Source organism: Ruegeria sp. BC6, assembly GCF_056539185.1.
This window is the reverse complement of sequence record NZ_JBQFUM010000002.1, coordinates 562,122-616,940: the sequence shown is the minus strand read 5'-3', so window position 1 is coordinate 616,940 and position 54,819 is coordinate 562,122. Positions and strand designations below refer to the sequence as shown.

The 54,819-nt window shown below is 59.6% G+C and carries 57 protein-coding genes, 1 tRNA gene and 2 pseudogenes (2 of these 60 running past the window's edge); 19 read left to right on the top strand and 41 right to left on the bottom strand.

From position 1 onward, the window contains the following. On the top strand, positions 1 to 499 hold the 3' portion of the coding sequence (locus ACR0MM_RS10510) for a hypothetical protein (RefSeq protein ID WP_480696001.1). The gene continues 191 nt to the left of window position 1, outside the view; the window shows 499 of its 690 coding nt (coding positions 192-690); the start codon falls outside the window, past its left edge; the stop codon is at positions 497 to 499. A 74-nt stretch (positions 500 to 573) separates the two neighbouring features. Further along, a complete protein-coding gene (locus ACR0MM_RS10505; protein WP_039524390.1) occupies positions 574 to 822 on the top strand; it encodes a ParB N-terminal domain-containing protein in 249 nt (82 codons plus the stop codon). Here the strand turns inward: ACR0MM_RS10505 and ACR0MM_RS10500 are convergent. Both ACR0MM_RS10500 and ACR0MM_RS10495 read right to left on the bottom strand, forming a co-directional pair. After that, positions 814 to 1,827 (bottom strand): fatty acid desaturase, encoded by a 1,014-nt coding sequence (locus ACR0MM_RS10500; protein ID WP_480695999.1) that lies wholly within the window; start codon positions 1,825 to 1,827, stop codon positions 814 to 816. The genes ACR0MM_RS10505 and ACR0MM_RS10500 overlap by 9 nt on opposite strands. Before the next feature lie 72 nt (positions 1,828 to 1,899). Continuing rightward, positions 1,900 to 2,106 (bottom strand): cold-shock protein, encoded by a 207-nt coding sequence (locus ACR0MM_RS10495; protein ID WP_170528056.1) that lies wholly within the window; start codon positions 2,104 to 2,106, stop codon positions 1,900 to 1,902. A 239-nt stretch (positions 2,107 to 2,345) separates the two neighbouring features. Between ACR0MM_RS10495 and ACR0MM_RS10490 the strand changes: the two are divergent. After that, positions 2,346 to 2,486: pseudogene (locus tag ACR0MM_RS10490) on the top strand (IS3 family transposase); the annotation flags it as partial. 68 nt (positions 2,487 to 2,554) lie between these two features. Here ACR0MM_RS10490 and ACR0MM_RS10485 read toward each other — a convergent pair. Continuing rightward, positions 2,555 to 3,898 (bottom strand): metal-dependent hydrolase family protein, encoded by a 1,344-nt coding sequence (locus tag ACR0MM_RS10485; protein WP_480695997.1) that lies wholly within the window; start codon positions 3,896 to 3,898, stop codon positions 2,555 to 2,557. Between the two features lie 524 nt (positions 3,899 to 4,422). Between ACR0MM_RS10485 and ACR0MM_RS10480 the strand changes: the two genes are divergently transcribed. Further along, positions 4,423 to 5,460, top strand: a complete 1,038-nt coding sequence (locus ACR0MM_RS10480; protein WP_480695995.1) for an AraC family transcriptional regulator — start codon at positions 4,423 to 4,425, stop codon at positions 5,458 to 5,460. Between the two features lie 189 nt (positions 5,461 to 5,649). On the opposite strand, the gene ACR0MM_RS10475 is transcribed toward ACR0MM_RS10480, so the two are convergent. The 7 genes from ACR0MM_RS10475 to ACR0MM_RS10445 all read right to left on the bottom strand — a co-directional run bounded on the left by ACR0MM_RS10475 (position 5,650) and on the right by ACR0MM_RS10445 (position 13,126). Next, positions 5,650 to 5,925 (bottom strand): glycine zipper domain-containing protein, encoded by a 276-nt coding sequence (locus ACR0MM_RS10475; RefSeq protein ID WP_170343544.1) that lies wholly within the window; start codon positions 5,923 to 5,925, stop codon positions 5,650 to 5,652. 285 nt (positions 5,926 to 6,210) lie between these two features. Next, positions 6,211 to 7,464, bottom strand: a complete 1,254-nt coding sequence (locus ACR0MM_RS10470) for a carbohydrate porin (protein WP_170365936.1) — start codon at positions 7,462 to 7,464, stop codon at positions 6,211 to 6,213. Positions 7,465 to 7,505: 41 nt separating this feature from the next. Beyond that, positions 7,506 to 7,871, bottom strand: coding sequence for a DoxX family protein (locus ACR0MM_RS10465; RefSeq protein ID WP_170342826.1), 366 nt, complete (start codon positions 7,869 to 7,871; stop codon positions 7,506 to 7,508). 76 nt (positions 7,872 to 7,947) lie between these two features. Beyond that, positions 7,948 to 8,277, bottom strand: coding sequence for a hypothetical protein (locus ACR0MM_RS10460; RefSeq protein ID WP_170357382.1), 330 nt, complete (start codon positions 8,275 to 8,277; stop codon positions 7,948 to 7,950). A 140-nt stretch (positions 8,278 to 8,417) separates the two neighbouring features. After that, positions 8,418 to 10,097 carry an amidohydrolase family protein gene (locus ACR0MM_RS10455; RefSeq protein WP_170392031.1) on the bottom strand — a complete coding sequence of 560 codons (1,680 nt, stop codon included), beginning with the start codon at positions 10,095 to 10,097 and terminating at the stop codon, positions 8,418 to 8,420. 74 nt (positions 10,098 to 10,171) lie between these two features. Beyond that, positions 10,172 to 11,557 carry a metal-dependent hydrolase family protein gene (locus tag ACR0MM_RS10450; RefSeq protein WP_170342821.1) on the bottom strand — a complete coding sequence of 462 codons (1,386 nt, stop codon included), beginning with the start codon at positions 11,555 to 11,557 and terminating at the stop codon, positions 10,172 to 10,174. A 51-nt stretch (positions 11,558 to 11,608) separates the two neighbouring features. After that, positions 11,609 to 13,126 (bottom strand): metal-dependent hydrolase family protein, encoded by a 1,518-nt coding sequence (locus ACR0MM_RS10445; protein ID WP_480695993.1) that lies wholly within the window; start codon positions 13,124 to 13,126, stop codon positions 11,609 to 11,611. Positions 13,127 to 13,317: 191 nt separating this feature from the next. Between ACR0MM_RS10445 and ACR0MM_RS10440 the strand changes: the two genes are divergently transcribed. Beyond that, entirely contained in the window at positions 13,318 to 14,361 is a 1,044-nt protein-coding gene (locus tag ACR0MM_RS10440; RefSeq protein WP_480695991.1) for a helix-turn-helix domain-containing protein, read from the top strand. A 340-nt stretch (positions 14,362 to 14,701) separates the two neighbouring features. On the opposite strand, the gene terL is transcribed toward ACR0MM_RS10440, so the two are convergent. The 3 genes and pseudogenes from terL to ACR0MM_RS10425 all read right to left on the bottom strand — a co-directional run bounded on the left by terL (position 14,702) and on the right by ACR0MM_RS10425 (position 17,930). Next, positions 14,702 to 16,273 carry a phage terminase large subunit gene (gene terL / locus ACR0MM_RS10435; protein WP_480695989.1) on the bottom strand — a complete coding sequence of 524 codons (1,572 nt, stop codon included), beginning with the start codon at positions 16,271 to 16,273 and terminating at the stop codon, positions 14,702 to 14,704. Further along, positions 16,167 to 16,598 (bottom strand): DUF5681 domain-containing protein, encoded by a 432-nt coding sequence (locus ACR0MM_RS10430; protein ID WP_480695987.1) that lies wholly within the window; start codon positions 16,596 to 16,598, stop codon positions 16,167 to 16,169. Before ACR0MM_RS10430 ends, terL begins: the two co-directional genes overlap by 107 nt. Then, positions 16,591 to 17,930 (bottom strand): annotated as a pseudogene (locus ACR0MM_RS10425) (site-specific DNA-methyltransferase). Before ACR0MM_RS10425 ends, ACR0MM_RS10430 begins: the two are co-directional and overlap by 8 nt. Positions 17,931 to 18,432: 502 nt before the next feature. On the opposite strand from ACR0MM_RS10425, the gene ACR0MM_RS10420 reads away from it, so the two are divergent. The 3 genes from ACR0MM_RS10420 to ACR0MM_RS10410 are packed head-to-tail and all read left to right on the top strand — an operon-like array spanning position 18,433 to position 20,752. Next, the gene (locus ACR0MM_RS10420; protein WP_093964945.1) at positions 18,433 to 18,663 is read left to right on the top strand and encodes a DUF3489 domain-containing protein; all 231 of its coding nucleotides are present in this window, start codon (positions 18,433 to 18,435) and stop codon (positions 18,661 to 18,663) included. After that, positions 18,660 to 19,076, top strand: coding sequence for a DUF2924 domain-containing protein (locus ACR0MM_RS10415; RefSeq protein ID WP_093964944.1), 417 nt, complete (start codon positions 18,660 to 18,662; stop codon positions 19,074 to 19,076). Before ACR0MM_RS10420 ends, ACR0MM_RS10415 begins: the two co-directional genes overlap by 4 nt. Continuing rightward, complete coding sequence (locus tag ACR0MM_RS10410) at positions 19,073 to 20,752, top strand: recombinase family protein (RefSeq protein WP_480695985.1); 1,680 nt, start codon at positions 19,073 to 19,075, stop codon at positions 20,750 to 20,752. Before ACR0MM_RS10415 ends, ACR0MM_RS10410 begins: the two co-directional genes overlap by 4 nt. Positions 20,753 to 21,127: 375 nt before the next feature. On the opposite strand, the gene ACR0MM_RS10405 is transcribed toward ACR0MM_RS10410, so the two are convergent. Further along, positions 21,128 to 21,217 (bottom strand) — tRNA-Ser (locus ACR0MM_RS10405). A gap of 265 nt (positions 21,218 to 21,482) precedes the next feature. Between ACR0MM_RS10405 and ACR0MM_RS10400 the strand changes: the two genes are divergently transcribed. The 8 genes from ACR0MM_RS10400 to ACR0MM_RS10365 all read left to right on the top strand — a co-directional run bounded on the left by ACR0MM_RS10400 (position 21,483) and on the right by ACR0MM_RS10365 (position 28,877). After that, on the top strand, positions 21,483 to 22,586 hold the full coding sequence (locus ACR0MM_RS10400) for an SPOR domain-containing protein (protein WP_480695983.1): 1,104 nt from the start codon (positions 21,483 to 21,485) through the stop codon (positions 22,584 to 22,586). A gap of 13 nt (positions 22,587 to 22,599) precedes the next feature. Next, complete coding sequence (locus tag ACR0MM_RS10395) at positions 22,600 to 23,766, top strand: D-alanyl-D-alanine carboxypeptidase family protein (protein WP_480695981.1); 1,167 nt, start codon at positions 22,600 to 22,602, stop codon at positions 23,764 to 23,766. After that, the gene (gene tmk, locus ACR0MM_RS10390) at positions 23,763 to 24,389 is read left to right on the top strand and encodes a dTMP kinase (protein WP_170341058.1); all 627 of its coding nucleotides are present in this window, start codon (positions 23,763 to 23,765) and stop codon (positions 24,387 to 24,389) included. The genes ACR0MM_RS10395 and tmk overlap by 4 nt, the downstream gene beginning before the upstream one ends. A gap of 7 nt (positions 24,390 to 24,396) precedes the next feature. After that, positions 24,397 to 25,518: a DNA polymerase III subunit delta' gene (locus ACR0MM_RS10385; protein ID WP_480695979.1), complete on the top strand. Its 1,122-nt coding sequence runs from the start codon at positions 24,397 to 24,399 to the stop codon at positions 25,516 to 25,518. Next, the gene (locus ACR0MM_RS10380) at positions 25,515 to 26,330 is read left to right on the top strand and encodes a TatD family hydrolase (RefSeq protein WP_170357361.1); all 816 of its coding nucleotides are present in this window, start codon (positions 25,515 to 25,517) and stop codon (positions 26,328 to 26,330) included. Before ACR0MM_RS10385 ends, ACR0MM_RS10380 begins: the two co-directional genes overlap by 4 nt. Continuing rightward, entirely contained in the window at positions 26,327 to 27,124 is a 798-nt protein-coding gene (locus tag ACR0MM_RS10375) for an MBL fold metallo-hydrolase (RefSeq protein ID WP_170434760.1), read from the top strand. Before ACR0MM_RS10380 ends, ACR0MM_RS10375 begins: the two co-directional genes overlap by 4 nt. 61 nt (positions 27,125 to 27,185) lie before the next feature. Beyond that, entirely contained in the window at positions 27,186 to 28,118 is a 933-nt protein-coding gene (locus ACR0MM_RS10370; RefSeq protein WP_170341050.1) for an AEC family transporter, read from the top strand. Between the two features lie 63 nt (positions 28,119 to 28,181). Next, positions 28,182 to 28,877, top strand: a complete 696-nt coding sequence (locus tag ACR0MM_RS10365) for a CbiX/SirB N-terminal domain-containing protein (RefSeq protein WP_480695976.1) — start codon at positions 28,182 to 28,184, stop codon at positions 28,875 to 28,877. Between the two features lie 29 nt (positions 28,878 to 28,906). Here ACR0MM_RS10365 and ACR0MM_RS10360 read toward each other — a convergent pair whose 3' ends face one another. The 5 genes from ACR0MM_RS10360 to ACR0MM_RS10340 form a co-directional block, all read right to left on the bottom strand. After that, positions 28,907 to 29,899, bottom strand: a complete 993-nt coding sequence (locus tag ACR0MM_RS10360; RefSeq protein ID WP_480695975.1) for a diguanylate cyclase domain-containing protein — start codon at positions 29,897 to 29,899, stop codon at positions 28,907 to 28,909. Beyond that, positions 29,899 to 30,483 (bottom strand): heme NO-binding domain-containing protein, encoded by a 585-nt coding sequence (locus ACR0MM_RS10355; RefSeq protein ID WP_170365909.1) that lies wholly within the window; start codon positions 30,481 to 30,483, stop codon positions 29,899 to 29,901. The genes ACR0MM_RS10360 and ACR0MM_RS10355 overlap by 1 nt, the downstream gene beginning before the upstream one ends. A 144-nt stretch (positions 30,484 to 30,627) precedes the next feature. Beyond that, the gene (locus tag ACR0MM_RS10350; RefSeq protein ID WP_480695973.1) at positions 30,628 to 32,187 is read right to left on the bottom strand and encodes a trimethylamine methyltransferase family protein; all 1,560 of its coding nucleotides are present in this window, start codon (positions 32,185 to 32,187) and stop codon (positions 30,628 to 30,630) included. Between the two features lie 119 nt (positions 32,188 to 32,306). Beyond that, entirely contained in the window at positions 32,307 to 32,999 is a 693-nt protein-coding gene (locus ACR0MM_RS10345; protein ID WP_170365907.1) for an HAD family hydrolase, read from the bottom strand. 26 nt (positions 33,000 to 33,025) lie between these two features. Beyond that, positions 33,026 to 33,310, bottom strand: coding sequence for a DUF3572 domain-containing protein (locus ACR0MM_RS10340; RefSeq protein ID WP_093964931.1), 285 nt, complete (start codon positions 33,308 to 33,310; stop codon positions 33,026 to 33,028). An 88-nt stretch (positions 33,311 to 33,398) separates the two neighbouring features. Between ACR0MM_RS10340 and ACR0MM_RS10335 the strand changes: the two genes are divergently transcribed. Beyond that, positions 33,399 to 34,799: a diguanylate cyclase gene (locus ACR0MM_RS10335; protein WP_480695970.1), complete on the top strand. Its 1,401-nt coding sequence runs from the start codon at positions 33,399 to 33,401 to the stop codon at positions 34,797 to 34,799. 5 nt (positions 34,800 to 34,804) lie between these two features. On the opposite strand, the gene ACR0MM_RS10330 is transcribed toward ACR0MM_RS10335, so the two are convergent. From ACR0MM_RS10330 to ACR0MM_RS10315, 4 genes are read right to left on the bottom strand one after another with little or no spacing between them, the layout of a single operon-like run. Next, entirely contained in the window at positions 34,805 to 35,275 is a 471-nt protein-coding gene (locus tag ACR0MM_RS10330) for a periplasmic heavy metal sensor (RefSeq protein WP_480695968.1), read from the bottom strand. After that, positions 35,272 to 35,625 (bottom strand): hypothetical protein, encoded by a 354-nt coding sequence (locus ACR0MM_RS10325; RefSeq protein ID WP_254429904.1) that lies wholly within the window; start codon positions 35,623 to 35,625, stop codon positions 35,272 to 35,274. The genes ACR0MM_RS10330 and ACR0MM_RS10325 overlap by 4 nt, the downstream gene beginning before the upstream one ends. Then, on the bottom strand, positions 35,618 to 36,232 hold the full coding sequence (locus tag ACR0MM_RS10320; RefSeq protein ID WP_480695966.1) for an RNA polymerase sigma factor: 615 nt from the start codon (positions 36,230 to 36,232) through the stop codon (positions 35,618 to 35,620). The genes ACR0MM_RS10325 and ACR0MM_RS10320 overlap by 8 nt, the downstream gene beginning before the upstream one ends. Positions 36,233 to 36,238: 6 nt before the next feature. Further along, positions 36,239 to 36,706, bottom strand: a complete 468-nt coding sequence (locus ACR0MM_RS10315; protein ID WP_170340413.1) for an EF-hand domain-containing protein — start codon at positions 36,704 to 36,706, stop codon at positions 36,239 to 36,241. A gap of 218 nt (positions 36,707 to 36,924) precedes the next feature. Here ACR0MM_RS10315 and ACR0MM_RS10310 point away from each other — a divergent pair, with 218 nt between their 5' ends. Together ACR0MM_RS10310 and ACR0MM_RS10305 are read left to right on the top strand one after the other, a co-directional pair. Continuing rightward, a complete protein-coding gene (locus ACR0MM_RS10310) occupies positions 36,925 to 37,323 on the top strand; it encodes a DUF983 domain-containing protein (protein ID WP_480695964.1) in 399 nt (132 codons plus the stop codon). Positions 37,324 to 37,347: 24 nt separating this feature from the next. Beyond that, the gene (locus ACR0MM_RS10305) at positions 37,348 to 38,049 is read left to right on the top strand and encodes an NUDIX hydrolase (protein WP_480695962.1); all 702 of its coding nucleotides are present in this window, start codon (positions 37,348 to 37,350) and stop codon (positions 38,047 to 38,049) included. A 6-nt stretch (positions 38,050 to 38,055) separates the two neighbouring features. Here the strand turns inward: ACR0MM_RS10305 and ACR0MM_RS10300 are convergent, their stop codons facing one another. From ACR0MM_RS10300 to ACR0MM_RS10215, 18 genes are all read right to left on the bottom strand, one after another. Further along, positions 38,056 to 39,723 (bottom strand): ribonuclease J, encoded by a 1,668-nt coding sequence (locus ACR0MM_RS10300; protein ID WP_170450649.1) that lies wholly within the window; start codon positions 39,721 to 39,723, stop codon positions 38,056 to 38,058. After that, entirely contained in the window at positions 39,720 to 40,499 is a 780-nt protein-coding gene (locus tag ACR0MM_RS10295) for a type III pantothenate kinase (RefSeq protein WP_093964922.1), read from the bottom strand. The genes ACR0MM_RS10300 and ACR0MM_RS10295 overlap by 4 nt, the downstream gene beginning before the upstream one ends. Positions 40,500 to 40,510: 11 nt before the next feature. Continuing rightward, positions 40,511 to 41,260 carry a biotin--[acetyl-CoA-carboxylase] ligase gene (locus tag ACR0MM_RS10290; protein ID WP_222457503.1) on the bottom strand — a complete coding sequence of 250 codons (750 nt, stop codon included), beginning with the start codon at positions 41,258 to 41,260 and terminating at the stop codon, positions 40,511 to 40,513. Positions 41,261 to 41,314: 54 nt separating this feature from the next. Next, on the bottom strand, positions 41,315 to 42,757 hold the full coding sequence (nuoN, locus tag ACR0MM_RS10285) for an NADH-quinone oxidoreductase subunit NuoN (protein WP_170460668.1): 1,443 nt from the start codon (positions 42,755 to 42,757) through the stop codon (positions 41,315 to 41,317). 15 nt (positions 42,758 to 42,772) lie between these two features. Beyond that, entirely contained in the window at positions 42,773 to 44,314 is a 1,542-nt protein-coding gene (locus tag ACR0MM_RS10280; RefSeq protein ID WP_170340407.1) for an NADH-quinone oxidoreductase subunit M, read from the bottom strand. Further along, positions 44,314 to 46,440 carry an NADH-quinone oxidoreductase subunit L gene (gene nuoL, locus ACR0MM_RS10275; RefSeq protein WP_480695959.1) on the bottom strand — a complete coding sequence of 709 codons (2,127 nt, stop codon included), beginning with the start codon at positions 46,438 to 46,440 and terminating at the stop codon, positions 44,314 to 44,316. Before nuoL ends, ACR0MM_RS10280 begins: the two co-directional genes overlap by 1 nt. 6 nt (positions 46,441 to 46,446) lie before the next feature. After that, positions 46,447 to 46,752 carry an NADH-quinone oxidoreductase subunit NuoK gene (nuoK, locus tag ACR0MM_RS10270; protein WP_005984024.1) on the bottom strand — a complete coding sequence of 102 codons (306 nt, stop codon included), beginning with the start codon at positions 46,750 to 46,752 and terminating at the stop codon, positions 46,447 to 46,449. A 4-nt stretch (positions 46,753 to 46,756) separates the two neighbouring features. Beyond that, entirely contained in the window at positions 46,757 to 47,359 is a 603-nt protein-coding gene (locus ACR0MM_RS10265; RefSeq protein WP_170340404.1) for an NADH-quinone oxidoreductase subunit J, read from the bottom strand. Further along, the gene (locus tag ACR0MM_RS10260) at positions 47,356 to 47,778 is read right to left on the bottom strand and encodes a carboxymuconolactone decarboxylase family protein (RefSeq protein ID WP_170340403.1); all 423 of its coding nucleotides are present in this window, start codon (positions 47,776 to 47,778) and stop codon (positions 47,356 to 47,358) included. Before ACR0MM_RS10260 ends, ACR0MM_RS10265 begins: the two co-directional genes overlap by 4 nt. Beyond that, a complete protein-coding gene (nuoI, locus tag ACR0MM_RS10255) occupies positions 47,775 to 48,269 on the bottom strand; it encodes an NADH-quinone oxidoreductase subunit NuoI (RefSeq protein ID WP_170341017.1) in 495 nt (164 codons plus the stop codon). The genes ACR0MM_RS10260 and nuoI overlap by 4 nt, the downstream gene beginning before the upstream one ends. Before the next feature lie 2 nt (positions 48,270 to 48,271). Further along, the gene (gene nuoH, locus ACR0MM_RS10250) at positions 48,272 to 49,309 is read right to left on the bottom strand and encodes an NADH-quinone oxidoreductase subunit NuoH (protein ID WP_170340401.1); all 1,038 of its coding nucleotides are present in this window, start codon (positions 49,307 to 49,309) and stop codon (positions 48,272 to 48,274) included. Between the two features lie 240 nt (positions 49,310 to 49,549). Beyond that, positions 49,550 to 51,535: an NADH-quinone oxidoreductase subunit NuoG gene (gene nuoG / locus ACR0MM_RS10245; protein ID WP_480695957.1), complete on the bottom strand. Its 1,986-nt coding sequence runs from the start codon at positions 51,533 to 51,535 to the stop codon at positions 49,550 to 49,552. A gap of 3 nt (positions 51,536 to 51,538) precedes the next feature. Beyond that, positions 51,539 to 51,943 (bottom strand): DUF5333 domain-containing protein, encoded by a 405-nt coding sequence (locus ACR0MM_RS10240; protein WP_480695955.1) that lies wholly within the window; start codon positions 51,941 to 51,943, stop codon positions 51,539 to 51,541. A gap of 98 nt (positions 51,944 to 52,041) precedes the next feature. Next, a complete protein-coding gene (locus tag ACR0MM_RS10235) occupies positions 52,042 to 52,419 on the bottom strand; it encodes a hypothetical protein (RefSeq protein WP_170341011.1) in 378 nt (125 codons plus the stop codon). Further along, a complete protein-coding gene (locus tag ACR0MM_RS10230; RefSeq protein WP_093964910.1) occupies positions 52,419 to 52,835 on the bottom strand; it encodes an MAPEG family protein in 417 nt (138 codons plus the stop codon). The genes ACR0MM_RS10235 and ACR0MM_RS10230 overlap by 1 nt, the downstream gene beginning before the upstream one ends. A gap of 5 nt (positions 52,836 to 52,840) precedes the next feature. Continuing rightward, complete coding sequence (nuoF, locus tag ACR0MM_RS10225) at positions 52,841 to 54,139, bottom strand: NADH-quinone oxidoreductase subunit NuoF (RefSeq protein ID WP_093964909.1); 1,299 nt, start codon at positions 54,137 to 54,139, stop codon at positions 52,841 to 52,843. 12 nt (positions 54,140 to 54,151) lie between these two features. Next, on the bottom strand, positions 54,152 to 54,373 hold the full coding sequence (locus ACR0MM_RS10220; RefSeq protein WP_093964908.1) for a DUF5337 domain-containing protein: 222 nt from the start codon (positions 54,371 to 54,373) through the stop codon (positions 54,152 to 54,154). 32 nt (positions 54,374 to 54,405) lie between these two features. Continuing rightward, a protein-coding gene (locus ACR0MM_RS10215) for an NADH-quinone oxidoreductase subunit E (protein ID WP_170538211.1) crosses the window boundary here: on the bottom strand, positions 54,406 to 54,819 show its 3' end. It continues 735 nt past the right edge of the window; 414 of the gene's 1,149 nt are visible here — the last part of the coding sequence; its start codon lies off the right edge, out of view; the stop codon is at positions 54,406 to 54,408.

The following is a 54,819-nucleotide window of genomic DNA, read 5'->3' as shown; positions in this document are numbered from 1 at the left end:
ATTTCCCAAACCGCCGGCCAAAACGCAGACAATGATTGCCGATGCAGTTGGAGAAACACCAGCATTGGCTATAGAAGCCTTAAAAGAAATTCTCGAAGAACGAGACAGGAAGCGTAGCGGTCAACGCCGTTTGGAGGGAAACTCCGGAACCCTCGTTCCCAGTGAAAGAGAATATGCCGAGGCATTGCGCCAGATCAGGCTCACCCCGGCGCAGGTCAGGTTGCTGAAAGCACTTACAATCGCGGGCAAGGACGGTCTGACCATTGGTAACTTGTCTCAGGCGGCCGGTTACAAATCGCGCGAAGCCTCTATCAAGGTCTTCAAGAAAATCGGGCTATTGATTGCGGAATATCTGGAGCTGGATCTTCCCGAAGCCGGATCGGCACAGAATGATGGAGCCGCACAGGTTCTGGCATTTTCTCACATCGAAAGTGACGACGAGCCCGCAACTTGGATTATGCATCAGGAACTGCGCGACGCTGTTCGTTCGGTTCTATGACGCACGTTCCAGCCCCCGCTTTTGAAGTGAGCTCTAAATCGGAACAAATGTACGAAAGGTTGGTCACGTAGCTTATGTTGGAGAAACGACCATATCCGCTCGACCTGATTTATGTACCTGTGAAACGGGCAAAAACGCTTGATCAACAAAAAGTTCTGACGCTGGCCGAAGATATTTTGAAAAACGGCCAGAAGACCCCGATCCAGATACGCTCGGACAACAAGAGATTCGTGCTGATTGAAGGCCTTCACCGGTTAGAGGCCATTCGCGCCCTGGGCGGTGATACGGTCGAAGCCTATCTGGTACGCGCCAGACTACACTAAATGCCTTTTGGAATTGGCGTTCGACAAAGCCTCGGAAAATGTCAGCAGACGTTGACTTTTTTCATCCCAAAGATGCAATCGTGCACAATGAAAGCTCTCATATAGAGTAATACGCTGGCAATTTTCTAACGCAGAATGGTCACGCAAAACTTCGTTTAGCCGGTAAAACGGTATGCGGCTGGCAAGGTGGTGAACATGGTGTACGCCAATATTTGCAGAGAACCAAAGCAGGATGCCTGGTAAGGCATAATGAGAACTTCCATAGAATGCGGCGTCCTGAAGGTTCCACTCTTCTTCCCGTTCCCATGTCGTGTGTTCAAACTGGTGTTGAATATAGAAAAGCCAAATACCAATCGAGGCGGCGACGATCATGGTTGGCAGGAATACATAGACCAGCACATCCAGGCCTCCGGTCCAAAAAATAAGAGTCAGGACCACCGCAATCGCGGCGTTTGTTCCCATTGCGCTTGCCCAATATAGCCAGCCTGACCGCATGAAACCAAAGGGTAAGCGATTTTGCAGAAAGAACGTGTAGACAGGCACGATACAGAACAGGAAGAAGGGGTTCCGGATTAACCTGTAAGCGGCACGCCCGACCCACTTTCGCTTCAGATATTCCTCTACAGTTAACGTAGGGATATCGCCCATCCCGCGCCGATCAAGGTTGCCGGTTGAGGCGTGGTGAATCGCGTGGCTTTGCCGCCAGACGTCATAAGGTGTGAGGGCGAGAACACCCAAGACCCGGCCTGTCCAATTGCAAACGGTACGGTTTTTAAAAAATGATCCGTGACCACAATCATGCATGATGATGAAGAGACGCACCAGAAATGCAGCGTTAAGGATTGCCAGTGGAATAGCGACCCAGACACCAAGGGAAAGCGCAAACCACGCTGCGCCCCATAGCGCGAAAAAAGGGATAACAGTAATTGTCAGTTCAAAAACACTACGCTTCGTATCGGGTACGCGGTATTGAACGAGCGCCCGGGTCAATTCCTGCTGTTGCAACTGACTTGTTCTCCAACGGCTCTTGGGAACCCTCTGAGCAACCGGGCACCCCAGAAGGATGCCCGTAGCAGGCTATGCGAGTGCCAGGTTGGAAGCGCTTTCGCGTCCGTCACGGCCAGCTTCGACGTCGAAGGTAACCTTCTGGCCGTCCTTCAATTCGCTAAGGCCGGAACGCTCAAGTGCGGAAATATGCACGAACACGTCGCGCTTCCCATCCTCAGGCTCGATAAAGCCAAAACCTTTGGTTGAGTTGAACCATTTTACTGTGCCATTTGCCATGGTGGAAGTCTCCTAATGCTTGTCGCCCGCATCATTGCGGCGACTCGGCGTGGTCGGTCTGAATCGAGAGACTGAACGCCGAATTGAGGAGACAGCAGGTCGAAAAAGAAAAACGTAAGCCACGTATATATGGACTTTGGGTACGCACGATACAAGCCCTGATGCTTTGGCTAACAACAGAGGCTCTGAGACTGCCGGGCTCGAAACTGTTCAAACGAACCGAACCACCTCTGACCGCCGATGCCGTCGAATGGGAAACCCTGAAATGGGTCGACTGGTTCAACAACCGCCGCCTGCTGCAGACCATCGGAAACATCCCGCCAGCAGAAGCCGAGGAGAAGTTCTATGAACAGCGTAACGAGTTCGATAAAGTCGCCTGAAACGGAGTAATCAGCCTCCGGAAAACCCGGGGCGGTTCAAGTGTCTATCTTGACCCTCGGCAAATCTCTCAGGCCAGATTGTTCTTGTGCGCTTTGCCGTTCTTCATAATCACATCGAAATTGTCCGCAGAGGCCATGACCGTAAGGTCGGCAATCGGGTCTCCGTCCACGAGCAGAATATCTGCGTAGGCTCCGGGTTGGATGACACCGACTGGACCAGCCTGGTAGGGATTACGCGGGCCGGTCAAGTCCCAAAGCTGACCATTCAGACCTGTTGCCTGCCGCAAAATCTCGGCGTTGCTGAACCATGGCGTCCTGAGCTGCAATTCCTCCAACTGCGTTGCTTTCGTTTGCCTCGATCCGACGAAGTCTGTTCCGAGTGCAATCTTAGCCCCAGATTCTCGCGCTAAACGAAGCATGGCGTCGAGACCATCAAACGCCATCTTTTGGCGCTCTGCCTGGGCGGGCGTGAACCCTGCCGGAATGTCTGCTGCAAAAAAGCCAACCTGGGTTGAAAGCCAGACCCCTTTTTCCACGGCCAACTCCATCGACTCAGGCGTCATGAGGTTGCAGTGTTCAATACATTGGTAACCTGCCTCAATGGCAGCCCGAACCGATGTGTCCATGTAGGCGTGCGAGGTCGCGTAAGTGTTCCAACGTTTGGCCTCCTCTACTGCCGCTTCGAGTTCTGCCGGCGAATACTCGTTGATATCCAATGGGTCGTAGAGGCCAGTCACGGCGCCGCCTGAAAAGACTTTGATGAAGTGCGCACCCTGCCGGAACTGCTCGCGTGCAGCCGCCAGAACTTCAGGTACCCCGTCTGCGAAAAGTGTGATCCCAAGTCGCTCCGCTTCTGTGAATGGCGGCCCACCGAAGGCTCTCGGACGCACGGATCGCGGCCGAAGATCGCCATGACCGGCGGTCATTGAAATCGCAGCGTTTGACGCCTGAATGCGCGGACCGGGGTGAAGGCCCTCGTCTATGGCGCGCGCCAAACCGAGAATGCCGCCACCAGTATCACGGACACTGGTAAAGCCACGCATCAGGGTGGCTTCACTTTCACTCAATGCCAATGCAGCAATGTAATCTGGACGTGCTGTCAGGAAGCCAGCAGGGTCCTGGTTCCACTGCAGGTGCACATGCATGTCGAGGAGCCCCGGCATCAAGGTCCGTCCAGCTCCATCGATGCGCGGCACCTCTGGCGCGGCATCAGCTGCGGGCGAGACATCCTTGATCATTTCCCCTTCAACAAGAACGTTCGTGAGTTCGGTCAATTCATCAGACATCCCGTCAAAAACACGCACGTTCGTGAAGAGCGTTGCATCTGGAGCTTGAGCTCGGGCTCGCGCCGGCACCAGCACCAGCGCAGCGGTCGATGCAAGGCTGGACAAAAATACGCGTTTGGAGATCATAACTGAACCCTCAAGATGGCGAAGAAGTTAATGAAGGCTACCTCAGGCTCGCCTGTAAAACCATCTGGTAAACCTGTTGAAGAGGGTGACGTAAGGTATAGATTTTTTAGGGCGTAAAACTGAAGGTAATCCCACGTAGCAAGAACACCGGCTTTGGGTTCAAAGCAGCCATGCGGCGCTGAGGCGGGCCGCGTGACCACCTTGGTGGAGCCTCCTGACGCCTCCGGCCCAGAGCGGACTTTTAAGTAGCGCGCCGAGAATGGCGGCTTCGAAAGCCACAGCGAACAAGCAAGCTGCCCAACCCGGACGATGTGCGCCGCTACTCGGTGTGTCACACCGCACGGATCTCGAGTTACTCGCGACCGACGTCGCGCCTACCTTGGTGGCGAGTGTGTGAAAGGCACTGCGGGTATTGAACGAAACGGGCGTTGCGTTGTTCGAACGTTGGCTTTGGCAACTGGCAAGAAGGTCAGACGGGCCTTAACGTGGCGCAACACGTCAGACACCGAGACTACGGACCAGAAATGAAATCCGAGATTCCAAAACACAGCGCAATCTGGGGACAGATCATTGTCGGTGAGTTGAAGAAAACAGGCCTTTCCGAGCGGGATATCCGAAAGGAGTTCGGGATAACCAGATCTCAACTCGAAGACCCGGATGCTCGCTGGTCCTTCGACAAGACTGCCTGGTTGTTTGAAAAGGCGAGCGCTTTGACCAGGGACGACCTTGTCGGATACCGCCTGGCACAGTCGCCGGACCTGGTCAGGAAGGCCGGGTTGCTCGCCTATGTCGGCGTTTCGGCACCTACCGTTGGCGGTTACCTTCGAAACATCACCCGTTTTCAGCGCGTGATCGGTGACGCGAGCAAGACGGCCATGGAAGAAGGCCCGGAAACCACCCGGCTGACCTGGCACTACGATGTGCCAGCAAGCATTCCGACCGGGCAATATGCCGAGTTTGGAGCCGTTGGCACGGTCTTCGCCCTGCGGGACTACTCCAATCGGCAAATCCGTCCGACGCATGTTCGGTTCGCGCATCAGCGGCTGACCGGCACCGAGGCCCTCGACAGGTTCTTTGGCTGCAATGTCCTGTTTGGTGCCGCGGAGAACAGCATTGCCTTCAAGGCGGCTGATATGGATGTGCCGCTGTTGACGGCCGACGACAACTTGCAGCGGACGCTTTCGGTCAATTGCGAGAACACGCTGGCTCGGATGCCGCAGACACCCAACAGTGTGGCCCGGGTTGTTGAGAGGCAGATCACGGCGCGTCTTGCAGCCGGCACGGCCCAGCAGGACGCAATTGCGGCGGAACTTGGGATGAGCGCCCGAACGCTGGCCCGCCGACTGACCGACGAGGGCACGAGCTTCGCAGCGGTCGTCGCCAATCTGCGAAAGGCTCTGGCCCGGGACTATCTGCTCAACAGCACGCTTCCGCTCACCGAGATCGCCTATCTTCTCGGATATAGCGACGCCAGTACCTTCAGCACGGCATTCCGAAGATGGTACGGACAGCCCCCCAGCGACTTCAGGGAGCAGCCAGCAACAGAAGCGCCCCTGGCATAGGGCGAACGATCTGAGTAGAGGCCGGACTGCTCGGATCATAGGCCCGCGCTTTCACGTTTCTCCGTCTTCCTGAACCACCCTGACGCAACAAACCCGGCAGGCATGAGGCCTAACGGGTTTGAAGCAGATGCCGGATCTCTCCAGCGTCGGTTGGAAGGGGTAAACCATTCCGGTTGTCTCGTTGCGGGATCAGCGCTTGTGCTTGTTGCCACCCTTCTTGCGATCGTCCTTGCGATCTTGACGATCCCGGTCTTCGGCGATCTTGCCACCGAGCGCACCGGCGGCTGCGCCGAGGGCCAGGCCGTCCTTGGCGTCGCCGCCGGTGATTTCGGTCAGCACGGCGCCGGCCACAGCGCCCTTGAGGGCTTTCTCACCGATGTCACCGGCATTGGCGGCCATCGGGGCAGCGAGGGCGAGTGAGGCGGCAAGGGCGGCGAATACGGTGTTCTTGAGGGTGTTTGTCATCGGTTCCAACCTTTCTGACGGTGGCGACCTCCGTGGCCGCCTTCTGTGGAAAGATCTAAGCGAACCGCCATGCCCCCGCTTGAGAGCATCCGACAGCTTCATTGGAATGGCTGACATTGCAGAGCAACAAGCCAAATTCGACGGTTGTTCTGCCGTCAAGACTTTCGCCTGACGCAATGCCAATCATCCAAGGGGTCGCCTCCTTGGCCGCGATGGCTGCATGGGCCGTTCCGGCGCAGGCACGACACTCCCAACCAGACGGCATTCTATCCGCCGCTACTCAGGTCAAAGATTGATCCGCAGCCTCAAGCCGAAAACGGTCGTGTCCTGATCGTTGAAGCCCGGGTTGATCATGTGCTGGACGTCCGCCGTCAGGGCGACATTGTCCGACAGGTCCAACCGATAGAAGGCCTCCATTGTGGTCTGGGTGTCGAGCGTTTCATCTACCGGGTCCGCAACGGTCGCGCCAAACCCAAAGAGGTCGTCATAGAGGCCCGGCCGCCATAGAAGTCCAGCGTTGGCTGCGCGTCGGGCGATCGGCGCCTCACCCTCCGACCAGCCGAGGCGTCCGTAGATCATGAATTCCTCGTTGATCGTGTGGTTGGCAGACAGGATCGCCCCGTAGCTCTCCGGCACGCCTGCCTCGGTGCGTTCATCGACGTGAAATACCCCGAGGTGAACGTTGGTTAGAAAGCGCTTCGAGCGTTCGGGCGTCCATCCGATCTCGGCGTATTTGTAGAACTCGGGGCCACCGGGAAACCACTCGACATCGGTCAGCGAGCCGTTTGCATCCGACAGGACACCGAGGGCATAGATCTGGTCGGTCAGGAAACCGCCCCCCGCAATGCCGAAGCCGGGATCGGGGATCGGCAGGACCGGGCTGAACAGGATCGAGAAATTGGAGAAAGTCGTGCGTGGGTTCACGTAGCCGAGGATGTCCGAGTAGTCTCCCGGATCGATCCGGCCGGCCACGAAACCGGCCTTCCCGCCAGCGAGTGTCTGGGACCAGTAGGCGACGGAGAGGGTCGTGTCGGTGTCACTGAATGTCGTTGCGGTGACGCCCGCATAGCCGATTTCCCCGGCAAGCCCGCTTGGCGCGATGTCCGTGCCGAGCAGATGGCGGTTCTCCAATGTGAAGACCAATTGCCCGGGATTTTCGCCGCCGCGATTGAGCAGCGTCCACTGGCCCAGAATGCGCGCCTGGCCCAAGGCGGCCTCGTCGATATCGGTCAGGCTCTCGGTCGCGGACTGGTAATAGGCCTGGTAGTCGAAGGAGAGGTTCAGGCCGGTGCGTTCGGCAAAGCGTTGCCGCGATGCCTCCAAGGGGTCCAATGCCGCATCCAGCCCCGGCCAGCGAGAGTCCTGCAACCGCCGCACTCGGTCTTGTTCCAGTTGGGCCTGCGTGGATGCCGGGCCACCGAGCGAGACCGCTGCGGCGGCCTCCAGGGCGGACGTTGGCCGGCTTTCCTGCGCCAAGGCTCCGGTTGATAACCAGAAGCCAGCGACGATGACCGTACCGAGAAGCCTTGCCTGTCCCATATGAGGTCTCTCTTGTTGCTCTTGATTCTTCTTCGGCCCGCTCATGCAAGTATCGCCAGTACGACATCCCGGCCCGTCCAGAGGACGAAGGCCGAAAGCGTAGCCGTGATCATGGCAGGCACACCGTCTTTCCAAGTGTCCCAGATCAGATGACAACCGATTGCGCCAAGCGACGTGCCCAGAAGGGCAGCGGCCCCGAGCGGCCCGAGCAAGCTGCCTTGAAACCAGATCGCCACCGCCCCGAAAAGCTCGACACCACCGACAAGCGCCATGATCTGACGGTTCAGCCCGTATTTGACGAACATCGCCAGTTGCGTTTCGAAGATGAGCTTCTGCCAGCCAAGGATCTTGATCGAACTGGCGAAGAGAAAGAAGGCGGACAGCAGGCCAATGGCAACTATTTGCATAATACGACTCCGCCGACACACAGGGCTGAAGTTCATTTGATGTTCCCTTCTGGATCGTTCCGAGTGTGCAGTCCGGTTACTTGAGATCGTCCTGCGCCTTGATCTCCGGCACACGGGCGAGGGCTTCGGCCATGTCGGCGCTGCTCATCAACTCGATCATCTGGTAATCCTCCAGCAACCCGTCACCGAGACGGCTGACATAGAAGGCCTGGATGAAGGTGGGGTCGTCCGGCAGGGCGACGGTGATGTAGTTCTTCCCGTTCCCAAGCCCCCAATAGTAGCTCAAAAGCTCGCCGCCGAGCGCCTCGATCCCACCCTTCACCGAGGCCGCGCGGTCCCCGGGATTGGCGATCTGCATCTCCCAGGCGGCGCTGTTGGATGCGCCGATAAACAGGAAGGTGCGCATGTCTTTTGTGTCCTGCGCCGCTGCAACTGTCGCAGAGACGCAAAGGGCTGTCGAAAGAAGGATCCTGTTCATCTTGCCACCCGGAATTGCTTCGATGTTGTGGTCAGTACAGCATGGCTGCCCTGACCGTTCTTGTGGATTCAATGCCCCGGAGCTCCGGGAATGGAGTGTTCCAGCTCGGCAGGGCGGAGCGGGAACTCGGAATGCTCATCCTCTGGCGTTTCGATGTCGGCGTGCCAGGTGAATTCCTTGTCCCCGAGGTCCAGATCGATCTCGCCCCCTTCGATGACCGGGTAACGGATCGGCTGCCCGGGCCGCAGGTCGATATTAGCGACACCGTCGTCGATAATGACCTGCCCGCTCACCAGAACGTAGGGGATTCCCTTGGTGAAGGAGCCGTTCATGCCCTTCTTCATCGATGATGTTTCGGTGATCGTGTCGGGGTCGAAGATCGTGATATCCGCGATCATGCCTTCCTGCATCCGGCCGCGTTCCTGCATCGCCTTCAGGCCCACCTTGGAAAAGTACTTCGCAGGAATGTAGGAGGCGTTGTTCACCATCTCCATCAGCGCGATGCCCTGTTCACGGGCCTCGCGGAACACGATGCCATAGGTGCCGGCATTGCGCGGGTGCCCCCCGTACTCCGTGAAATCGGCCTCGATCGGCAGCGGTTCGCCATCGACGGTGAAGCCGACGATGTCGTTGGCGATCGCAATATCCTTCATGTGGATCCAGCGCTCCAGGTCTGCTTCGGGGCGGACTGTGATGAAAATCGGCTTGCTCGGATCCTCCTTCTGCTGCCGGAAGAACTCCTCGTCGGACTCGTAGAGTTCGCCGGTGCTGGTATCGAAGATATCGCGGGTCGGAACGATATTGTTCGCCTCGATCTTGTCCGGCAGCAGTTGCGGTGTCGCGATGTTCGGATTGCCGGTGATGGCCGGGTAGTATTCCGCGAAGATGGTCATTCCGCGCATTTGCAGGCGGCGTGCAAGCTCGTAGATTTCTTCCCACCCCTGGTTCTGGATGTGGGAAAGGATCAGGGCCCCGTCGAGCGCAACGGCGTTTGCGATCACCTCGTTTGCGCCCAGGGAATAGTAGAGCGGCAGGCTCTCGGTCGGACCGAAACGGGTATGGGCGCCAAAGAAGCGGTCATACTTCTTCGCCATTTTCTGAAGCGCGAAAATCTCCTTCGGATAGGTGTTGTATCCCATGTATCCCACCGTCGTGTTGACGGTGATCGCCCCGGCGCGAAGACCCTTTTCATACATGGTCATGACTTCGACGAGCTGATCCGCAGTCGGAATATCCAGCGCCCAGCTGGCATGTCCGTCTTCTTCCTCGGCTGCACCGCGTGACTTGAGGATGTAGGTCGGATCGGATGCCAGCTCGACTGAAACCCCATCCATCACGACACGCCGGATCTCCTCGTGCCCCATCCCGGAACCGAAGTTGAGAAAGGAATTGCCCTCGTACTTGTCGTAGAACAGGTCGGCATCCGCCACGCCGCTCTCGGTATCGAGGATCGTCGTCGTGCCATCATGGGCCATCATCTTCTGATCGAAGCCGCCAAAGGAATGCGAATGGGTGTTGATGAATCCCGGCGCGACTACATGCCCGGAAACGTCGATCTCGCGCTTGCCCGTCAAGGCATCTTCGGTGATCGCGGTGATCCTGTCGCCGGTCACGCAGACATTGCGCACGGCATCAAGATTGGTTTCCGGGTCCATGACGCGGCCGTTGAGAAGCGCGACGTCGCACTCCTGAGCAACCGCCATCGAACTGCAGAGGGCCATGAGAGTGGCAAGAGTGAGGTGTTTCACGGTCAGTCCTTCCGGGATGATTGCGTCGGGCAAAAAAACGCGGGGCGGACGAGGGAGACCGCCCCGCGCTCTCCTCAGTCCAGCGTGTTCTTGTAGATCACGCCGTCCTTCATGATGACCTTCAGGTTGGGATCAGGATCGGCCAGAAGAAGGATGTCTTCGAGCGGGTTGCCATCGACCAGCAGGAGATCCGCGTAAGCGCCTTCCTCGACCACGCCGAGCGGGCCGTCTTGATACGGATTGTTCAAGCCCGTAAGCCGGTTCATGCGGGCGCCGTTCGATGTGGCCATGCGCAGAATGTCGAAGGGTTTGAACTTGGCCTCGTGCAGGTATTTGAACTCGTCGTTCATCTTCTTGTCCTGTTCAAGCGTCTGGTCCCAGTTGTTGATGAGATCGGTGCCCAGAGTGTAGAGGTCGATCATGCCCGGTGTCGTCTGGATCACCTCGATCATGTTGGCGGCGGCGTCACGGACACTCTTCCATTTGGCGAACGAGGCTGGCGTGTAGAAGGCTTCCGCCTGTTCGGTCGTCACCGAGTAGACCGGGGCTACCGCCGTCGCGAACATGATCTGCTTTTCGACCATGATCTCGGCGGCCTCCTTGGTCAGGAACGGGATGTGCTCAACGGTCTTTGCACCGTTGTCGATACAGTTGCGGATCGCCTGCTCGGTGAACACGTGGCAGGTGACGTAGGTGCCCCATTGCTCGGCGGTCTTGACCGCCATCTGGATCTCGTCCGCCTGGTACTGAAGCGAATGCAGCGGGTCGAACTCGGACGTGACCCCACCGCTGACCATGACCTTGATCTGGGTTGCCCCGCGCCGCAGGTTCTCGCGCACCGCCATGCGGATCTGCTCCGGGCCATCCGCGATGAAGCTCATGTCCGTGTCGACCCAATGCGATGGGCCTTGCCCCGACAGGGTTGGATGCCGGTCGTTCAGCTTGCGGAAATCGGCATGGCCCGATGTCTGCGTGATGAAGGCCTCCGAGGAATAGATCCTCGGGCCGGGGAACATACCGGTATCGATGATCCGCGCGATGGACTTTGCCGGTCCGCCGAGGTCACGAACCGTCGTGAACCCGTTCATCAGGATGCGCTCGGACCGGATCGTTGCAACGCCACCAAGATGGAAGGGCGTGATGTTCTGGCGCAACCCGTCACTGAGCGGGTTGAACACCAGCAAATGCACGTGCTGGTCATGCATCCCCGGCATGAGCGTGCGCCCGCCGCCGTCAATCATGGTTGCGTTGGGCGCTTCGATCCCGTCCGTCGAAATTTCCTTGATCAGGTTGCCTTCGACCAGAACGCTGGCGTTTTCGATCCGCGCCTCGTTCACGCCGTCAAAAACATGGACATTGGTGAACAGGGTCTGCGGCAGCGCTTCGTCCTGCGCAGAGGACATGCCGGCAGCGAGCGACACCACGCCCGCCAGTAATGTGGACTTGAAAAGATGCTTCATAAGTTTGCCCTTCCGCAATGTTGACGGCGGGGCCAGCGCCCCGCCGAAAGTTCAGTTCAACGTGTTCTTGTAGAACTTGCCGTCCTTCATGATGACGCGAATGCTCGGCACGTCCTGCCCGCGTGGCTCGGCATCGAACCATGTATCGACAGCGCCGATGGCAGTGATGTCTTCGAGCGGGTTTCCGTCAACGATGAGGATATCGGCATAGGCACCTTCCTCGATCACGCCGAGCTTGCCTTCGGGATAGGGGTTTCCGCGTCCCGTCAGTGCGGCCAGTTCGCCGCCATTCGAGGTCATCATCTGCAAGGCCCAGAGGTTGCCGAACTCACGCGCCATGAAAGCCTTGGTGAAGTCCATCGACTGCCGGTACGGCACACCGGTCAGCAGCACGTAGTCGGAATCGAACACCATCTTCGGCTTGTACTTCCGCACCAGATCAAACAACTGCTCGCTGTTTTTCCGCAACCAGAGGAACTTCGCCGTCGGCGGGAAGGTCGGGTCCTGGTGCATCGGATGCTCAAGCGCCTCGGGCGCCAACGCGGTCAGGTTGGGCGAGAAGAACGCTTCCTTCTCTACCAGCTTCTGCATCGTCGGTTCCGTTATGGTCAGGCCGTGATCCACCACTTTGACCCCGAGATCGAGCGCGCGCGACAGGTCGCTATCCATGAAGACATGCATGGCGACATAGGAATCCATGTCCCCGGCCACCTCGACGGCCGCGGCGATTTCTTCGTCTGTAAAGGCGGACTGGTAGATCGGGTCCTTGATGGAGGTCACACCACCACTGACCATGATCTTGAGGTAGTTGGCCCCAAGCGCAAAGTTCCGCCGCGCGCCGTGGAGCACCTCGGCAGGGCCGTCGACAAGCCGCGTGATCTCCAGCCGTTCAAGATTGCTTTCGTTCTTGCGTTGCCCGGCGATCCCCCAGTCGCCATGACCACCGGTCTGGCTGAGGCAGGCGCCGGACGAGTATATCCGCGGGCCCGGAAGCGAACCCTCGTCGATTACCGCACGAAGTCCACCATGTGCACCGCACATGTCGCGCACGGTTGTGAAGCCCATCGCCAGCATTTCCTGCGCAAAGGCCGCAGAACGTGCGCCGATCTCCTCCCATGTCGTGTCCTGAAGGCCCGGGATCGTGCCATCCTTGTACATATTCACATGCACATGGCTGTCGATCAGTCCCGGCATCAAGGTGCGTCCGCCGCCGTCGATCACATTGACCTCGACCTCTTTGGTCTCGATACCGCGTTCGGCCTGGATGGTGAAAGAATAGCCGTCGATACCGCCAACAGGATCGGGCAGGCGCTTGCTTCCGCCCGTTCGAACTTCGACTTCCCACGTGCCGGATTCGGGAATGTCCTCTGCAATCTTGTGAATCTTGTTCTTGACGACGAGCACGTCGACATCTTTCAAGCCGTCATTCACCCCGTCGAAGACCATCACGTTCTTGAACAGCGTGACCTCCGAGGGAATGTTGGGGATATCCTGCGCAATGGCAGGCGTCGTGAGCGCAATTGCCATTGACATGGCCGGCAGCAACGCCTTCAGGTTGAGTGTTGTCATTCGGTGTCCTCCCAGGGGTCGGTCTTCCTGCGGACCGATCCTCCCACTATGCACATGTGCCCCGAGATTCTTTTGACCCGCTGATCCCGTGGTGCATTTTTCTGACCCGATCCGGTCAATTTCAGCCAATTTCTGCTTGGCCGTCAGGCGCCCGCGCCCGTAGCGTGTCGGAGAGCGAAAGGGTGATGTGGATGCCGCAAGGAGAACAAAAGGACGGTTTGTCCCTCGTACGTGCTACGGTCCTCGGCCCCGTCGTAGCGATGATGCGGCGGCTCGATGCGGATCCGGCCTTTGCGCTCGGGCTGCATGGATTGAGCGAGGAACAGGTCCTGAACCCGGCCGAGTTCATCCCGCATGACACGGTCTATGCGGCGCTGGCCTCCATCGCCGACATCACCCGGCCGGATATCTGCGCCTTGGCGGGACAACAGACAGACCTGTTGAAGTTCCTGCCGCGTGGGGCGCTCCTCGGCCAGTCGGTGACCCTTGGCGATTTCTTCACCCGGTTCACCCAGATCGTCTCGAGGGAAAGCAACGCGGTGTCCTTCCGGCTCCTGATCGAGGAGGAACACGCCTACTTCACCACCAGTCGCAATTTCGAACCCGAGGTGTCGCCGGGCCATTCGGACGCCTTTCTCGTCGGGATCTGGATCTCCCTGCTGCACCGTGTTCTCGATTTCCGATGGGATCCAACCCAGGTTGTTCTGCGCCTCTGCGATCCGACCCTGCTGCCGGAGCAGTTTCATGGCGTGCGGGGCATCAAGTGCAACAACAGGGGATTCTCCATCCGCTTTCCGGCGGCCTGGCTGTCGCTTCCAATCAACCCCGAACTCCTCGTGAACCACGACAATGATATCGAAGAACCGGTTCAGGTCGATGTGCCCCTGGACTACCTCGAAGGCTTCGAAATTCTCGTGCGATCAAGGCTGTCCGATCCGGCGCTGACGGTGAGCGAGGCCGCCCGGATGTGCAGCATCACCACCAAGGTGCTGAACAAGCGCTTGTCCTCCTACGGAACAACGGCGTCCAAGGTGATCAACCGGCTGCGGATGGAAAAGGCCTCCGAACTGCTCACCACATCTGATCATTCGATCAAGGAGATCGCCCAATTGGTCGGCTTGTCCGAAACATCGGCACTCACCCGAGCCTTCACGCGGAACTTCGGCATATCCCCGAAAGATTGGCGCAATAAGGAGGCACAAGAGGCCCAAATTGCCGGAGCGCCTGCAGATTAGCCTGACCCCGCTGCGACTTCTCGACTACCGCAATCTCTTGGAACCTCGGTCGCCAATGGTAATGCCGAAGAGATGCATGAACCGGCGAGCCCTTCGCGGGGAGCAATCGATGGGAAAGGAGACCTCCATGCTATCCGCAGCGAACTCCCGCTTGCCGCCCATCGCGGCAGTTTCTGCGGAACGTGCCAATGGGTATTCTGGGCTCAAAGCCGTCATCCGACGGCATTAGCGATTAGACCGGTTTGTGGTTGCGAGCGGTCATTGGGGCCGCTCTCAGGATTGGTCCGACTTCGGCCCTCCCAGTACTATTCAACGAGTTTTCAAGCTCAACTCCGAGATCCTACCGTCGCCTGACCCTCTCTCGATTACGCTCCCGACGTTCGATGTTGATCCGGTGGTCGCGGCCCAATGCCCGGTAGAAGCCCGGTCTCTTGGACCAGTTCAGAAAGTGGGCAAAGCTGTCGACCTGATCGTCGTTGCGTCCGCGTGGAAAGGACTGAAGCTCCCGTTTGAATACCGGCAGCCAGGGTGCATCTGCAGGCAGATAAACCTTGCCCTCTTCGACAGGACCGCAAGCGGACTGGAACCGGGTTTCCTTGTCCTTGTCGGGTTTAATGCGTTCGTAGCGCCGACGGTCATCACGAAACAATTCGTCCAAAAGAGGTTTGCCGGAGGCCGCATCTTCGATCAGGAGACGATCGGGATCCCAACGGCCGACAAGTTGCAGTGCCTTGGCTTTCAGGTCTGGGTAGTCTACCTGCCCGCGCCAGACGTCGATAAGATGCCACGCATTTTCGCGGAACCCCCAGGTTGTACAGACAGAGAAATCAGACCGGGGGTCTGCCGACATGCCCGTATCCCAGCTCTGAACCACCAGTTGGAACCAGCGGCGATCTTCGATGGTCTCGTAGGTGCCAAACCACTCCCAGCGCAAGGGCGACCCGTCGGGAGCAATGGGGTTCTGCTGATACTGGCAATTGAACACGGCCGCGCCCATTTCGCGACGCTTGGTATCCAGCGTTTGCTGATCCAAACGGGACGGGCACAGGAGATCACCCGGTTTGCGGCGCATGACCCTTCCACGCCCAAGAGGAACCACCTCATGGCCTTCTGCGATGGCAGGCAGATTCAGATGCCGGTAGGTCCCGCGTTCGAGCAGATAACCCGACGGATCCATCTCGTGCAACCGTTGCGCAACCATAACCACACGCCCTTCGGCCGGATTGTCGAAGCGCGACAACAAGGTCCCCTCAATGAACTCCTGCGCCTTGACCAGCTCGGCTTCGGAGCCGGCATCTCCGGCTTTCAGCAGGTCATCGATGATGATGTAATCGGCGCCATGACCGGTGACAGAACTTCCAATGGAGACAGCCTTACGGCTGCCTCCCTTTGTGGTGCGGATTTCTTCTGAGGTGTTGCCCTTTTTAGCCAAGACCGTTTCAGGGAACATTTCCCGGTACCAGCGCGCAGACATGATCCGACGACAATCTTCGGAATGTTTGCGCGCCAGATCCAACCCATAGCTGGCAACGATGATCTTGGCGCTGGGGTTATGACCGAGAAGATAAGCGACATATGCAACGGCCACGGTGACCGATTTCAGGCAACGTGGCGGGATGTTGATGATCAGTCGCTTGTTTTCGCCTCGACGGACATTGTCCAACTCATGGCACATGGCCCGCACATGCCAGGCCGGATCAAAGCTGCGGTCAGTTCCCTGGTGCAGCGTGCCAAACACACGCCAAACGAAGGGAAAGAAATTGTCCCGGCAAACCTCGCGAGCGGCTTGCACGACGATTTTTGGATCAGGAGTCGTCATCTTCCGCCTCCTCGTTTTCCAGATCACCGTTACCGTCCAGTTGGCTGGAAAAGAAATCCCGGAGGATGTCGTAGTCGACAGCGTCGGGCTCAACCGTACGGACGCTTTCTTGCGCGTCCAATTCACTTGCGTTGAACAGATCTGTGTCCAGCTTAAGCAGCGCCATCAACAATTTCGTGTCGCCCTTCAACGCGCCTGCCGTGAACCGCTTGGCAATTGCCTCAGCCTTGGAAATCCGGATTTCGTGGTTGCCTTCGCGAACCGTAATCTTGGTTTCCAATTCACGTTTCAAGCTGGCATTCACCCCCTTGGCACCTTTCGGCCGCCCTTTCGGATTGCCGGATCGGCCTTTTTTGAATTGGGTCGCTTTGGGCGGTTTGCCGTAGCCGACCTCATACTCTTTTGTATCGTCAGACATGACCCACCTCCTGTTCTGAAGTGGTATCGTTGGCCGCAAAACGCGCATCGAACGTCTGGCCTGTTACCGCGTGCACGGCGCACTCACCGGTCATCTCCTGCCAACGGCGGATGACCACATCGACATAAGCCGGGTCGAGCTCAATAAGCCGCGCTTGGCGCCCGGTTTTCTCAGCTGCCAGCAGAGTCGCGCCGGACCCGCCAAAGGCGTCCAGCACGACATCGCCGCGGTGGCTCACATCCATGATGGCATCTGCAACCAGAGCTGTCGGCTTCACCGTGGGATGATCCGCGAGTCCGCCTCGCGCCCTGCCCCAAAGCTGTTCACACCGGCGTAATCCCAGACGTTGGTCCGGTTGCGCCCGTGTTTGCCCAGCTCGACGTTGTTGATGTGCGGCGCACCAGGCTTCTTGAAAATGCAAATCAGCTCATGCTTTGAGCGATAAAGGCTGCCCATGCCTCCGTTCGTCTTGTTCCAGACGCAGAGATTGATGAGGTCCAATCCAGCTGCTTTGCCCGCCGTAATCAGTTCTTCGATATGACGCCAGTCCATGCAGATCATCGCGATGCCTCCGTTCGGCAGGCAGTCAAACAACTGCGTGATCGCGCCTGAAAGAAAGCCGCGGAACTCGCTATCCGTCATTTCTCCCGACGCCATGGCAAACTCGCGGTGTTCGGCGCTATTGCCGGACCGCACATGCCCATTGACAGGCACGTTGTAAGGCGGATCGGTGAAGACTATCTGCGGGGTCTCGCCTTCCAGCAAGGTGTCGTAGCTCTGGGCTTGAAGGGCGTCCCCGCAGAAAATGCGATGATCTCCGAGAACCCAGAGGTCGCCCGGCTCCGTGACTACGGGTGCCGCAGGGTCCGGCGTCTCAACAGTTTCCGCTACAGATACCGTCACCTCACCGACGCTGTCGATAATGATGTCGATCTCCGGTGTTTCGAACCCTGTGATGTCCAGATCAAAGTTCAACTCGCCATCAAGGCTGAGATCCATCAGCTCGGCAAATTCGATCTGCAACGCCGCTTCATTCCAGTCCGACAATTCCGCCAGCTTATTGTCCGCAATGCGCAGAGCGCGTACTTCCGCTTCTGACAAATGATCCGCGACAACAGTCGGTACGGAATTCAACCCCAGGGCCTTAGCGGCCTCATAGCGGCCATGACCCGCGATGATTGTGCCCGAACCATCCAACAGGATCGGAGTGACAAAGCCAAACTGGGCCACCGATGCTTTCAGTTTGTCGACATTCTTGGCCGCGTGCACGCGGTTGTTGTTGGCGTAGGGCTTGATCTGGCTGATCTGGGATTGGATAACTTTTTCGGCCATCCAGATAGGCGTATTGGACGCCCGAACGTCGCTGTGTGTGTTTTTGGCAGGCATAACCGCCTCCTTTTGCGTGACGCCGCGCGGACGTCGAGATGGAGGGATCGCGCTGGAAAATCGGAGAGAGCACAAATCGCAACTCCCCGGACCAATCGATCCGAGACGTTGCTCCTTTGAATGCTCTCTGCGGAAACCTGTGTTTCCAATGAGTGCTGCCTGCGGGAGCAGTTTCCCGCCCTGATAGTCCGGGCGATTAGGTCGAATGTAGGTGCCATCAATACGAGACGCAACCCCCCAAACTAAAAGTAACCAATTAAGATTGTTGACGAATAATCGGGGGTACGCCAGCAACGCCCTTCAAAACACACGCCTCAAGTAATCGCTTCAGAAAGAGCTGGACTGTTGCCGTCAACCACGCATCACTGAACCCACGCCCGAGCCATTCGGGCGCTCCTCGGTACCGGGGTTCGGCATCTAGCCAGCCCCAAATCAGAGGAGACAATACATGTCCAAGCGGAAGCAAACCAAAATTGACAAAGTGCAACACTTGTTGCGCCGCCCGAGCGGCGCCAGCCTTGAGGCGCTCTGCAAAGCTACGGGATGGCAGCCTCATTCGGTCCGAGCAGCTCTAAGCGGTCTGCGGAAAAAAGGCGTCACAATTGAACGGCGGACATCCGACAAACCAAATGGACCATCCACATATCATCTGGCGGCGGGAACTGGAGAAGCGTCATGACCAAGACGAGCGATGTCGCCGATCTCGCCGCCATGGGTCGATCGGATCTGGTCACGCTTTGGCAGCAACTGTTTGATCAACCCGCCCCCGCCATGCTCAGCCAACCCTTTCTGCGCCGCTTTATCGCCTTTGAGATGCAGTCCCGCCGTCATGGCAGGCTACCCCGCCAGGTCAAAGCCACGCTGGAAAAGGGCTCTGGGAAGAAACCCCGGCCTACATGCCCTGCCCTAAAACCCGGCGGGCGCCTGCTACGCGAGTGGAATAGTGTGACCCATGTAGTCGACGTTACAGAAGACGGCTTCACTTGGAACGGTCGGTCCTATCGCTCACTCTCGGCCATCGCCCGAGAGATTACCGGCGCGCATTGGTCAGGGCCGCGTTTCTTTGGGCTCACCGGCAAGGCGGCCAAATGAGCCCGCGCCGTAAAATCCGATGCGCCATCTACATGCGCAAGTCCTCAGAAGATGGTCTGGATCAGGACTTCAATTCGCTGGATGCGCAATATGAGGCCTGCGCGGCCTATGTCGCAAGCCAGCGACATGAAGGCTGGACCCTGTTGTCCGGGCGCTACGATGACGGTGGCTTGTCGGGCGGCACCCTAGAGCGACCCGCCCTTCAGCGCCTTCTTGAAGAGATCGATGCCGGGCGTATTGACATGGTGGTGGTCTACAAGATTGACCGGCTGACCCGGTCGCTTGCCGACTTCTCTAAGCTGGTCGACCGGCTGGAACAGGCAAACTGTTCTTTTGTGTCCGTCACGCAGGCCTTCAATACCTCATCTTCCATGGGCCGGTTAACGCTGAATGTGCTGTTGTCCTTTGCTCAGTTTGAACGGGAAGTCACCGCCGAACGTATTCGCGACAAGATTGCAGCGTCGAAGAAGAAGGGGCTTTGGATGGGTGGCAACCTGCCTCTGGGCTATGATCGCCACCCCGATCCGAAGGCAAGAACGCTGGTGGTGAATGAAGAGGAGGCCAGAACGGTCCGGCATCTCTTTGGGCTTTATGACGAGCTTGGTTGCCTGCGCAAAGTAGAAGAACGGGCAACGGCAGAAGACCTGCGGTCAAAACGGGTTGTTCGGACAGATGGCAGTGTGAAGGGGGATTGTCCGCTGTCACGGGGTCAAATCTATTACCTGCTGCGCAATCCGGTCTATCTCGGAAAAATCCGCCACAAGGATAAGATCTGGGACGAACAACATCCGGCGATCATCGATCAGGACATCTGGGACCGGGTGCAGGAAAAAATGCGACAGGCCTCCAACCGCTCGCGGGCACGCGGCGACTCCGATGCGCGCCAACACTCCACTGACCCCGGGGCCTGGCTCACCGGTCTGCTGTATGACGAAACTGGTGATCGGTTGACGCCGACCCACACCACGCGCAAAGGCCGACGGTTGCGCTACTATATCTCCAATCGACTGATCTCAGGCGGCAAGGATATCTCTGGCTGGCGACTGCCCGGCCCAGCGCTGGAAAACGCGGTCATTGATGTCATCGTCAGACATTTGCAAGACGCCGCCGCGGCGCACCAAGTACTGGCGCAGCCGGAGGCCGGGTCAGCCGAGGCAGTTCAGACTTCAGTTGCGGATTTAGTAACCCGGCTTCTAGGCCATGGCTGTCAGATCGGCGCTGCTCTTCTGGCCAAAGGCAAACTTGCACGAGGACAGATCGACCTCGAATTTAACCCCAAAACTCTGGCAAGCGCACTTGGCATCGCGGCCGATCATCTGCACCCGGATCTCACCCACGTCACCGCATCTTTCGATCTGTGCCGCCGCGGCGTCGAGGCCAAGGTCATCGCCGGAGACATGGCACCCCAACCTGATCCCCACCTCCGGTCCATGCTGATCCGCGCCCATGGCTGGGCCCGTGATCTGAAGGCCGGAGTTCAACTGATGGAGATTGCCCGCCGCGAAAGCGTCCCTGACGCCTTCATCCGCACCCGTGCTCAGCTCGCCTTTCTCTCACCAAAGATTCAAACGGCGATTCTCGACGGGAGCCAGCCGCCCGAACTCACACTCAAGCGTCTGGTCAGCGTGACCCACCCACTTGAATGGTCCGAACAGGAACGCCTGTTCGGCTTCTGACATCTCCAGCTCCTGCGTCCCTGATACAGACTTCGCCCTCCCTGATCCGGCGGAACAATTCCCTGTTCGCACGAGGAAATTCCCTGTTCCACCTTTTAGGGAATTTGCAACATAAACCTCTGAGAAACATACAGTTCTGATAGAAGAAATGACGGAAGTCAGTCCCGGTTTGCGAATATTCCCTGTAAATTGCAGGTTATCAGGGAAATCCAGCCCAAAGCGACCCCGCTAAAATGCGACACTGAGACTCGCGCCTGAATTGTCCTCTGAATGTACGGTTTGCTTCGTCTCTGATTGAAAGCGCATGCGCCAACGCGCGGGAATTGCGTAACAATTCCGGATCAGAAAATACAACTGAAGTGAGACAGGTATGAGTGGCGGGGAGACAGGGATTCGAACCCTGGGGACGCTCTCACGCCCAACGGTTTTCAAGACCGCCGCATTCGACCACTCTGCCACCTCCCCGGCGCAGGCAGCGGTCTAAGACGAACATCGGTTGGTGGCAAGTCCAAAAGAGGGATTTCTTGCCGAAGCCGGACCCGCGGTCTTTCCTTGAAACAACCCGCAGGTTATGATTTGCGCGATGACTGCAGGAGGCCGGCAAAAGAACCGGTCGAACCGCAGTCGGGGCCAGCCACGCAAAGGCCCTACAGGCAAGGGATAACACAATATGAAGCGAGCGACAGAGACACGCTTTGGACCGCGGCCGTTGGCGGTGCTGGTTGTTGCAATGACTGCCCTGACGGGATGTGACGAAGCTTTGAACGCAGGCAAGTCTTCCTCGGAGGCAGCCAGTGACGATGGGCAGACCCAAAGCAACACCACTGAACTGTTCCCCGAAGTCGCCAGCGGCTCTCAGCGCGATGTTGAAGCGCCGGACGTCTTCGAAGTGACCGAGGCCGGGCTATGGGATGGGCGTCCTTCGTTGGGTGGCATCTGGGTCGCGCACCCCGGCGCGTCTCAGCCCGAGCGGGTCGCCATCAAGAACACAAGCAACAACAAGACCGTAACGGGCGCCTTGTTCCGCCGGGAACGAAACCTGCCCGGGCCAGCCCTTCAGGTGTCCTCGGCAGCGGCGGAAAAACTGGGAATGCTTGCCGGCGCTCCTGCCCGTCTGCAGGTGGTTGCACTCCGCCGCGAAACGATCGAGCCGGAGTCTTCGCCGGAACCCGAAGCAGCCCCGACCGAAGAAACTGCAGACGCCGCCGAAGCAACCGCAGCCGAAGAAGTCACAACGGCCGGGCCCGACGAAAATGTCGAAGAAAAGCCGGCCAAGCGGAAATGGTGGCAGAAAAAAACACCTGAAAACACCGGTGCCGTGGTCGCCGGTGCTGCCGCGGCCGGAGCGGCCGCAAGCGCCGCCGCCGAAGAAGCTGCGCCCGCAATTGAGGAAGCAGCAGATGCGTCCGCGACCGCTGCATTGACGGATCCGGTCGTCGCACCGCCACCCGCCCAGAAAAAACGCAAGTGGTGGCAGAAGAAAGATCCCAATGAAATTACCGAGACGCCATTGGACCCGATCGCAGGTGCAGCGGCCGCCATTGACGCATCCGAGCCGACGCCGGCTGCGGCGGCCAGTGCCACAGCCGCATCGTCGAACCTGACCAAACCCTATGTTCAGATCGGAACGTTCGGGGTTGAAGCGAATGCGAAAGCCGCGGCCGAAAAGGTCCGCACGAACGGATTGGCGGCCGAAGTTCTAGAACTGGAGTCGGCGGGCAAGTCGGTCTGGCGTGTATTGGTCGGCCCTGCCACAACCCGCGCCGAACGCAAGGCGATCCTCGGAGATATGAAAGACCTGGGCTTTACCGATGCCTTTATCGTGAAGAACTGAACAGGAGGGTCCAATGCTGACCTCACTCAAATCGGCTGTTCTGGCCGCGGGCCTTGCCCTGCTGGCCCTGCCGGTTCACGCCTTCGACACGTCCGCGCGCGCGGCCTACGTGATCGATCAAACGACAGGCACTGTGCTGTTGTCGAAGAATGCCGATGAACCGCTTCCACCAGCATCGATGTCCAAGCTGATGACGCTCTACGTGTCATTCGAAGCTCTGCGCGACGGTCGACTGACGCTGGATGAAACGCTTCCGGTCTCGGAACATGCCATGAGCTATGGCGGCTCGACCATGTTCCTGAACACGCAGGACCGGGTCCGGGTCGAGGACCTGCTGCGAGGCATCATCGTCCTGTCCGGCAATGACGCCTGTGTCGTGATCGCCGAAGCGCTCAGCCCGGACGGTACCGAGGCCGGCTTTGCGCGTTACATGACCCAACGCGCCAGGCAGATGGGCATGAACCACTCGAACTTCACCAACTCGAACGGCTGGCCTGCTGCGGGTCACATGATGTCGGTTCATGATCTGGCCGTACTGGCCGACAGGCTGATCACCGATTTTCCCGAATACTATCCGCTGTTTGCCGAGGAAACCTTCGAATTCGACGGCCGTGCCCCGTCGAACGTGAACAACCGCAACCCGTTGCTGAAACTGGATATCGGTGCCGATGGCCTGAAGACCGGCCACACGCAAGAGGCGGGCTATGGCCTTGTCGGATCGGCCAAGCAAGGCGATCGCCGGGTGGTCTTCGTTCTTTCCGGGCTCGACAGCATCTCTCGCCGGGCAGAGGAGGCTGAGGCCGTGGTTAACTGGTCGTTTCGAAATTTTATCGAGAGGACAGTTGCCAACGCCGAAACGCCGATAGCACAGGCCAAAGTGTGGATGGGCGCGCAAAAGACGGTTGGGCTTGTGCCCGACGGTGACCTCACCCTTCTGTTCCCCGTTCTGGGCGATCAGAACGTGCAGGCCGAAGTCGTGTATCAAGGCCCGATCAACGCTCCGATCGCCAAGGGCCAACAACTGGCCGAACTTGTGATCCAGCCCGAAGGTTTGCCCGAAATCCGGCGCCCTCTGGTCGCGGCCGAAGATGTGGCGATGGGCGGGTTCCTGGTGCGGCTGATGACCGTGGGCGGCATCGTCCTGAAAGACATGATCAACACCCCGCTGGAGTCGATGTGAGCCCGCGCGGTCTGTTCCTGACATTCGAGGGGATCGACGGTTCGGGCAAGTCCACGCAGGCCCGCAGGCTGGCAGAAAGCCTCGAGGCGGCCGGACATGACGTTGTTCTGACGCGTGAGCCAGGCGGTTCGCCCGGGGCCGAGGAAATTCGCCGGTTGGTCCTCGAAGGCGACCCCGACAGGTGGTCGGCGGAAACCGAAATTCTTCTGTTCACGGCCGCACGACGCGATCATTTGGAGCGCACGATCGAACCGGCCTTGAATGCGGGTAAGATCGTGATTTGCGACAGGTTCGCCGACAGCACCCGAATGTATCAGGGCCTGTCGCGCGGAGATCTGCGCGCGTTGGTGGACCAACTCCACGGCCTGATGATCGGCCGCGAGCCAGATCTGACCTTGCTGATCGATATGGATCCGGAAATCGGGCTATCCCGCGCCAAAGGCCGGCAAGGCACCGAAGAGCGGTTCGAGGATTTTGGTCCGGCCCTTCAAAAACGTATGCGCTCGGGTTTCCTTGCGCTGGCGGACGAGTTCAAGGACCGGTTCCGTGTGATCGATGGCAATCGCGACGTGGACAGCGTGGCCGTGGATGTGAGAGAAACCGTCCTGAAGGTTCTGCGGTAATTCACGAATGAGCGACGACACACCCACACCGGACCAGGCGCCCGGCGCGCTTCACCCGCGTGAGACACGCAGGCTGTTTGGACAGGATGCGGCCGAGCAAGCCTTCCTGACCGCCTTTGCGTCTGACCGGCTGCATCACGCGTGGCTTCTGACCGGCCCTCGTGGCGTGGGCAAAGCGACCCTGGCATGGCGCATCGCGCGGTTTCTGTTGGCCACGCCGCCGCAACAGGATGACGGGCTGTTCGGTGCGCCCGAGGATCCGACGACACTCGACATCGCGCCGGACCACCCGGTTGCAGCAAGGATGCTGGCTGGCGCCGAACCCGGTCTGGCCGCGATCACCAGATCCCTGAATGATCAGGGCCGCCTGCGTAGCGAGATCGTTGTCGATGATATCCGAAAATTGGGGCGCTTCTTCGGCCTCAGTTCAGCGGACGGAGGGCGCCGCGTGGTTATCGTGGATTCGGCGGACGAAATGAATGTCAGCGCCGCAAACGCGTTGTTGAAAATGCTCGAAGAGCCTCCCGCCCGCACGACACTGCTGCTGGTTTCGCATCAGCCGTCACGGCTGTTGCCGACGATCCGCTCGCGGTGCCGTACCCTGCGCCTGTCACCGCTGTCGCCGGAGGACATGAAATCGGCGCTGGCACAGACCGGGGCCGAGTTGCCTCCGCAATCCGATCACCTCGCGGCTTTGGCCGCCGGATCCGTGGGCGACGCGGTAAGGCTGATCAATCTGGGCGGGATGGAGATCTATGCCGAGCTGATCCAGATACTTGGCACCCTGCCCCGCCTCGACCGCCAGCGCGCGCTGGCTTTGGCCGAAGCGGCCGCGCAGCGCGGAGCAGCCGAGCGCTATGACCTGCTTTTGAATCTGATTGACATCGCCCTTTCTCGCCTTGCTCTGACAGGTGCGACCGGCGCGCCTCCGCAGCCCGAAGCTGCGCCAAACGAAGCCGAAGTTCTGTTGCGCCTGTCATCCTCGCGCCCACAAGCCTTGGGCTGGGCCGAGGCCGCATCCATCATCACGGCCCGTGCGCGGCACGGGAAGGCGGTGAACCTTGACCCTGTCGCCGTCGTCCTAGATACGGTGTTCAAGATTCAGGAAACCGCCGGTCCGAGCAGATGAGCGACACGCCCCAACCTCCCGCAATCACTGACAGCCATTGCCATCTGGATTTCCCGGATTTCGAGGGCCAGTTGGACGCAATCATCGCTCGTGCGGTCGAAGCGGGCGTGACACGCATGGTGACGATCTGCACACGTCTGCGCAATGAGCCGACCGTGCGCGCGATCGCCGAAACACATGCCCCGGTTTTCTACGCTGCGGGCACCCATCCCATGAGCGCGTCCGAAGAGCCACTGGCGAGCGTCGACGAACTCGTCGCATTGTCCCGACATCCGAAATTTGTCGGCATCGGCGAAACCGGGCTGGACTATCACTACACCGCCGACAGCGCCGAAATACAAAAACGCTCGTTGAGGGTTCACATTCAGGCCGCCCAAAGTACAGGCCTGCCGCTGATCATTCACGCCCGTGCAGCCGACGAGGACATGGCGGCGATCCTGCAGGACGAGTTTCGGAACGCACCTTACTCCTGTGTGATGCATTGCTTCTCGTCTTCGGCCGAACTGGCACGGGCAGCGTTGGATTTGGGGTTCTACCTCTCCATGTCCGGCATCGCGGCCTTTCCAAAAAGCCAAGAGCTGAGGGATATCTTTGCGGCAGCGCCTGTCGATCGAATTCTGATAGAGACCGACGCACCATACCTGGCCCCGCCGCCGCACCGGGGCAAGCGGAACGAGCCCGGCTATACCGCTTTCACCGCCCGGGTCGGCGCCGAACTGTTTGGCATGGACTACCCGGATTTCGCCGCGCAGACCCAAGCGAATTTTGATCGACTGTTTGCGAAGGCGGCCGCCTACCCGGTTGCCGAATGAGCATGCTGCGGTTCACGATCCTGGGCTGTGGCTCCTCTGGCGGTGTCCCCCGGTTGGGTGGGCATTGGGGAGATTGTGACCCGCAAAATCCGCGCAATATCCGCCGCCGGTGCTCGATGCTGGTTGAACGGGACGGGCCGGACGGCACGACCTCGGTTCTGATCGACACGACCCCGGACATGCGCAGCCAACTGCTGGACACCAGAACCGGACGCCTCGACGCCGTTGTCTACACACACTCGCATGCCGATCATGTCCACGGCATCGACGACCTGCGCATGATCGTTTTCAACATGCGCGCGCGGGTGCCCGTTTGGGCGGATGGCGACACGCAAAACGCATTGCTGGGGCGGTTCGGCTACGCGTTCATTCAACCCGAAGGCTCACCCTATCCACCGATCCTCGACCTGAAGACAATTGACGGTCCGTTCGAGATAGACGGTCCGGGAGGATCAATCCCGTTTCGCCCGTTCAAGGTGAACCACGGATCGATCGATGCGCTTGGTTTTCGTATGAACAACCTGGCCTATCTGCCTGATGTTGCGGAAATCTACGATGATGCCTGGCCCGAGCTTCAGGGATTGGACTGCCTCGTGATCGACGCGCTGCGCCGGAACCCACATCCGACCCATGCCCACCTGGAAAAGACCCTTGGCTGGATCGAACAGCTAAAGCCGGCTCGGGCGGTTCTGACCAATATGCACATCGATCTGGACTATGCAGCCGTCGATGCCGAGACCCCTGACCATGTCGAGCCTGCCTATGACGGCATGGTGATCCGGCAGCCATTGTAGGACATCGGATTGCACGCGCTTCCCCCAGCTCTGACCGAACAGCCTGGATTGAGGTCGTGACATGTTGCAAAGCCTGATCGACGTCATCCTTCCGGTCTTTCTTGTGATTGGGGCTGGTTATGTCTCGACGCTGACGGGCTATTTCAAAGAAGTTCATATCGATGGGTTGATGAAGTTCACGCAGGGGTTCGCAATCCCCTGCCTGCTGTTTCTGGCCATCGCCCATCTGGACCTGAGCGCCAGCTTTGACCCGCGCCTTCTGGGCAGTTTCTATACAGCCGCAGCTCTGTGTTTCCTTGCGGGGGTATTTGGCGCTCGCCTGATATTCAAGCGCGAATGGGAAGACTGCGTCGCGATCGGGTTCTGCTGCCTGTTTTCGAACTCGGTCCTGCTGGGCCTGCCGATCACCGAACGCGCCTATGGGCCCGACAACCTGACCGGAAACTATGCGATCATCGCGTTCCACTCGCCGTTCTGCTACTGCGTCGGCATTACCGTGATGGAGGTCATCCGCAACCGAGGCAATGGCGGTATGCGCATGGCTCGATCGGTGCTTTCGGCAATGTTCAAGAACGCGCTGATCCTGGGCATCGCTCTGGGCTTCATCGTCAATCTCACGGGCGTCGGCATTCCGGCAGTGGCAGACGAGGCCTTGAGTCTGGTGACCCGCGCCGCATTGCCCGGCGCCCTGTTCGCCCTGGGTGGAGTTCTGGTCAAATACAAGCCCGAAGGCGACCTGCGGACAATCGGCTATGTTTGCTGCGTTTCACTTGTTCTGCATCCAAGCCTGGTCTGGTTGTTCGGTACAGCGACCGCCCTGCCGCAAGATCTTTTCCGCTCGGGCGTTCTGAACGCGGCGATGGCCCCCGGTTTCAACGCCTACATCTTCGCCAACATGTATGGCCGGGCCAAACGAGTTGCCGCCTCTTCGGTTTTGATTGGCACAGGCGTGTCCATTCTTACGGTATGGATGTGGTTGACGTTGCTCGGATAAAGACGAATTGACTTTGCGGGAGGGCGCCACACCTATCCCGAAACAGTACAAGGAAGCCCCAGCATGCCGACTGCCGTCATCGTAGCGCATGGCCAACCCTCCGACCCAGACCCGGCCGAGGCATCTCTGGCCAGACTGGCCGCTCGGATCGATCAACTGACGGATAGAGTCACAGTCAGATCGGCGACCCTCGCCGCGCCAGGCGCGTTGGAAAAGGTCCTTGATGACATTCCGGACGGCAGCGCGATTTATCCTTTGTTCATGGCGAAAGGGTGGTTCGTGACTTCTGCGCTTCCCAAGCGCCTTGAAGGGCGCGCAGTTCGGCAACTCGACCCGCTGGGCGTTGACCCGCAGCTACCCAACCTGGTGGCGCGCGCCCTGCAACCATTGATCGACGAGCAAGGTTGGAGCACCACGTCAACGGATCTGCTGATTGCCGCACACGGCTCAGGCCGCAGCCGCAACCCGGCAGCTGTCACCCACGAATTCGCTGACCGCTTGGCCGGGTTGATATCGCTGAAATCAATCCGCTGCGGATTTGTCGAAGAACCCCCATCGATCAGTGACGCCGCCCAAATGACCGGGGATCATGCGATCTGCCTGCCGTTCTTTGCCTGCACCGGGGGCCACGTGTTGGATGATATTCCCGCCGAGCTGGGCAAGGCCGCATTTCGTGGCCCGGTGCTGCCTGTGGTCGGCGAGTTGGATGAAGTCCAGTCGCATATCGCGCGCGCATTGGACGGGGCTTTCGTTGCGTAGCCAATCAGCCAGCTTATCAACGCACCGGGCTACTCCGGTGCCGGCGCCGCTTCGGAATAGAAGCGATGGCACGACCGACCGTTTCGCTTGGCCTCGTACAGGGCCAAATCCGCCGCGTGCAGAATCTCAGCCGGTTTCGGGGACAGAAACTGTGACGTAAGGGCGGTCCCGATGCTCGCCGAGACCGCGCAGGTCTCGCCCTCGAAAACCATAGGTTTCTGAAGGCGGCTAATCAGGCGGTTGGCGATCCGTTCAAGTTGAGCCCTGCTCGACAGGCTTTTGAATATCAAAACAAATTCATCGCCGCCGATCCGGGCGACGGTGTCGTCGCTGCGGGTTTCTTCCAGCATGATCCGAGCGGCCTGGGACAGGACATAGTCGCCCGCGGCATGCCCCAATTCGTCGTTCACGGCTTTGAAGAAATCCAGGTCCAGATGCATCAACGCAAAAGTGGATTTCGTTGAAACCAAATGCTCGAGAATATGGTCCATCGCGCGCCGGTTCTTGAGGCCGGTCAGAGTATCCGTATAGGCCTGTTCCTCGGCCGCAAGCATTGCCCCCTGAAGCCGCAGGTTCAACGACCTCGAAGCCTCCATCGCCGCAGACTTGGCCTCGACCAGGTAGAGCAATTCAATCGCGAGGTCGGTTCCCGAGAAATCCGCACTTGTCAGGGCATAGTCTCGTACAGCGTCCAAGATCGATATCCCGAAGGACAGGTTGATAACCGCGCCTGCATCGTCAGGCAGCGGCGCCACCAAACCCTTCAATGCTGTGCGCGGTTCATCGTGAAGCTTGAGATGAAGCTTGGTACCTGCCGTCGCCATCAACGCCGGCAGAGTCGTTACGGTTCTGGGCCTTACCACTTCAAAAATTTCCAGAATGCCGCTGCCGACCATCGGCTGGTCCGGGCGCAGTTTTTGCAGTGTCGGCCCGACCTGAAGGATACGCCCATCCTGATCCACCAAGGCGAACATCGGGCACAACGTCTCCAACATCCTGCCCAGTTGATCCAGCTCCATCATCAGTTCCGCGCCCCCAGATCAAAGTGACGACCCTCGGCAAAGGCGCTTTCGACCAGAACCATCGAGATGACGTCCACCCCGCCCCTCTGCCCGGCATGCCTCAGAATCACGAGCGCGCCATAGTCGTCCGCCATTGCTCGCAAGATCCCGATCATGACATTGGCATACCCATCCAGCCCGGGATGGCAGCGCAGTTCGAATTCTGTGGGCGAACGCTCCAGCAGTTCCAGGGCAGGCAATTCAAGGTCAGAGACCGCCAGTTTGACCCGGTCGGCCAGATCATCCAAAGACTGCAGAAACTCGACATAGGTAACGCCGCCAAAGCGCAGAAGGCGCCGCAATCCTTCCATGTTGGGGTGTGAGACCAGATAGGTTCCGAGATCTTCCAGAAACTCGTCCCGCGAACGGTTCAATTGATCGCAGACCACGTCCAGCAGGCGATATGACTTTTCCCGGTCGTAGACGAGCATCGCTTCGAACTCGGCGAACCCAAGTTCAGCGGCCTCGGTCGCCCGAAGCCAGCGCTCACGCCCATAGGTCGCGCATACAAACGATTGAACTGCCCTGTTGATCAATCCGTGCATGAATGCCCTCAAAAAGGTTTCATGCCGATCCCACCTCAAAGATCTTAACAAAGGCCAAATGCGGCAGTTCAAGATGCGGAAAATTCACGGAAATCTCAGGATGAGATATCCTGCCGTTCCAGCTGCCTGCCCGATGATGCGCTATCAGAAATCGGTCGGCGCGCCCCCTTCGGCTTTGCGACGTGCGACGAAGTCAGCCAGTTCCTCTCGGATCGCCTCATCCATGGGCGGAGCCTCAAAGCTGTTGGTGATCTCCTTGAACATCAGATGCGCCCGTTCGGCTGTCCAGATCCCGCCCGCGACTTCCCAGCCCTCGTAGTTTTTCCAATCGCTCAGGAAGGGTTGATAGAACGCGGTGGTATAGCGATCCTGCGTGTGTTGGATGCCAAAGAAGTGCCCATCGTTCCCGACCGCGCGGATGGCTTCCAGTGCGATTTCGTCCGGGCCTGTGGCGCAGATCTCGGGCTGCATATATCTTTGGATTTGCTGCAATATCTCGCAGTCCATGATGAACTTCTCCGGGCTCGCGATCAGGCCGCCCTCCAGCCATCCGGCCGCGTGATAGACCATGTTGGTCCCCGACTGCACCGCCGCCCAGAGTGAATTCGACGTCTCCCAGACAGCTTGGCCGTCCGGCACATTGGCCGCGCAGACACCGGACGAGCGCAAGGGCAGCCCATAGAACCGCGCCATCTGGCCGGTCATCTGGGTCGACCGGATGTATTCAGGCGTGCCAAACGCGGGCGCACCGGACTTCATGTCGACATTCGAGGTGAACGTCCCGATGACACATGGGATGCCGGGCCGGACGTACTGGAACAAGGCAATCGCACACAGCGCCTCGGCCAGCGACTGCGCAACGGCACCGGCCATGGTTACCGGGGCCATCGCCCCCGCCAAAGTGAATGGCGTGACGACAATGGCCTGCCCCCGCCGGGCCAGCCGCAGGCACCCGTCGATCATCGGGTGGTCGTGTTTCAGAGGCGAGGTCGAGTTAATGTTGGTGTACATGCGCGGTGACGCCTCGAATTCCTCGTGGCTGAGGCCGCCTGCGATGCGCACCATTTCCATGACATCCTCTACGCGCTCTTTGCCCAACGAATAGGCATGCATCGCCTTGTCCGTCAGCGTCAGCTTGTCATAAAGGACATCCAGGTGCCGGACGCTGGCGTGCAGGTCAACCGGCTCGACCGGGTAGCCTCCGGCAAAGTGGATGCAGTTGAAATACTGCGTCAACTTCAACAGGTTCTGGCACATTTCGCGGTTGCCGGGAACCTTCTTGCCGATCTCCATGTCCCAGTAGTTCGGCGGTGACGAGACATTTCCGAACAACATCGTCTTGCCGCCGATCTCGATCGTGTGGTTCGGGTTGCGCGGCGTGATGGTAAAGGTCGACGGCGCCTTGGCGACCATTTCCATAACGAAGTCACGACCCATGCGCACGTTGTCGCCGTTGACGATGCATCCAGCTTCACGCAGGATCTCCAAGGCTTCCTGATTGTAGAACTCGATGCCGATTTCCTCGAGAATACGCATGGCGCCGTCATGGATGGCATCGACGCCCTCGGGGCCCAACGGTTCGGTTGGCCGGTCGATGTTGATCGGCGGGTTCCATGGCATCTGGTCGATGACTGCCGCACCGCGGCGCGCTGCAGCGCCTGCGCGTCCACCACCCCTGCGCTTGCGAGTATTCGTGTCGGCCATCTGTTCCTCCGGCGATTGTTACTCTCAAACAAGACCCGAAGTCCGGTCTCTGGCCGCTCTGTCTGCGACAGCCAAGGTCGGTTTCAACTCATGAACCGCCGATTTTCAGGCAAGGCGCTTTAACGAAGGTTCAGCCAGCCGGGGATGTGGCTGATATCGGGAAGAACGACATCAGCCATCGGTGCAAGATCCTCAACCTTTGCCAATCCAGTCAGAACACCGATAGTGGTCATGCCGGCGGCGCGACCGGCCTCCAGATCGTGCAGACTGTCGCCGACCATGGCGATCCGGTCCGGTGGGACGCCAACATGTTGGGCAAAAGCCAACAACTGGCCGGGCCCAGGCTTGAACCCGTGGCCACTGTCATACCCCGCAATGAAATCGAAATAGGTCTCGATTCCGACCGAGGCCAGGTGCCGTTTCGCCGGCATCTCGCCGTCATTGGTCGCAACACCCAGCTTCTTGCCGGCGTCTTTCAGGAATTGCAGAAAAGGTGCAAGCGCAACGGCCTCGACCTGAGGCGCATGGGCAGAAGCCGCATTCAAGGTCTGAACCAGATCCTCGCGGGACCAGCCGTCAAGGTCGGGGAACAAGGCGTCGGCGACCTCGTCGACGGTGCCAGCGATCACGATACTGTCCTCGGAATAGGTCCCTGTCGCGAAGTCAAAGCCAATGCTCTTTCCAAGCACGGACGCACGCGCATTGTCGCCCTCGCTCAGACGCAGCAGCACCGCCTTGCCGAACGCCCCCCACGTGGCGGCGAAATCAAACAGGGTTCCGTCCTTGTCAAAAACCAGCGCATCAATCGACATGCATTCTTGCTCCTGCGCGGACCCGTTCAGGTCCAATGAACATCCGCGCCGCCTGACAGGACGCTTCGGGCCTGGGCCGGTTGATCGTAGGGGACAGCGTTTGCGTCACAAAAGGCCAACACCCACGAATCGTCAAGCATCAGAAATTCCAGCACCGAAGCAAGAAACTCGGGCTCTGTGGCGCGGTCCCTCAGGTCATCCGTCGAGGCGCCGGTCGAACCAAGGAAAACAGGCAACAATTCATCGTTCCCAACAAGCCACCCAAGCGCTTTCAAGGCCAGAGTTTCGGCGAATTCGGCAGAGATCGGCATGATCAGGCCCCGGTTCGAAGATTTGGAAAGGGTTTGTTAACCAGACTCATAAACACTTTGGCAAGGCATGCAATCTACGGTGAAAACAATGTCCGTGCAGGGAACCATCCTTGTCCTCGACGGGGTCTCGACCAATCGCATCATGCTGAAGGTGCAGCTGACGGCGGCGTGGTATCATGTCGTGCAGGGCGAGAAGCTGGCTGGTCTTGGGGCGTTGCTGCGGCGGACCCGGCCGGATCTGGTGCTGACGGCCCAGACACTACCCGACGGAGACGCGGGCGACGTCAAAAGATTGATGCTGTCCGTTCCGGCCCTGCAGGATGTCCCTGTGGTCGCGATTGCGCCTCAGAACGATCGGACCGCCCGGCTGCGGAACCTGTCCGAGGGGCTGGATGACGTTCTGGCCTATCCGTTCAAAGATACGCTGTTGCTGGCGCGTGTGCGAAGCCTGCTGCGCGCCCGTGCGGAAACTCAGGATCTGAAGAACAGTGGCAACCCTCAATCCGTGGGATTTGCCGAAGCCCCCGCAGCAATGATCACGCCCGCGCGGCATGGTCAGATCGCCGTCTTGGCCCACACCGCACGTACTCGCACGCTGTGGCACAAGGCCCTGAACGGACGAACGCAGCATTCGGTGTGCAGCCATACCCTGCCCAACCTCAGCGGAGTCTTGTCCGGCACCATACCTGACGCGATAGTTGTCGAACTGAACAGCGATCCATCCGGCCTGAACATGTTGGCCGACCTCAAATCCCGCACCGGCACCCGGCGAACCGCTCTGATCGGAATCATTCCCGATGACAACGCCACTCTTGCCGCCGAGGCCTTGGATCGCGGCGCCGATGCAATTTGCCTCGGAGGGTTCTGCCCTGACGAAGTATCGCTTCGGGTCGAGGCGTTGATTGCACGCAAGGCGCATGACGAGCAAATGCGCGACTCGTTGCGCCGTGGGCTTGAGGAATCGTGGATCGACACGCTGACCGGCCTGAACAACCGTCGTTTCGCACAGACCGCGATGGACCAATTGCTGCACAGTTCGGTGCACAAACAGCGGGGATTTGCGATCATGCTGGCCGACCTGGACCATTTCAAATCCATCAATGACCGTTACGGCCACAGTGCCGGTGACAGGGTTTTGGTCGAGGCCGGAAAACGGATGAAGCGCGCTTTCGGACCAGACGGTTTCCTCGCTCGCATCGGAGGAGAGGAATTCCTGTTCGGACTGCCAAACGCGACCCGCGAAAAGGCGCTCAAGAAGGCGGCCGATATCTGCAGCGGCGTCAGCAGCGTACCGATCGTCCTGCCGGACATTCCTGCCCGGCTTCCGGTGACGGTCAGCATCGGGCTGAAGGTGTGCGAGCCACCCTTCTCCCCAATTCCGGACGGCTCACTGTCGGCCGAAAGCCTGATCAAATGCGCGGACAAGGCGCTTTATGCCGCAAAACAGGCCGGCCGGAACCAGGTGTGGATGAAACAGAACGCGGCCTAAGCAGGTCAGTCCTTGCGTTTCTTGGGATCCGGGCGCCGCTTCAACACGTCTTCCAAGCGGTCGGCATAAGCCTTTCGTTCTTCGTCGGACATGGCCGAAACCCGAGCCAGCCATTGCTCTTGCAGTGCTGCCTGGATTTCGTCATTCGCCCTTGCTTGTTCTTCCAGCAGGTTCTGGACTTCATCGCGGTCGAACGGAATGGCCCGCAGCGCCTTGCCAAGCGCCTTGAAATCACGAGCCCTTTTCTCGGCCCCGCGACGATGCTTGTCGGCCAGATCGCCTCTCAGCGCCTTGCGTTCCGGATCAGGAAGAGCGCGGTACAGGGCAGGCCCAAATCCGGGAGGAACATCGTCCCGCACACCATGAAACCGCAGCGCAGTCCCGATGATCACCCCGGCGACCAGCAGGTTCAGACCAAGGGATACCACCAGCAGCGCAGGCACCCAGCGCCGTGGGGGTTTGACGTCTTCATTCATTCCGCTTCCTCCAGAAACGCGGCCTCGAGACCGAGATTGGCGACCATGTAGGATGCATCCTGGGTCATTATGTAATTTGCCGGGTCCGGCAGAAAGGACGGCGCGGCAAAGCCGACCCATGCGCCAACCACGCTGGCCGCCGCAAGCCCACTGAGCGCCTGCCAGCCCCCGAGACCGGCAACGAGATTGCCCAGAAACCCTTGTGACTTGGGTTTCGCTGTTTTTGTCGCCGCAAGCCGGATGGCCTCGGCATCCGTCAGGATGCGAACGGCCAAATCGTCGGGCAGATCAACATGCGCCTGCCGTGCCTCGGCAAACAAAAGATCCAGTTCTGTATCTTGGTCAGACATGGTCATACCCCAACTCTTCCTGACGGCCTGACAGTATGGCCGTCAACGACCGCTTTCCGCGGGCAACAAGACTTTCTACCGCTTCTACGGAAATCCTCATGATTCCCGCGATTTCCGGATTGGACAACTCCTCGATATGCCTGAGAATGACAGCTTCGCGCTGCCGTTCGGGCAATTGTGCCAAGGCCGCTTGCAACGCATCCACGCGGGCGTTTTGCTGCATTCGGTCCACGACACTGGGCTGGTCGTCCTCAGGCTCTGGCACATCGTCCAATGTGCCTGCCGTTTTCTTCCGCCGCAGATCGACACACAGGTTCAAGACCACGCGGTACAACCAAGTCGAGATCTTGGCCTGCCCCGGAACCCAGTCCGCCGCCACTTTCCACAGCCGAAGCATCGCTTCCTGGGTTACGTCTTCGGCCTCTGCCCTGTTGTTCAACATGCGCAGAGCAACCGAGTAACACCGCGGCCCCAACCGATCGGTCAGCAGGCGTGCTGCCTGAGCGTCGCCTTCGGCAAACCGTTTCAGCAACACGTCGTCGCTGCAGGCATCCACGGCGACCGTGTCGCCGCGGACAGTATGCGCAGAGGACGGCACGTCCTTCATCCTGCGTCAGTTGTTGTCTGGGTCCGGGCGGCCACCCTTCTTGTGGTGCCGACCCATTCCATCCCGTGCATTGGCGAACTCCTGCTCGGACAGAGATCCGTTTCCATCCGCATCAAGGCGGTCAAACATCTTGTCAGCCCTGCGCGGTTTCGGCAACTCGTCCGCAGTCAGAAAGCCGTCTTTGTCAGCATCATGACGCTCGAACATGTCGGAAACGCGGTCGTTTGCCTTCTTCTGGGCCTCGGCTTGCATTTCTTCGACGCTGATCTTTCCGTCACCGTCGGTATCGGCCGAGGTGAACTTCTGCAGGCGATGGGCCTCCATCTCGGCCTTGGTCACCTGGCCGTCCCCGTTGGCATCCAGCTCCTGAAAGCTGACCGGTTCACGGTCGCGAGGTCCTTTGGCCAGCGCAGCCGTCCCGGTGACGGCAACTGCAGACAGAATGATGGCCGAGATAAATTTTGCGCTCTTCATTGCTCGTTTCCTTTGTTGTCGCGGCCCTGTGCCGCTGCTTACATTCATTCAAACGCAGCCCGGCAAAGTTTCCGTCGCTGTCCGCGAATTTTTTTCCGGCATTGAAACCTGCATTTCGGGTCAATATTTTCGAGAGGGTCGGCGCAAAGCGACGCACCCCCCTTTTCTGCGGGATGAAACAAGCGCAATATCCCCGAAATCCGAGCGCGAGTATCAAGATGACAGATCAAACCATCGACACCCTCTCTCAGGAGGAACGCCTCACGTGGCCCGCCATCGTGAAAGGGTTCCGGTGCAAATGCCCCAATTGCGGCAAAGGCAAGCTGTTGCACAGCTACCTGAAGGTGAATGATACCTGCGCAAACTGCGGTCAGGAGTTGTTTCACCACAGGGCAGATGACGGGCCGGCCTACTTGACCATTCTGCTGGTCGGACATCTTCTGGCTCCGGCGCTGCATGTCACTTACGTCGGCCTGCGCCCGTCTCCGTGGACCATGGCAATCGGCTTTTCGATAGCTTGCGTTGCGCTGTCGCTGTTCCTTCTGCCCAGGCTCAAAGGAGCGGTCGTCGGCTTTCAATGGGCCCGGAAGATGCACGGGTTCGACGACAGCAAGTGACCCGTCAATGCAGCTGAGCTTCTCATGACCGTGGACAAATCCGCAATTCGCGACGCCGCGACGATCATCGTTTTGCGCGACCGTTTTCGAAGCCCGTCGATTCTGATGGGCCAACGTGGTGCCGCGGCGGCCTTCATGCCGAACAAGTTCGTGTTTCCGGGGGGTGCCGTGGATGCTGAGGACGCGCAAGTTCCGCTGGCCACTCCGGTACCCGAGATTTGCCAACAAAGGCTGAGCGATCAGGCTCCTGCCGGACTGCATGTGCCACTGGCGGCGGCGGCAATTCGCGAGTTGTGGGAGGAGACCGGCCTTATCCTCGGTGCCCGGGATACCTGGCCGGATCCGGTTCCACATGCCTGGACCGGATTCGCGGAAAGAGGCTACATGCCGTCGGCCGAAGCGCTGCAGTTCGTGTTCCGCGCGGTTACCCCGCCCGGACGTCCGCGCAGGTTCGACGCCCGGTTTTTTCTTTTGGACGCAGATTCCATCGCCGGTGATCTGGACGATTTCAGCCAGGCCTCGGATGAACTGTCACATCTACAGTGGATTCCGCTGGAACAGGCGCGGGAGTTCGACTTGCCGTTCATCACCGAGGTTGTTCTGTCGGAAGTCGAAGCGCGCGTATCAGATACAACGCCCCCCGACTCTGTACCGTTCTTTCTGAACAACGAAGAAGCCAGTCTGTTCCAGCGCCTCAAGGGCCACCCGATGCCCGAAACAGACTGAGCCGCCTTATTTCATTCGGCTTATCACAACCGTGACTTCGGGCTTTTTGCCGATTTCGATCTGTGCACTTTGTCGAACGATGCGACGCATGGCTTCTTCCAGCTTGTCATCGTCCCGCAGCGTTTTGACCTCAGCCCGCATCAGGAACTGGTTCAGGTCCTCTTCCAGCACCTCGATCAATCCGGCACGCGACACGCCGGTTTCCGGCAGCCCCATGGTATCGCACCAAGGTTCGCCCAGTGGCTCATCGTCTTCGTCCAGTATGACAGTTACGGTCACGTGCCCATTCAGAGCCATGCGGATGCGGTCCCGCACCACACCGTCCAGCGCGCCAATCTTGACGGAACCGTCCAGGTAGGTCCGGCCGGTCTCGACATAATCCACGACCTCGGGCGCGTTCCCCGACAGATCCAGCATCGTACCATTGACCGCCAGGACTCCGGCACGCCCTGCGGCCTCGGCCAGCTTGGCGTGTTCCCGCAGATGCCTGTGTTCACCGTGCATCGGAACGACGATCTGAGGATCGACCAAGGCATGCATCTGCTCAAGATCGGGGCGGTTGGCGTGGCCGGAAACGTGGTACAGGCCAGCGCTGTCATCGACCACGTCGACGCCTTTTTCGCTCAGTTGGTTCATGATGCGGATCACACCGCGTTCATTCCCCGGAATGGTCTTCGAGGAGAAAAGGAACAGGTCGCCATCCTTCAGCTCGATCCCCCGGTATTTGCCGCGCGCCAACTGCGCGCTGGCCGCGCGGCGCTCACCCTGGCTGCCGGTGACGATCAGCATCAGGTTCTGGCGGGGCAGATCCAAGGCTTCCTCAGCGCTGATCACGCGGGGAAAATCAGACAGGATACCGGTCTCGGTCGCAGCCTCGATCATACGGCGCATGGCCCGGCCCAACAGAACCACCGACCGACCCGCCCGATGCCCAGCCTCGGCCAGCGTTTTGACCCGCGCGACATTCGACGCAAAGGTCGTTGCAACCACCATACCGGTCGCGTCCTCGACCAATTGGGTGATGGCCGGCCCAACCTCCGACTCCGAGCGACCGGGATGCGAGGAAAACACGTTGGTGCTGTCACAAACCAACGCCTTGACCCCAGGCTTGGCCACTTCGGCCCAAAGATCGGGATCAAACGGTTCGCCCACAACCGGATTGGTGTCCAGTTTGAAATCACCGGTATGCACGACACGGCCAGCCGGCGTGTCGATCACCAGCGCCGCACTCTCGGGGATCGAATGCGAAACGGGCAGGAACCCGACCGTAAACGGACCTGCCTTGATCTGCTCGGGCCAGGCGGAAACGGTGCGCACGGCTTCGGGCGGATGTCCGGCATCTTCCATTTTGCGGCGCGCGATATTTGCGGTGAAGGCACGAGCGTAGACCGGCGCGCCGAGGGCTTCATGACAATGGGCCACGGCGCCGACGTGATCCTCGTGCGCATGGGTGACGAAGATCGCCTCAAGCCGATCCGCACGTTCCTTCAACCACGAAATGTCGGCGTAGATCAGATCGACGCCCGGCGTTGTATCCATGTCGGGAAAGGTCACGCCCAGATCGACCAGGATCAGGCGTTCCTGACCGGGTTTGCCATAGCCGTAGACATAGGCGTTCATACCGATTTCGCCCGCGCCGCCGAGCGGCAAGTAGATCAGTCTTTCGCTGCTCATGCCGAGCCAGTATCCTTGTTGTAGCGATGGATCACGGTAAGCCCGTGCATCGTCAGATCGTCTTCAATTGCATCAAAACCCACATCGGCCTGATCGAACAGCGGTGCAAGGCCGCCTGTCCCTATGACCTTCATGGGCATTCCGTATTCCGCCTTGATCCTGTCGATCAAACCTTCGATGAGGCCGGAATACCCCCAATACACACCTGACTGGATACATCCAACCGTGTTTGTGCCGATGACTTTCTCGGGACGCGTCACGTCGATATGCGGCAGAGCTGCAGCGCCCTGGTGCAAGGCCTCGAGACTGAGGTTCACGCCGGGGGCGATTACTCCTCCGACATAAGCGCCATCAGCGGCGACCACATCGAAATTCGTGGCGGTCCCGAAATCCACCACCACGACATTCCCGCCGTGCCGATCAAAAGCACCGGCCGCATTCGCCAGACGGTCCGGACCGGGAATCGTCCCTTCATCAACGCGCGGCGCTACCGGCAACTCGCAATCGGGCTTGCCCACCACCAACGGCCGGCATCCAAAGAACCGGTCGGCAAAGACCCGCAGGTTGAACACCACCCGCGGCACCGTCGAGGCGATGATCACGTCGGTGATGTCAGCCTCGATCCCGTAATGTTTGACCAGGGTCGAGTACCAGGTGAAATAGGCATCGGCCGTGCGGGCATGGTGGGTTGAGGTGCGCAGAGTGCACAGGAATTTCTCGCCATCCCAGATCGAGAAAACGGTGTTCGTGTTGCCGCAGTCAATGGCCAGAAGCATATGCGCCCCTTTCAGAAATACACGTCTGCCGCCGGAATGCTGACGCGGCCCCTGGCGGTGTTTAGGACAAGGTTGCCGCCCGCGTCCACCGTTTCAAAGGTCCCGACGGTTTCCGAAGCACCTGTGCGCGCGGTAATCACCTCGCCCAGCTTCGCGGCCCGGGCCAGCCACGCTTGGCGGATCGGTTCAAACCCGTAGGTAACAAACTGGTGTTCGAGCTTTGCGTAGGCATCGGCGAGTTCAGTCAGAAAATCCTCGGCGGACACCTGAGCCCCGGTTTCCGACAGCAACGAAACGGGCCGCAGAGCCCCCTGCTCGACTGTCTCAGGACCGGGCGCGTCTGCGAGGTTCACCCCGATGCCGACCGCAAGGTGGGATACGTCGCGCCCCTGCCCCGTGCTTTCCAGCAGGATGCCGGCCAGTTTCCCGCCGTTCAACAACACGTCATTCGGCCATTTCAATGCGAACCCCTGTGCGCGACCGGTGACCGAAACACAGGCATCAAAAAGCGCCAGCGCGGCAACAAAGCTGCGCAGAGCTGCCTGCTCTGGATTGCCCTCGGGCCGCAGCAACAAGGTTGCTGCCAGGTTGCCCTGGGGGTTGGACCATGCCCGGCCGCGTCTGCCACGCGCGGCGGTTTGATGATGCGCCATGATCCAGACCGGACCTGTGGCAGTGGGTGCGATCCGCGCGGCCTCGTTCAGGGTGCTGTCAACTTCCTGCAGGATATGCAGACCATATCCTTGGGGCCAGGTGCTCATGCCAAAAAGGCCCGGCCTGATGGCCGAGCCCCTTTCCAGATTTTGTTGAACCGGTCAGTTGACAAGCGTCGTCGCCGCGGCTGCCGCTGCGCCCTCGATCCCGAACTGGTAGACCACACCGATCAACATCAATGCGGCCGACCCCATCAGAGCAACCCACAATACCGGGGTCGAGCGGGTTTCGATCGGATCTTCGTTTTCGTCGCCGAAATACATGTAGAAGACGATCCGCAGATAGTAGAAGGCACCGATCACCGAGGCGATGGCCGATACGATGACCAACCCAATCAGGTCAGCTTGCACACCGGCTTGCCAGACGCCGAACTTGGCGAAGAACCCCAGCATTGGCGGCACGCCGGCAAGGCTGAACATCAGGATCAGCACGGCCAGCGCCTTGCCCGGGTCCCGCTTGGAATACTGGCGCAGGGCGTCGATGTCCGTCACCGGCTTTCCGTCGCGCTCCATCATCAGGATGAAGGCGAAGGTGCCGATATTCATGGTCACATAGATCGCCAGATACATCAGCATCGCTTTAACACCCAATTCGGTGCCTGCGGCCAGACCGATCAGCGCGTACCCCATATGTGCAATCGACGAGTAGGCCATCAGCCGCTTGATGTCGCGCTGCCCGATGGCGGCCACAGCCCCCAGCAACATCGACAGGACCGAAAGCAGCACGATCACCTGCTGCCAGTCCGCGATGGCACCGCCGAACGCATCATGCAGAACGCGCGCGAACAAGGCCATCGCCGCGACTTTGGGTGCGGTTGCAAAGAAAGCCGTCACCGGAGTGGGCGAGCCCTCGTAAACGTCCGGTGTCCACATGTGGAACGGAACCGCCGAAATCTTGAATGCCAGACCCGAGATCAGCAGAACAAGCCCAAACAGAAGGCCAACGGAGACGTCCCCGTGATGCACCGTTTTGATGATGCCCGAGAACAGCGTCGTACCGGTGAAGCCATAGACCAGAGATGCACCGAACAACAGCAATCCCGAACTGAGCGCACCCAGAACGAAATACTTCAGCCCTGCTTCGGTCGATTTGGCGCTGTCACGGCGCAGGGCCGCCACGACATACAGAGACAGCGACTGCAGCTCGAGCCCCATATAAAGCGACATAAGATCGCCGGCGCTGACCATCATCATCATGCCGACCGCAGCCAAAGCCACCAGCAACGGATACTCGAAACGCAACAGGTTCCGGCGCGCCATGTATTCCTGGCTCATGACCAGAACCGCGGCGGCAGATAGCAGAATTGCGACTTTTGCAAATCGGGCGAACCCGTCGTCGATGAACATGCCGTTGAAGGCCACGTTGGTCCCCGAGCCGTTCGACGCGATCCAGAACGACAGCGCCGCCATCAGTCCGGCCGTCGTCCAGACCAGAACCGGAGCCAGCGCATCCTTGCTGGTGTAGACAGCTCCGATCAGCGCCGCCATCGCATAGATCGCCAGAATGATTTCCGGCAGAATTACAGTGAGATCAGCCTGGATCATGTCTCCAAAGCTCCCTTAGTGCGAAGCGACCTGGGTCGCGGCCTCGGCCGCGGCCAGAGCCGTGTCATAGTTCGAAATCAGCGCGGCGGTCGAATTGCCGATCACGTCGGTGACCAGCGACGGATAAACGCCCAGCAGGATGGTCATGACGATCAGCGGCGCAAAGATCAGGCGTTCGCGTGTGCTCATGTCGGTGATCGACTTGAGGCTTTCCTTGATCAGGTCGCCAAAGACCACACGGCGATACAGCCACAGCGCATAAGCTGCCGAGAAGATCACACCGCTGGCCGCCACTGCGGTCACCCAGGTGTTGACCTGGAAGGTGCCCATCAGCGTCAGGAATTCGCCGATGAACCCGCTGGTGCCCGGCAGACCCACATTGGCCATGGTGAACAGCATGAACACCAACGCATAGGCCGGCATGCGGATCACCAGCCCGCCATAGGCCTCGATGTCGCGGGTGTGCATACGGTCGTAGATCACGCCAACACAAAGGAACAGCGCGGCCGAGATGAACCCGTGGCTGAGCATCTGGAAGATCGCCCCGTCGATGCCCTGCTGGTTCGCCGCAAAGATGCCCATGGTCACGAAACCCATATGCGCGACCGAGGAATAGGCGATCAGCTTTTTCATGTCCTCCTGCACCAGCGCCACCAACGAGGTGTAGACCACGGCGATTGCCGACAGCCACAGTACCAGATCGGTCATCACGGCCGACCCAACCGGGAACATGGGCAAGCTGAAGCGCAGGAAGCCATAGCCACCCATCTTCAGCAGGATTGCCGCCAGCACGACCGAACCCGCCGTCGGTGCCTGAACGTGCGCGTCAGGCAGCCAGGTGTGCACGGGCCACATCGGCATCTTCACCGCGAAGGACGCGAAGAACGCGAGGAACATCAGCGTCTGCATACCGCCGACAATGTGGACACCCAGCACGCTGAAGCTCTCGGACGAGAACTGGTGCGTCATGAGCGCGGCAATGTCCGTTGTGCCTGCATCCGCATACATCGCTACCATCGCCACCAGCATCAGAACCGAGCCGAGGAAGGTGTAGAGGAAGAACTTGAAGCTGGCGTAGATCCGGTCCTTGCCGCCCCAGATCCCGATGATCAGGAACATCGGGATCAGCCCGGCTTCGAAGAACAGGTAGAACAGCACCAGATCCAGCGCCATGAACACGCCGAGCATCAGCGTTTCCAGAAGCAGGAAGGCGATCATGTATTCCTTGACCCGGTCGGTCACGTTCCAGCTGGCCAAGATGGTCAGCGGCATGATGAAGGTGGTCAGCAGCACGAACAGAACGCTGATGCCATCTACGCCCATCTTGTACTTCAGGCCCAGCAGCCACTGACCCTCTTCCACCATCTGGAAGCCGGTGTTCGATGGGTCGAACTCGGTATAGATTCCGATCGAAACAAGGAAGGTCACTGTGGTCGCAACCAGCGCGATCCACTTGGCATTGCGCTGTGCGGCCACATCGTTCCCATGCAGGAACAGCGCCATCAGACCGGCGGAAATGGCCGGAATGAACGTTACAATGGATAGGATATTGTCCATCAGTTTGCGCCTCCGCCGATCGACATCCAGGTGACCAGGGCGGCGATCCCCAGAACCATCCAGAAGGCGTAAGTGAAGATGTAGCCCGTCTGCGCCTTGCCTGCGAGGCGGGTAAAGAAGGGAACGACGCCCATTGCTACTCCGTTCAGGAAACCGTCGATCGTCTTGCCGTCACCGCCCTTCCACAGGAACCGGCCAAGGGCCACAGTCGGTTTGACAAGGATCGCGTCGTAGATTTCGTCAAAGTACCACTTGTTCTTGAGGAACAGGTACAGCGGACGCTGGTTCTCGGCCAGGCGGCCCGGCAGCGCCGGGTTCACGATGTAGAACAGGTAGGCCAGTCCAAAGCCCAGAACCATTGCGATGAACGGCGAGACCTTGACCCATTTCGGCGCCGCATGCGCGTCGTCCAGAACATGGTTGTCCGGCGCGATGTACAGCGCGCCCTCGCCCGGTTTGCCGACAAAGGCATAGTGGTGATCTCCGCCCTTGGCCTTATCGTCGTGCGCAGCGTCGTCGCCATGGGATTCGGTGGCATGCGTGTCGTCGCCATGGTCATCGGCCTTGGCATGGTCACCGGCCTCGGCATGCGCCTCGGCCACCGGAATGCCATAGAACTTGCCAACCTGATCGGCGTGCCCGAAGAAGTTGTTGTACCAGATCATGCCCGCGAACACGGCGCCCAGCGACAGAACACCCAGCGGCACCAGCATGACCATCGGGCTTTCGTGCGCGTGCTCATGCGTGTGCTTGTCGCCCCGCTCCTCGCCATAGAAGGTCAGGAAGATCAGGCGCCAGCTGTAGAACGAGGTCATCGCGGCCGCGATCACCAACGCCCAGAACCCGAAGGCCGATCCGCCGGCATAGGCGCTTTCGATGATGGCGTCCTTGGACAGGAAACCGGCAAAGCCGATCGTGGTCAGCGGGATGCCGACACCGGTGATGGCCAGCGTGCCGATCATCATCGCCCAGAAGGTATAGGGGATTTTCTTGCGCAGGTTGCCATAGTTCATCATGTCCTGTTCGTGGTGCATGGCGTGGATCACCGAACCCGCCCCCAGGAACAAGAGCGCCTTGAAGAAGGCATGCGTGAACAGGTGGAACATCGCCGCCGAATACATGCCCACGCCCGCGGCCACGAACATGTAGCCCAGCTGCGAGCAGGTCGAATAGGCGATCACGCGTTTGATGTCCGTCTGCACCAAGCCCACGGTCGCGGCAAAGAAAGCGGTGGCAGCCCCCAGCACGGTGACGAACCCGGTTGCTCCTGGCGCGAACTCCATCAGCGGCGACATGCGGCAAACCAGGAACACACCGGCCGTCACCATGGTGGCCGCGTGGATCAGCGCCGACACGGGCGTCGGGCCCTCCATCGCGTCCGGCAACCAGGTGTGCAGGATCAACTGCGCCGACTTGCCCATCGCACCGATGAACAGTAGCACGCATATGACCTCGATCGCGGTCCATTCGCCCCACAGGAAGGTCAGTTGCGTTTCTGCCAGCTGGGGTGCAGCGGCAAAGATATCCGAGAAGTTGATGCTGTCGGTCAGGAAGAACAGCGCAAATATCCCAAGCGCGAAGCCGAAGTCGCCCACACGGTTGACGATGAACGCTTTCATCGCCGCCGCATTAGCTGAAGGTTTGCGGTAGTAGAAACCGATCAGCAGGTACGACGCGACCCCCACGCCTTCCCAGCCGAAGAACATCTGTACGAGGTTGTCGGCCGTCACCAGCATAAGCATGGCGAAGGTGAAGAAGGACAGATAGGCAAAGAAGCGCGGCTTGTAGCTTTCGCCCTCGCGCCACTGTGGATCGTGATCCATGTAGCCGAACGAATAAAGGTGCACGAGCGCCGAAACCGTGGTGACGACGATCAGCATTATGGCGGTCAGCCGGTCCAGACGAATGGCCCATGAGGTCGACAGCGAGCCGCTCTCGATCCAGCGCATGATCTCGATCTGCTGGGTCTGTCCGTCAAAGCTGAAGAAGACGATCCACGACAGCAGACAGGCCAGGAACAGCAGGCCCGTGGCCGTCCACAGCGCGGCCTTTTCGCCGATGAACTTCCAGCCGAAGCCGCAGATCAGCGCGCCCACGAGCGGGGCAAAGAGGATTGTGGTTTCCATGATCCCTTACCCCTTCATCATGTTGACGTCTTCAACCGCGATAGTGCCGCGGTTGCGGAAGAAGCAGACCAGAATGGCCAGCCCGATCGCAGCCTCGGCCGCGGCCACGGTCAGCACGAACAGCGTAAACACCTGCCCGACCAGATCGCCGAGAAAGCTGGAAAACGCCACGAGGTTGATGTTCACCGCCAACAGCATCAGTTCGATGCTCATCAGCAGGATGATGACGTTCTTGCGGTTCAGGAAGAGACCGAAGATGCCGATGACGAACAGCGTCGCCGCGACGGTAAGATAGTGTTCAAGTCCGATCATCGTCTCAAAGTCCCTGCCCCGGTTTCACGTCCTTCAACTCCATCGCCTTGGCCGGGTCACGCATCATCTGGCCGACGATGTCCTGACGCTTGATGTCCTTGCGGTGGCGCAGCGTCAGCACGATGGCGCCGATCATGGCCACCAGCAGGATCAGGCCCGCCAGTTGGAACAGAAGGAAGTATTGATCGTAAAGGATGACACCCAGTGCCTCGGTGTTGTGGCGGTCGGCAGGGATCGGCTGGGCCAGGTTGGCCGCCGCGCCTTGTGCGCTGTCCCAGGCGCCAAAGGCCATGACGAACTGCATCAGGATGACCAGACCGATCAGCAGGGCCAGAGGCATGTAGCGCGCCATCTCGGCCTTGAGCTCGGCAAAGTCCACGTCCAGCATCATCACCACGAACAGGAACAGCACCGCCACCGCGCCGACATAGACGATGATCAGCAGCATGGCGACGAATTCCGCCCCCAGCAGCACGAACAGTCCCGCCGACGAAAGGAAGGCCAGGATCAGCCACAGCACCGAGTGCACCGGCTGCCGGCTGATCACCGTGAACAGCCCGCCGGTGATGGCGCTGATGGCAAAGAGGTAAAAGGCAAATACGCTCATTGGTCATCTTCCTCGTTTTCGCCCATGGCCTCCTGCGCCAGTTCCAGCGCCCGGGTCATGGCCGGGATGCCGGCAAAGACCGACATCTGACCGATCGTTTCCACGATCTCTTGTTTCTTGGCCCCTGCCTCGATGGCATGGCGTACCGTCTGGCGCAGGGCCGTGTCGGCCTGTGCGCCCTGACAGGTCAGCCCGGCCAGCGTCAGCAACAGGCGGGTCTTGGCATCCAGTCCGCCCGGATTGACGGTGTTGCCGAACATCATCTCCATGACCTCTTTGGGCATGGTCGGCCACAGCGCCTCGAAGCCGCGCATCGCGTCGACGGGCGAATAGCTCTCCAGCGCCGGGTTGAACGCCTTGGCCATGTCATGCGCCTGTCTGAGCATCTGCTCGAATGGGTTTTTGGCCGGATCGCTCATCGGTAGGGCGCGTCCAGTTCCAGATTGCGGGCGATCTCGGCTTCCCAGCGTTCACCGTTGTCCAGCAGCTTCTGCTTGTCATAGAACAGCTCTTCGCGGGTTTCCGTGGCGAATTCGAAATTAGGTCCTTCGACGATGGCATCGACCGGGCAGGCCTCTTGGCAGAAGCCGCAGTAGATGCACTTGGTCATGTCGATGTCATATCGCGTGGTACGGCGGCTGCCGTCCTGGCGCGGTTCGGCGTCGATTGTGATGGCCTGCGCGGGGCACACAGCTTCGCACAATTTGCAGGCGATGCAGCGCTCCTCGCCGTTGGGGTAACGGCGCAGGGCGTGTTCACCGCGGAACCGTGGCGACAGCGGGCCCTTTTCGTGCGGGTAGTTCACGGTGGCCTTGGGCGCGAAGAAATACTTCAGCCCCAGCTTCATTCCGACCCAGAAATCCTGCAGAAGGAAGTATTTGGCCGCGCGGGTATAGTCGATATTTGCCATTGTCAGCCTCCTACGCTCCAACGGGCGAATGCACCCCAGAACCAGTCGAACTTCGCCGCAAAGGCCACGAAGACCACCCACACCAGGCTGAACGGCAGGAACACTTTCCAGCCCAGCCGCATCAGCTGGTCATAGCGGTAGCGGGGCGTGATCGCCTTGACCATCGCGAAGAGGAAGAAGAAGAACGCCATCTTGGCGACCATCCACAGCACTCCATCGGGCAGGCCGGGGATCGGCGACAGCCAGCCGCCGAAGAACAACAGCGTGGTCAGCGCGCACATCAGGAAGATGGCGATGTATTCGCCCGCCATGAACAGCAGGAAGGGCGTTGCCGAGTATTCGACCTGATAGCCTGCGACCAGTTCCGATTCCGCTTCCGGAAGGTCGAACGGCGGGCGGTTGGTCTCGGCCAGGGCCGAGATGAAGAACAGGAAGACCATCGGGAAATGCGGCAGCCAGTACCAGCTGAAGAACCCGAACGAGCCATCCTGCGCCCGCACGATGTCACCAAAATTCATCGACCCGGTCGAAATGATCACCCCGATGATGATCAGGCCGATCGAAACCTCATACGAAATCATCTGCGCGGCCGAGCGCAACGAGCCCAGGAACGGGTATTTCGAGTTCGACGCCCATCCGCCCATGATCACGCCGTACACCTCGAGCGAGGACACCGCGAACACATAGAGGATAGCCACGTTGATGTCGGACAGGACCCAGCCGTCATTGAACGGAATGACCGCCCAGGCGATCATGGCCAGGACGAACGACGTCAGCGGCGCCAGGATGAACACAGTCCTGTCCGCGCCGGCAGGGATCACCACCTCTTTGACGACGTATTTCAGCGCGTCCGCCACCGATTGCAGCAGGCCGTAAACGCCAACCACGTTGGGGCCGCGACGCATCTGGACCGCGGCCCAGATCTTGCGGTCGCCATAGACCAGAAACAGCAGCGAGATCATCACGAAGGCCACGACGGCCAGCACCTGCGCCAATATGATCAGGGCTATTCCGCCTGGGGTGTCAAAGAATTCAGCCATTGGTCCTCACGCCGTGGGTATTCCGTTTTCCGCCGCCCTCGCGAGGCCCGACCGGCCGGTCGGAGACTCGCGTCGCCTGCGATTGGTTTGGCGAGTTGGTGTAAACAGCATCCGCTGCCTGCACGCCACCTTTTTCCTTCATTTCATTCGGCAAAACACACGACCACTCCCCTCGTATCTCCTCTGGGAAAAACGAGCTCGGGCTTCCGCCCGCTTTGCGGTTTATGGTCGTCGCAAGCCTCATTCCGCGGCAATCTTTTGGTCACCGCGCGCCTTGGCCAGCGCCGAAAGCTCGGCCATCAACTGCGAGGCTCTTGCAATCGGGTTGGTCAGATAGAAATCCTTGATCACGGTCCGGAAATCGGCCTGCCCCAAAGGTCCGGCCTCGATTGCCTGTTCTTCGTTCTCGGGCACTTGGTCGATCGCGGCCAGATGCGGCACTGCTTCGATCAGCTTTTGCCGCAGCTGGGCCAACGTGTCATAAGGAAGTTTCTCGCCCAACTCCGCCGAAAGCGCCCGCAGGATCGCCCAGTTTTCCTTGGCTTCGCCCGGCGCAAATCCGGCCCGCATCGCCAATTGAGGGCGACCCTCAGTGTTGACGAAGAGACCGTTTTCCTCGGTATAGGCCGCACTTGGCAGGATGACGTCGGCGCGATGTGCACCGCGGTCACCGTGGCTGCCCTGATAGATGACGAACGGCCCCGCATCGATATCGACCTCGTCCGCGCCCAGGTTGAAGATCACCTCGGCGCCGCCGATTGCAGCCTCAAGGCCACCCTCCGTCGACGCACCCACATCCATCGCACCAACGCGGGCCGCTGCAGTGTGCAGAACAAGCATCCGACCCGACAGCGCGCGCGCGGCGGCCAAAACGGCCAGACCGTCTGCCTCGGACACGGCGCCCTGTCCGACGATCACAACGGCTTCGCTGCTTGCCTTGGCCTTGGCCAGCGCATCGCGGTCGGTGCCGAGGTGCTCGTAGTCATAAGTCAGATCAACGGCCGGGCCGATCAATTTGACATCGGCGCCCGCCAGCCACGCCTTGCGGATGCGCGCATTCAGCACCGGAGCCTCGTCCCGCGGGTTGGTGCCGATCAGGATGATCTCTTTAGCCGTGTCGATCTCCTCGATCGTCACATTGCCGACATAGCCCGAACGGTTGCCGATAGGCAGGCGGGCATTGTCGATTCGGCATTCGACCTTGCCACCCAGCACCTCGATCATCTGCTTCAACGCAAAGGCGGCTTCGACAGGAACCAGATCGCCGATCAGACCTGCAACCTTTTTGCCCTTCATCGCCGCTGCGGCGGTGGCCAAAGCCTCGGGCCAGCTGGCGGCGCGCAGGCGACCGTTTTCGCGGATATAGGGCGTGTCCAGACGTTGACGGCGCAAACCGTCCCAGACAAAACGCGTCTTGTCCGAGATCCACTCTTCGTTCACGCCATCATGGTTGCGCGGCAGAATGCGCATCACTTCGCGGCCCTTGGTATCGACACGAATGTTCGATCCCAGCGCATCCATTACGTCGATGGTTTCGGTCTTGGTCAGTTCCCACGGGCGTGCGGTAAAGGCATAAGGCTTGGAAGTCAGCGCCCCCACCGGGCACAAGTCAATGATGTTGCCCTGCAGGTTCGAATCCAGCGTCTGGTTTAGGTACGAGGTAATTTCCGCATCCTCGCCCCGGCCCGTCTGGCCCATCTGGTCGATACCCGCGATCTCGGTCGTGAAACGCACACAGCGGGTGCAGCTGATGCAGCGGGTCATGGCCGTACCAACCAGCGGACCCAGATCCAGATCATCCACGGCCCGCTTGGATTCTTTGAACCGGCTGGCCGACATACCGTAGGCCATTGCCTGGTCCTGCAGATCGCATTCACCGCCCTGGTCACAGATCGGGCAATCCAACGGGTGGTTGATCAGCAGAAACTCCATGACGCCTTCCCGGGCCTTCTTGACCATGGGAGAGTTGGTCTTGACCACCGGCGGTTGACCTTCCGGCCCTGGGCGCAGATCGCGCACCTGCATTGCGCACGAGGCGGCGGGCTTGGGCGGCCCGCCCACGACCTCGACCAGGCACATGCGGCAGTTACCGGCAATCGACAGGCGCTCATGATAGCAGAACCGCGGCACCTCGACCCCGGCCTGCTCGCAGGCCTGGATCAGGGTCATCGCGCCATCGACTTCGATTTCCTTGTCGTCGATTACGATCTTGCGGAGGTCAGACATGGTCTAGTTCGCCCTCAAATACACGCCAATGGCGCTGTTTCGTTCGATTTCCTTGCGCCCCAGGGCACAGAATGTTTCAGCTTTTCCGTAGCTCACGCCGTTCTGCGCGAGGTATTTTTCGCCTTTGGCCCGCATCCGCGCCTTTTCGGAATCCGACTCGACATAGGCCCGGATCTCTCCGTCCGAATAACCCAGGCTGTTGGCCTTGGACCGCAGGCTCCACATCACACCGATTGCCTTCATACGCCGCCCACTGATCGACGGGCAGTATTCCGAGATCTCATTTGCGATGGCGATGTAGTAGAGCTCGTTGTCGATTTCCTTGACTTCGCGCAAGGGCGGTTTGGCGTTCGCTGAGACGGGCAACGCCATCGCACAGGCAAATGCGGCAAGTTTCACAAGTTTCATGACATATCCTTTCGTCTTGGGTTCCCCAAGACGTTCCGCGACACGGCTGTTATGCAATAACGACCGTCCGATCAGCGCAGGATATGCAATAGCGAAGCTCATGGTCGTTGACAGGCTCCGGCAAATGTCAGGCTGTCATTTTCGACGCGCAGGTTCTGCGGTTCGGTGTCAGGACCAACCTTCCACGCAATGCGGGAGGAACCGAAATTCTGAATGCAGAACCGGGTGCCCTCGTACCGACCAGCCTCGCGCGCGCCGTCCAGCGAAGCCGACACGCCTTTGATCGTCACGGTGAAATCCGCAGGCGACCGTTTCTTGTCGACCGGCTTTGCCTTGGCCCGAAACGACTTGCCGTCAAACAGGATCCGGTCGCTGGTTGGCGCTGTCCCGCAGGCCGAAAGCAGCGTCAGCAGAACAAGGACACCGACAGCCGGGCGACGCAGGTTCGCGGTGATATCAACAAGTGTGACGGCCATCAGAACGCAGCCACCAATGCAAGGATCCCAAGCACAAACATGCAGGCCCAAGCCACCACATACAGGACTGAACGAATACCGCTATGCGGTTTGCCGACACCCTGAATGTGTACGACAAGCATCACCAGTCGCGCGACCAAGGCAATCGCGGCCAGCCAGTTCACCCAGAACGGGCTGGCGCCCAACAGAATGGCAGCCACAGTAACGGTCAGAAACGCGGGCAAAGTCTCGGTGCCGTTCAGATAGGCACGGTTCAGGCGATAGGCCTTGTCGGCATAGTCCTGGTCGGGGGTCGCGCCGGGAGCCAGCCCTTTGCCCTGTTTCGCCAGTGCCGAAAACGGCGACAGGAACAAAACGACCAGTGTGAAAATCACCAAAGACGCAATCGCGTGGGAATACTCTGCATAGGCTTCCATCGTTGTCACTCCGCCGCCATCGCACCCATACGGCCCGATTTCTGAGCCTTGATGCGGTCTTCGATTTCTTCGCGGAAGTTGCGGATCAGGCCCTGGATCGGCCATGCGGCCGCGTCACCCAGCGCACAGATCGTATGGCCTTCGACCTGCTTGGTCACCTCGAACAGCATGTCGATCTCTTCCAGTTCGGCCTCGCCGCGCACAAGGCGATCCATCACGCGCATCATCCAGCCCGTGCCTTCGCGGCAGGGCGTGCACTGGCCGCAGCTTTCGTGCTTGTAGAATTTCGACAGGCGCCAGATGGCCTTGATGATGTCGGTGGACTTGTCCATCACGATCACCGCCGCCGTGCCAAGCCCCGAGCCCAGGTCGTTGCGCAGATAGTCGAAATCCATGATCGCGTCGCGCATGTTCTCGCCGCGCACGCAAGGCACGGACGATCCACCGGGGATCACGGCCAACAGGTTGTCCCACCCGCCGCGGATGCCACCGCAATGGGTCTCGATCAATTCTTCAAAGCTGATCGACATCGCCTCTTCGACCACACAGGGGGTATTGACGTGACCCGAGACGGCAAACAGCTTGGTGCCCGCGTTGTTCTGGCGACCGAAACCGGCGAACCAGTCGGCACCGCGGCGCAGGATCGTGGGCACGACGGCGATGGATTCCACGTTGTTCACCGTGGTCGGGCAGCCATACAAACCCGCCCCCGCCGGGAACGGCGGCTTCATGCGCGGCATGCCCTTCTTACCTTCGAGGCTTTCGATCAGGGCGGTTTCCTCACCACAGATGTAGGCGCCTGCCCCGTGATGCAGGAACAGGTCGAAATCCCATCCTGATCCAGCGGCATTCTTGCCCAGAAGGCCCGCGTCATAGGCTTCGTCAATTGCAGCCTGCAGTGCCTCGCGCTCACGAATGTACTCGCCGCGCAGGTAGATGTAGCAGGTGTGCGCATTCATCGCGAAAGACGCAATCAGGCAGCCTTCGATCAGCGTGTGCGGATCGTGGCGCATGATCTCGCGGTCCTTGCAGGTGCCCGGTTCGGATTCGTCGGCGTTGACCACCAGATAGGACGGGCGGCCATCGCTTTCCTTCGGCATGAACGACCATTTCAGGCCGGTCGGGAAGCCCGCACCGCCGCGCCCGCGCAACCCTGAGTCTTTCATCGTCTGGATGATCCAGTCGCGACCCTTCTCCATCAGGCCAGCAGTGCCGTCCCAATGCCCCCGGGCCTGAGCGCCCTTCAAGGTGCGCTCGTGCATCCCGTAGATGTTGGTAAAGATCCGGTCCTGATCCTTCAGCATCGCGTGTTACCTTCAGCTGTCCTGACGCATGCGCCAGAGTTGAAATATGTTGACGCCCGCATAGATGAACGCCGCGATCGCGGCGAAATCAAACAGCAGCGCAAAGCGTCCCGGCAGCTCCAGCGCCGGGCCGATGAACAGGGTCATGGCAAGCCACAACAGCATGGTCACCGCGATGACCACGCCGATATGTCGGCCCTTGCGGGCGATGGCCTGTTCCTTGTCCTTGTCCATCACACTCCGATGCCCGTATCGGGCACCGTCTCTCAGTCTTCGTAGGTGCCGTCTTGCTTGGCACGTTTGGCAAATTCGGTTTCCTCGCCAGCAGCCAGCTTGGCCGCCTGCTCGATCCAACCGTCGCGTTCGATCCGGCCCTTGAACTTCAGCCGGGCATCAACCCAGGCCACATGTTCTGGCGTCCAAGCTGCGATCTGATCGAAGTGGTAGAACCCGAGCTCGTTCAGCGTCTGCTCGAGCTTCGGCCCCACACCTTTCAGCAGCTTGAGGTCGTCGGGCTTACCGCCGCGCGCACCGCTCAGCGTTTCGGGCTGAGCCTCAGTCGCTTCTGGCTTGGCCGCGGCGCCCTCGGGCGAAGATGGCTCCGCCTTGGCGGATTTCTTGGGCGCGGCCTGACGGGCGGCTGGTTTGCCCTGCTCTGGCACCTTCGGCGGCTTGGGTGC

Excerpts from the sequence above, each read along its gene's own strand:
- ACR0MM_RS10505 (WP_039524390.1), top strand. The coding sequence starts at position 574 with ATGTTGGAGAAACGACCATATCCGCTCGACCTGATTTATGTACCTGTG.
- ACR0MM_RS10495 (WP_170528056.1), bottom strand. The coding sequence starts at position 2,106 with ATGGCAAATGGCACAGTAAAATGGTTCAACTCAACCAAAGGTTTTGGC.
- ACR0MM_RS10485 (WP_480695997.1), bottom strand. The coding sequence starts at position 3,898 with ATGATCTCCAAACGCGTATTTTTGTCCAGCCTTGCATCGACCGCTGCG.
- ACR0MM_RS10480 (WP_480695995.1), top strand. The coding sequence starts at position 4,423 with ATGAAATCCGAGATTCCAAAACACAGCGCAATCTGGGGACAGATCATT.
- ACR0MM_RS10475 (WP_170343544.1), bottom strand. The coding sequence starts at position 5,925 with ATGACAAACACCCTCAAGAACACCGTATTCGCCGCCCTTGCCGCCTCA.
- ACR0MM_RS10470 (WP_170365936.1), bottom strand. The coding sequence starts at position 7,464 with ATGGGACAGGCAAGGCTTCTCGGTACGGTCATCGTCGCTGGCTTCTGG.
- ACR0MM_RS10465 (WP_170342826.1), bottom strand. The coding sequence starts at position 7,871 with ATGCAAATAGTTGCCATTGGCCTGCTGTCCGCCTTCTTTCTCTTCGCC.
- ACR0MM_RS10460 (WP_170357382.1), bottom strand. The coding sequence starts at position 8,277 with ATGCGCACCTTCCTGTTTATCGGCGCATCCAACAGCGCCGCCTGGGAG.
- ACR0MM_RS10450 (WP_170342821.1), bottom strand. The coding sequence starts at position 11,557 with ATGAAGCATCTTTTCAAGTCCACATTACTGGCGGGCGTGGTGTCGCTC.
- ACR0MM_RS10445 (WP_480695993.1), bottom strand. The coding sequence starts at position 13,126 with ATGACAACACTCAACCTGAAGGCGTTGCTGCCGGCCATGTCAATGGCA.
- ACR0MM_RS10440 (WP_480695991.1), top strand. The coding sequence starts at position 13,318 with ATGCCGCAAGGAGAACAAAAGGACGGTTTGTCCCTCGTACGTGCTACG.
- ACR0MM_RS10430 (WP_480695987.1), bottom strand. The coding sequence starts at position 16,598 with ATGTCTGACGATACAAAAGAGTATGAGGTCGGCTACGGCAAACCGCCC.
- ACR0MM_RS10420 (WP_093964945.1), top strand. The coding sequence starts at position 18,433 with ATGTCCAAGCGGAAGCAAACCAAAATTGACAAAGTGCAACACTTGTTG.
- ACR0MM_RS10415 (WP_093964944.1), top strand. The coding sequence starts at position 18,660 with ATGACCAAGACGAGCGATGTCGCCGATCTCGCCGCCATGGGTCGATCG.
- ACR0MM_RS10410 (WP_480695985.1), top strand. The coding sequence starts at position 19,073 with ATGAGCCCGCGCCGTAAAATCCGATGCGCCATCTACATGCGCAAGTCC.
- ACR0MM_RS10400 (WP_480695983.1), top strand. The coding sequence starts at position 21,483 with ATGACTGCCCTGACGGGATGTGACGAAGCTTTGAACGCAGGCAAGTCT.
- ACR0MM_RS10395 (WP_480695981.1), top strand. The coding sequence starts at position 22,600 with ATGCTGACCTCACTCAAATCGGCTGTTCTGGCCGCGGGCCTTGCCCTG.
- ACR0MM_RS10385 (WP_480695979.1), top strand. The coding sequence starts at position 24,397 with ATGAGCGACGACACACCCACACCGGACCAGGCGCCCGGCGCGCTTCAC.
- ACR0MM_RS10380 (WP_170357361.1), top strand. The coding sequence starts at position 25,515 with ATGAGCGACACGCCCCAACCTCCCGCAATCACTGACAGCCATTGCCAT.
- ACR0MM_RS10375 (WP_170434760.1), top strand. The coding sequence starts at position 26,327 with ATGAGCATGCTGCGGTTCACGATCCTGGGCTGTGGCTCCTCTGGCGGT.
- ACR0MM_RS10370 (WP_170341050.1), top strand. The coding sequence starts at position 27,186 with ATGTTGCAAAGCCTGATCGACGTCATCCTTCCGGTCTTTCTTGTGATT.
- ACR0MM_RS10365 (WP_480695976.1), top strand. The coding sequence starts at position 28,182 with ATGCCGACTGCCGTCATCGTAGCGCATGGCCAACCCTCCGACCCAGAC.
- ACR0MM_RS10360 (WP_480695975.1), bottom strand. The coding sequence starts at position 29,899 with ATGATGGAGCTGGATCAACTGGGCAGGATGTTGGAGACGTTGTGCCCG.
- ACR0MM_RS10355 (WP_170365909.1), bottom strand. The coding sequence starts at position 30,483 with ATGCACGGATTGATCAACAGGGCAGTTCAATCGTTTGTATGCGCGACC.
- ACR0MM_RS10350 (WP_480695973.1), bottom strand. The coding sequence starts at position 32,187 with ATGGCCGACACGAATACTCGCAAGCGCAGGGGTGGTGGACGCGCAGGC.
- ACR0MM_RS10345 (WP_170365907.1), bottom strand. The coding sequence starts at position 32,999 with ATGTCGATTGATGCGCTGGTTTTTGACAAGGACGGAACCCTGTTTGAT.
- ACR0MM_RS10340 (WP_093964931.1), bottom strand. The coding sequence starts at position 33,310 with ATGCCGATCTCTGCCGAATTCGCCGAAACTCTGGCCTTGAAAGCGCTT.
- ACR0MM_RS10335 (WP_480695970.1), top strand. The coding sequence starts at position 33,399 with ATGTCCGTGCAGGGAACCATCCTTGTCCTCGACGGGGTCTCGACCAAT.
- ACR0MM_RS10330 (WP_480695968.1), bottom strand. The coding sequence starts at position 35,275 with ATGAATGAAGACGTCAAACCCCCACGGCGCTGGGTGCCTGCGCTGCTG.
- ACR0MM_RS10325 (WP_254429904.1), bottom strand. The coding sequence starts at position 35,625 with ATGTCTGACCAAGATACAGAACTGGATCTTTTGTTTGCCGAGGCACGG.
- ACR0MM_RS10320 (WP_480695966.1), bottom strand. The coding sequence starts at position 36,232 with ATGAAGGACGTGCCGTCCTCTGCGCATACTGTCCGCGGCGACACGGTC.
- ACR0MM_RS10315 (WP_170340413.1), bottom strand. The coding sequence starts at position 36,706 with ATGAAGAGCGCAAAATTTATCTCGGCCATCATTCTGTCTGCAGTTGCC.
- ACR0MM_RS10310 (WP_480695964.1), top strand. The coding sequence starts at position 36,925 with ATGACAGATCAAACCATCGACACCCTCTCTCAGGAGGAACGCCTCACG.
- ACR0MM_RS10305 (WP_480695962.1), top strand. The coding sequence starts at position 37,348 with ATGACCGTGGACAAATCCGCAATTCGCGACGCCGCGACGATCATCGTT.
- ACR0MM_RS10300 (WP_170450649.1), bottom strand. The coding sequence starts at position 39,723 with ATGAGCAGCGAAAGACTGATCTACTTGCCGCTCGGCGGCGCGGGCGAA.
- ACR0MM_RS10295 (WP_093964922.1), bottom strand. The coding sequence starts at position 40,499 with ATGCTTCTGGCCATTGACTGCGGCAACACGAACACCGTTTTCTCGATC.
- ACR0MM_RS10290 (WP_222457503.1), bottom strand. The coding sequence starts at position 41,260 with ATGAGCACCTGGCCCCAAGGATATGGTCTGCATATCCTGCAGGAAGTT.
- nuoN (WP_170460668.1), bottom strand. The coding sequence starts at position 42,757 with ATGATCCAGGCTGATCTCACTGTAATTCTGCCGGAAATCATTCTGGCG.
- ACR0MM_RS10280 (WP_170340407.1), bottom strand. The coding sequence starts at position 44,314 with ATGGACAATATCCTATCCATTGTAACGTTCATTCCGGCCATTTCCGCC.
- nuoL (WP_480695959.1), bottom strand. The coding sequence starts at position 46,440 with ATGGAAACCACAATCCTCTTTGCCCCGCTCGTGGGCGCGCTGATCTGC.
- nuoK (WP_005984024.1), bottom strand. The coding sequence starts at position 46,752 with ATGATCGGACTTGAACACTATCTTACCGTCGCGGCGACGCTGTTCGTC.
- ACR0MM_RS10265 (WP_170340404.1), bottom strand. The coding sequence starts at position 47,359 with ATGAGCGTATTTGCCTTTTACCTCTTTGCCATCAGCGCCATCACCGGC.
- ACR0MM_RS10260 (WP_170340403.1), bottom strand. The coding sequence starts at position 47,778 with ATGAGCGATCCGGCCAAAAACCCATTCGAGCAGATGCTCAGACAGGCG.
- nuoI (WP_170341017.1), bottom strand. The coding sequence starts at position 48,269 with ATGGCAAATATCGACTATACCCGCGCGGCCAAATACTTCCTTCTGCAG.
- nuoH (WP_170340401.1), bottom strand. The coding sequence starts at position 49,309 with ATGGCTGAATTCTTTGACACCCCAGGCGGAATAGCCCTGATCATATTG.
- nuoG (WP_480695957.1), bottom strand. The coding sequence starts at position 51,535 with ATGTCTGACCTCCGCAAGATCGTAATCGACGACAAGGAAATCGAAGTC.
- ACR0MM_RS10240 (WP_480695955.1), bottom strand. The coding sequence starts at position 51,943 with ATGAAACTTGTGAAACTTGCCGCATTTGCCTGTGCGATGGCGTTGCCC.
- ACR0MM_RS10235 (WP_170341011.1), bottom strand. The coding sequence starts at position 52,419 with ATGGCCGTCACACTTGTTGATATCACCGCGAACCTGCGTCGCCCGGCT.
- ACR0MM_RS10230 (WP_093964910.1), bottom strand. The coding sequence starts at position 52,835 with ATGGAAGCCTATGCAGAGTATTCCCACGCGATTGCGTCTTTGGTGATT.
- nuoF (WP_093964909.1), bottom strand. The coding sequence starts at position 54,139 with ATGCTGAAGGATCAGGACCGGATCTTTACCAACATCTACGGGATGCAC.
- ACR0MM_RS10220 (WP_093964908.1), bottom strand. The coding sequence starts at position 54,373 with ATGGACAAGGACAAGGAACAGGCCATCGCCCGCAAGGGCCGACATATC.